At 69.5% G+C, this 40,965-nt stretch carries 36 protein-coding genes; 21 read left to right on the top strand and 15 right to left on the bottom strand.

Features of this window, described 5'->3' with window-relative positions; all coding sequences use genetic code 11:
• The first annotated feature begins 310 nt into the window (after window positions 1-310).
• The 3 genes from Q0A33_RS13675 to Q0A33_RS13685 are packed head-to-tail and all read left to right on the top strand — an operon-like array spanning window position 311 to window position 3,487.
• Window positions 311-1,309 (top strand): tripartite tricarboxylate transporter substrate-binding protein, encoded by a 999-nt coding sequence (locus tag Q0A33_RS13675; RefSeq protein ID WP_291797877.1) that lies wholly within the window; start codon window positions 311-313, stop codon window positions 1,307-1,309.
• Window positions 1,306-1,956 carry a tripartite tricarboxylate transporter TctB family protein gene (locus tag Q0A33_RS13680; protein ID WP_291797880.1) on the top strand — a complete coding sequence of 217 codons (651 nt, stop codon included), beginning with the start codon at window positions 1,306-1,308 and terminating at the stop codon, window positions 1,954-1,956. The genes Q0A33_RS13675 and Q0A33_RS13680 overlap by 4 nt, the downstream gene beginning before the upstream one ends.
• 1 nt (window position 1,957) lies before the next feature.
• Window positions 1,958-3,487 carry a tripartite tricarboxylate transporter permease gene (locus tag Q0A33_RS13685; protein ID WP_291797883.1) on the top strand — a complete coding sequence of 510 codons (1,530 nt, stop codon included), beginning with the start codon at window positions 1,958-1,960 and terminating at the stop codon, window positions 3,485-3,487.
• Between the two features lie 116 nt (window positions 3,488-3,603).
• Here Q0A33_RS13685 and Q0A33_RS13690 read toward each other — a convergent pair whose 3' ends face one another.
• From Q0A33_RS13690 to Q0A33_RS13700, 3 genes are read right to left on the bottom strand one after another with little or no spacing between them, the layout of a single operon-like run.
• Window positions 3,604-4,941, bottom strand: a complete 1,338-nt coding sequence (locus Q0A33_RS13690) for an enolase C-terminal domain-like protein (protein WP_291797886.1) — start codon at window positions 4,939-4,941, stop codon at window positions 3,604-3,606.
• Window positions 4,938-6,557, bottom strand: coding sequence for an aldehyde dehydrogenase (NADP(+)) (locus tag Q0A33_RS13695; protein ID WP_291797889.1), 1,620 nt, complete (start codon window positions 6,555-6,557; stop codon window positions 4,938-4,940). Before Q0A33_RS13695 ends, Q0A33_RS13690 begins: the two co-directional genes overlap by 4 nt.
• Window positions 6,558-6,607: 50 nt before the next feature.
• Window positions 6,608-7,540, bottom strand: coding sequence for a 5-dehydro-4-deoxyglucarate dehydratase (locus Q0A33_RS13700; RefSeq protein ID WP_291797892.1), 933 nt, complete (start codon window positions 7,538-7,540; stop codon window positions 6,608-6,610).
• Window positions 7,541-7,783: 243 nt separating this feature from the next.
• On the opposite strand from Q0A33_RS13700, the gene Q0A33_RS13705 reads away from it, so the two are divergent.
• The 8 genes from Q0A33_RS13705 (at window position 7,784) to Q0A33_RS13740 (ending at window position 16,431) form a co-directional block, all read left to right on the top strand.
• Complete coding sequence (locus Q0A33_RS13705) at window positions 7,784-8,914, top strand: mandelate racemase/muconate lactonizing enzyme family protein (RefSeq protein ID WP_291797895.1); 1,131 nt, start codon at window positions 7,784-7,786, stop codon at window positions 8,912-8,914.
• Between the two features lie 61 nt (window positions 8,915-8,975).
• The gene (locus Q0A33_RS13710) at window positions 8,976-9,776 is read left to right on the top strand and encodes an FCD domain-containing protein (protein ID WP_291797898.1); all 801 of its coding nucleotides are present in this window, start codon (window positions 8,976-8,978) and stop codon (window positions 9,774-9,776) included.
• Between the two features lie 175 nt (window positions 9,777-9,951).
• Window positions 9,952-11,253 (top strand): enolase C-terminal domain-like protein, encoded by a 1,302-nt coding sequence (locus Q0A33_RS13715; protein WP_291797901.1) that lies wholly within the window; start codon window positions 9,952-9,954, stop codon window positions 11,251-11,253.
• Between the two features lie 174 nt (window positions 11,254-11,427).
• On the top strand, window positions 11,428-12,426 hold the full coding sequence (locus Q0A33_RS13720) for a tripartite tricarboxylate transporter substrate binding protein (protein WP_291797904.1): 999 nt from the start codon (window positions 11,428-11,430) through the stop codon (window positions 12,424-12,426).
• Between the two features lie 176 nt (window positions 12,427-12,602).
• A complete protein-coding gene (locus Q0A33_RS13725; RefSeq protein WP_291797907.1) occupies window positions 12,603-13,016 on the top strand; it encodes a tripartite tricarboxylate transporter TctB family protein in 414 nt (137 codons plus the stop codon).
• Between the two features lie 42 nt (window positions 13,017-13,058).
• Window positions 13,059-14,594: a tripartite tricarboxylate transporter permease gene (locus tag Q0A33_RS13730; RefSeq protein WP_291797910.1), complete on the top strand. Its 1,536-nt coding sequence runs from the start codon at window positions 13,059-13,061 to the stop codon at window positions 14,592-14,594.
• An 87-nt stretch (window positions 14,595-14,681) separates the two neighbouring features.
• On the top strand, window positions 14,682-15,554 hold the full coding sequence (locus tag Q0A33_RS13735) for a LysR family transcriptional regulator (protein WP_291797915.1): 873 nt from the start codon (window positions 14,682-14,684) through the stop codon (window positions 15,552-15,554).
• Between the two features lie 211 nt (window positions 15,555-15,765).
• Entirely contained in the window at window positions 15,766-16,431 is a 666-nt protein-coding gene (locus tag Q0A33_RS13740; protein ID WP_291797918.1) for a YoaK family protein, read from the top strand.
• Window positions 16,432-16,518: 87 nt separating this feature from the next.
• Here Q0A33_RS13740 and Q0A33_RS13745 read toward each other — a convergent pair whose 3' ends face one another.
• From Q0A33_RS13745 to Q0A33_RS13780, 8 genes are all read right to left on the bottom strand, one after another.
• Window positions 16,519-17,187 (bottom strand): GntR family transcriptional regulator, encoded by a 669-nt coding sequence (locus Q0A33_RS13745; RefSeq protein ID WP_291797921.1) that lies wholly within the window; start codon window positions 17,185-17,187, stop codon window positions 16,519-16,521.
• Window positions 17,180-18,895, bottom strand: coding sequence for an ABC transporter ATP-binding protein (locus Q0A33_RS13750; RefSeq protein WP_291797924.1), 1,716 nt, complete (start codon window positions 18,893-18,895; stop codon window positions 17,180-17,182). Before Q0A33_RS13750 ends, Q0A33_RS13745 begins: the two co-directional genes overlap by 8 nt.
• Before the next feature lie 5 nt (window positions 18,896-18,900).
• Entirely contained in the window at window positions 18,901-20,811 is a 1,911-nt protein-coding gene (locus Q0A33_RS13755) for a gamma-glutamyltransferase (RefSeq protein ID WP_291797928.1), read from the bottom strand.
• Entirely contained in the window at window positions 20,808-21,887 is a 1,080-nt protein-coding gene (locus tag Q0A33_RS13760; RefSeq protein ID WP_291797932.1) for an ABC transporter permease, read from the bottom strand. The genes Q0A33_RS13755 and Q0A33_RS13760 overlap by 4 nt, the downstream gene beginning before the upstream one ends.
• A complete protein-coding gene (locus Q0A33_RS13765) occupies window positions 21,884-22,840 on the bottom strand; it encodes an ABC transporter permease (RefSeq protein WP_291797935.1) in 957 nt (318 codons plus the stop codon). The genes Q0A33_RS13760 and Q0A33_RS13765 overlap by 4 nt, the downstream gene beginning before the upstream one ends.
• Window positions 22,840-24,465: an ABC transporter substrate-binding protein gene (locus Q0A33_RS13770; protein ID WP_291797938.1), complete on the bottom strand. Its 1,626-nt coding sequence runs from the start codon at window positions 24,463-24,465 to the stop codon at window positions 22,840-22,842. Before Q0A33_RS13770 ends, Q0A33_RS13765 begins: the two co-directional genes overlap by 1 nt.
• Before the next feature lie 410 nt (window positions 24,466-24,875).
• Window positions 24,876-25,568, bottom strand: coding sequence for a hypothetical protein (locus tag Q0A33_RS13775; RefSeq protein ID WP_291797941.1), 693 nt, complete (start codon window positions 25,566-25,568; stop codon window positions 24,876-24,878).
• Window positions 25,561-26,232: a TetR/AcrR family transcriptional regulator gene (locus tag Q0A33_RS13780; protein ID WP_291797944.1), complete on the bottom strand. Its 672-nt coding sequence runs from the start codon at window positions 26,230-26,232 to the stop codon at window positions 25,561-25,563. Before Q0A33_RS13780 ends, Q0A33_RS13775 begins: the two co-directional genes overlap by 8 nt.
• A gap of 248 nt (window positions 26,233-26,480) precedes the next feature.
• On the opposite strand from Q0A33_RS13780, the gene Q0A33_RS13785 reads away from it, so the two are divergent.
• The 4 genes from Q0A33_RS13785 (at window position 26,481) to Q0A33_RS13800 (ending at window position 31,057) form a co-directional block, all read left to right on the top strand.
• Complete coding sequence (locus Q0A33_RS13785; RefSeq protein ID WP_291797947.1) at window positions 26,481-28,466, top strand: FAD-dependent oxidoreductase; 1,986 nt, start codon at window positions 26,481-26,483, stop codon at window positions 28,464-28,466.
• Window positions 28,463-29,134, top strand: coding sequence for a TetR/AcrR family transcriptional regulator (locus Q0A33_RS13790; protein ID WP_291797950.1), 672 nt, complete (start codon window positions 28,463-28,465; stop codon window positions 29,132-29,134). Before Q0A33_RS13785 ends, Q0A33_RS13790 begins: the two co-directional genes overlap by 4 nt.
• 95 nt (window positions 29,135-29,229) lie before the next feature.
• On the top strand, window positions 29,230-29,400 hold the full coding sequence (locus tag Q0A33_RS13795) for a hypothetical protein (RefSeq protein WP_291797954.1): 171 nt from the start codon (window positions 29,230-29,232) through the stop codon (window positions 29,398-29,400).
• Window position 29,401: 1 nt separating this feature from the next.
• Window positions 29,402-31,057, top strand: a complete 1,656-nt coding sequence (locus Q0A33_RS13800) for a sodium:solute symporter family protein (RefSeq protein ID WP_291797957.1) — start codon at window positions 29,402-29,404, stop codon at window positions 31,055-31,057.
• Window positions 31,058-31,083: 26 nt separating this feature from the next.
• Here the strand turns inward: Q0A33_RS13800 and Q0A33_RS13805 are convergent, their stop codons facing one another.
• Window positions 31,084-31,260 carry a hypothetical protein gene (locus tag Q0A33_RS13805; RefSeq protein WP_291797960.1) on the bottom strand — a complete coding sequence of 59 codons (177 nt, stop codon included), beginning with the start codon at window positions 31,258-31,260 and terminating at the stop codon, window positions 31,084-31,086.
• Window positions 31,261-31,347: 87 nt separating this feature from the next.
• Between Q0A33_RS13805 and Q0A33_RS13810 the strand changes: the two genes are divergently transcribed.
• Entirely contained in the window at window positions 31,348-32,076 is a 729-nt protein-coding gene (locus tag Q0A33_RS13810) for an AAA family ATPase (RefSeq protein ID WP_291797963.1), read from the top strand.
• 156 nt (window positions 32,077-32,232) lie between these two features.
• Here the strand turns inward: Q0A33_RS13810 and Q0A33_RS13815 are convergent, their stop codons facing one another.
• The 3 genes from Q0A33_RS13815 to Q0A33_RS13825 form a co-directional block, all read right to left on the bottom strand.
• Window positions 32,233-33,069, bottom strand: coding sequence for a VOC family protein (locus Q0A33_RS13815; RefSeq protein ID WP_291797966.1), 837 nt, complete (start codon window positions 33,067-33,069; stop codon window positions 32,233-32,235).
• 38 nt (window positions 33,070-33,107) lie between these two features.
• Window positions 33,108-33,767: a VOC family protein gene (locus tag Q0A33_RS13820; protein WP_291797968.1), complete on the bottom strand. Its 660-nt coding sequence runs from the start codon at window positions 33,765-33,767 to the stop codon at window positions 33,108-33,110.
• A 166-nt stretch (window positions 33,768-33,933) separates the two neighbouring features.
• The gene (locus Q0A33_RS13825; RefSeq protein ID WP_291797971.1) at window positions 33,934-34,236 is read right to left on the bottom strand and encodes a hypothetical protein; all 303 of its coding nucleotides are present in this window, start codon (window positions 34,234-34,236) and stop codon (window positions 33,934-33,936) included.
• 146 nt (window positions 34,237-34,382) lie between these two features.
• Between Q0A33_RS13825 and Q0A33_RS13830 the strand changes: the two genes are divergently transcribed.
• The 5 genes from Q0A33_RS13830 (at window position 34,383) to Q0A33_RS13850 (ending at window position 40,925) form a co-directional block, all read left to right on the top strand.
• Entirely contained in the window at window positions 34,383-35,549 is a 1,167-nt protein-coding gene (locus Q0A33_RS13830; protein ID WP_291797974.1) for a helix-turn-helix domain-containing protein, read from the top strand.
• A 255-nt stretch (window positions 35,550-35,804) separates the two neighbouring features.
• Window positions 35,805-37,619 (top strand): class I adenylate-forming enzyme family protein, encoded by a 1,815-nt coding sequence (locus Q0A33_RS13835; RefSeq protein WP_291797977.1) that lies wholly within the window; start codon window positions 35,805-35,807, stop codon window positions 37,617-37,619.
• Between the two features lie 63 nt (window positions 37,620-37,682).
• Window positions 37,683-38,891, top strand: coding sequence for a TRAP transporter substrate-binding protein DctP (dctP, locus tag Q0A33_RS13840; protein WP_291797981.1), 1,209 nt, complete (start codon window positions 37,683-37,685; stop codon window positions 38,889-38,891).
• Window positions 38,892-38,934: 43 nt separating this feature from the next.
• Window positions 38,935-40,011, top strand: a complete 1,077-nt coding sequence (locus tag Q0A33_RS13845) for a 2-dehydropantoate 2-reductase (RefSeq protein WP_291797984.1) — start codon at window positions 38,935-38,937, stop codon at window positions 40,009-40,011.
• Window positions 40,008-40,925 (top strand): fumarylacetoacetate hydrolase family protein, encoded by a 918-nt coding sequence (locus Q0A33_RS13850; protein ID WP_291797987.1) that lies wholly within the window; start codon window positions 40,008-40,010, stop codon window positions 40,923-40,925. Before Q0A33_RS13845 ends, Q0A33_RS13850 begins: the two co-directional genes overlap by 4 nt.
• Window positions 40,926-40,965 lie beyond the last annotated feature (40 nt).

Raw genomic sequence — 40,965 nt, forward strand, 5'->3', positions numbered from 1 at the left:
ATGCGCGCGCACTGACGACGCAGAACCGGCGGCCGGCCCGCCGGAGACGCCGGGCCGGCCTCCGTCACTCCGGCGCAACCCTTCGGCCGTTCTCCGCCTCCGTCCTCATCGCACCCGGATCACCGAGACACGCAGCACCCGCACACACCTGTTCTCAGGGACTGTTCAGGCTACAGTTGACCAGCACAGTGGGCCGCGTGGTCCTCCTCACCGATGAATGGTCGCCCTCCGGGCAGCTGAGTCTCACCGTGGAGACCTCCTGTGAACCGCTGCGCTCTCCAACCCCAATGAATCAAGGAAGCAGTTCATCATGAGTGCATCGAAAGGTGTGCGGAGAACGGCGATGACGATCTACGCGATCATCACGGCTCTGGCCGTCGTCGCGGCCATGGTCGTCTCCGTCAGGAAGGCATCCGCACCGCCGGACATCTCCGCCAACCTCACGCTCATCGCCCCTGCGAGCCCGGGCGGCGGCTGGGACGGTTTCGTCCGCGAGCAGCAGCAGGCCCTCCGCCAGGGCGGCCTCGTGGGCAACGCCCAGGTCGTCAACATCCCCGGCGCCGGCGGCACGATCGGGCTCGGCCGCTTCACCACCATGAACGGCCGCTCCGACACCCTGCTGGCCACCGGCTCCGCCATGACCGGCGGCATCCTCATCAACGACTCCCCGGTGGGCTACGACGACGTCCGGCCCATCGCGAAGATCGCGGAGGACTACGACGTGGTGATCGTCCCCGCAGACTCCCCCGTCGAGACCGCGGACGATCTCATCGCTGAGTGGAAGCAGGATCCCAAGGGAACCCCCTGGACGGGCGGATCGGCGGGGTCGCTCGACCATCTTGTCGTCGCCGAGCTCGCGTTGGCGGGCGGGATCGACCCGCAGGACATCACCTTCATCCCCAAGTCCGGCGGCGGCGAGGCCATCCAGGCCCTGCTCAACGGCACGGCGAAGTACGCCTCCACCGGCTACAACGAGGTGTCCGACCAGATCGAGGCGGGTCGCGTGAAGGCCATCGGCATCACCGGACCGGAGCGGATCGAAGGCACGGAGATCCCCACCTTCACCGAACAGGGCCTCGACGTGGAGCTCGCCAACTGGCGGGGCATGCTCGCCGCCCCCGGCATCACGGACGAGGAGTTCGAGCAGCAGCTCGCCCTCCTGGAGAAGATGCGCCAGACGCCGGAATGGCAGGACGCGCTGGAGCGCAACGCCTGGGCCGATGCCTGGGAGACCGGCGACGAGCTCGACGCCTTCATCACAGACGACGTGGAGAAGACCTCCACCCTCCTCAAGGAGCTGGGACTGTGAACACCTCATCGAATCCCACCGGCGCCTCGGGTGCGGGGAACGGCCCCGGAGCGGGCTCTGCGGGCCCCGTCATCTCCGCGCACACTCCAGACCAGGCCGCGGAGATCGCCGTCCACGGCACGGAGCAGGTCCGGGAACGCGGCTGGTGGACGGGCCGGGCAGGTCTGCTCTTCCCGCTCATCCTCGCGGCACTGGCCACCTACATGCTCGTGGGCCAGCTGACGATGAAGGTCGCCGAGGACGCGGACAAGCCCGGACCGCAGTTCATGCCGGGGCTCATCATCACCGCGCTCTACATCATCGCGGTGCTCATCGCCGTCGACATCATCCGCCGGCCGCAGCTGCCGGAGATGGCCGCCCTCACGGACCCCGAGGAGGTGGGGCGCGTCCACTCCTGGTACTCGGACTGGCCGCGTCTGGCCTGGGCCGTGGGAGGCTGCCTGGCCTTCGCCGTGCTGCTCGTCCCGGTGGGGTGGATCCTCGCCGCCGCGCTCCTGTTCTGGTGCATCGCACGGTCCATGGGCTCCACACGCGTCCTCTTCGACATCTCGCTGGCGCTGCTGTTCTCGTCCGCCGTGTATCTGATCTTCGGAGTCCTGCTGGCGGTCGATCTGCCCAGCGGACTCATCTTCGGGGGAGGCCGCTGACATGGAACCGCTCTTCTCACTCCTCGACGGGTTCGGCACCGCGCTGACCCCAATGAATCTCCTCTGGGTCATGGTCGGCTGTCTGCTGGGCACGGCCGTGGGCGTGCTGCCCGGACTGGGCTCGTCCATGGCGGTGGCGCTGCTGCTGCCCATGACCTTCGCCCTCGACCCCGCCGGGGCCTTCATCATGTTCGCCGGCGTGTACTTCGGCGGTCTCTTCGGGGACTCCACGATGGCGATCCTCATGAACACCCCCGGCCAGGGATCCGCGATCGCCTCGACGTTCGAGGGTCACAGGATGGCGAAGTCCGGGCGGGCTCCGCAGGCTCTCGCGACCGCGGCCATCGGTGCGTTCACCGGCGGCCTGATCTCCTGCGCCGTCGTCGTCTTCCTCGCACCCGCCCTCGCGGCGTTCTCCACGCTCTTCGGCCCCGCCGAGTACTTCGGCCTGGCGCTCTTCGCCTTCGTCGCCACCTCCTCGGTGGTCTCCGACTCCGTGCTCAAGGGCCTCGCGTCCCTGGTGCTCGGGCTCGCGATCGCCGTGGTGGGCATCGACTCCGTCACCGGCACCGAGCGCTTCACCTCCGGTGTGCCGGAGCTGTTCGACGGCATCTCGCTCGTCACCGTCACGGTCGCGGTCCTCGCCCTGGGCGAGGTGTTCCGGGTGGCCTCGCGGCTGCGCCGGGACCCGGGGGCGATGGTCATCCAGAGCTCCGGCCGGCCGTTCCTCTCCGGGAAGGAGTTCCGCGAGGCGCTGCCGGCGTGGCTGCGCGGCACCGGGATCGGCCTGCCCTTCGGCGTCGTGCCGGTGGGAGGCTCCGAGGTCCCCACCTTCATGGCCTACGGCCTGGAGCGCAGGCTGGACAAACGCAGCGGGCGCAACAAATTCGGCACCGGTGCCATCCGGGGCCTCGCCGCTCCCGAGGCCGCGGGCAACGCGACGACCGGCACCGCCATGGCCTCGCTGCTCGCCCTGGGCCTGCCCGTGTCCGCCACCGCGGCGATCATGCTGGCGGCGTTCCAACAGTACGGCCTGCAGCCGGGGCCGCTGCTGTTCGACCGTGCGCCGGACCTGGTGTGGGGACTGCTCGCGAGCTTCTTCATCGCGATGATCGTCCTGCTGATCCTCAACCTGCCGTTCGCACCGCTGTGGGCCAAGCTGCTGCTCATTCCCAAGCCGTACCTGTACGCGGGCATCACGGTGTTCTGCATGCTGGGCATCTACGCGACGTCCAACAGCGTGTTCGACGTGTTCATGCTGGTGGGGATCGGCCTGGTGGGCTTCGCCATGCGGCGCTTCGACATCCCGCTCGCACCGCTGATGATCGGCATGGTGCTGGGACCGCTCGCGGAGTCGAGCCTGCGCGATGCGCTGCTGAGCTCCGGCGGGAACTACGCGGTGTTCGTGTCCAGCCCCATCTCGATCGTCCTGTACCTGGTCCTGATCGCGGTGGTGGGCGCCTCGCTGTTCGGCAAGCTCGCCCAGCGCCGCCGCGAGCGCGGCAACGTCATGACGGACGTGGACGGCTGAGTCTCTCCGCACAGACAGACGGGAACGGATGCCCCATCCGTTCCCGTCTTCTGTTTCGCCGTCCTGCCGTGGTGCAGCGCGGCGAAACAGCAGATGCGAAGAAGGTCAGCGCGCCTTCACGTCTGGCGCACCATGCAGGGTCGCTTGGGGTCGAACTCCCATCCGGGGATGATCGTCCGCATCGCCACCGCGTCGTCGCGCCCGCCGAGGCCGTGCTCACGGTAGAGCTCGTGCGCTGCGGCCAGCCGCTCCTCGTCGAGCTCCACCCCCAACCCGGGACGCTGCGGCACGGCGATCTCGCCGTCCCCGATGCGCGGGGGCTCCGTCGTCAGGCCCTCGCCGTCCTGCCAGATCCAGTGGGTGTCCAGGGCGGTGATCTCCCCCGGAGCGGCGGCGCCCACCTGGGTGAACATCGCCAGGGACACGTCGAAGTGGTTGTTCGAGTGCGAGCCCCAGGTCAGGCCGAAGTCGCTGCAGAGCTGTGCGACGCGTACGGATCCGGCCATCGTCCAGAAGTGCGGGTCCGCCAGCGGGATGTCCACAGAGGCCTCGCGCACGGCATGCGCCATCTCCCGCCAGTCCGTGGCGATCATGTTCGTCGCCGTCCGCAGGCCCGTGGCGCGCCGGAACTCCGCCATGATCTCCCGGCCGGAGAAGCGTCCCTCGGCACCGCAGGGATCCTCCGCATAGGCGACCACATCCGTCATCATGCGTCCGAAGCGGATCGCGTCCTCCAGCAGCCAGCCGCCATTCGGGTCGAGGGTGATCCTGGCTTCAGGAAAGCGCTCCTTCAGCCGGGAGACGGTCTCGACTTCCTGTTCGCCAGGAAGCACCCCGCCCTTGAGCTTGAAGTCGCGGAAGCCGTACCGCTTCTGTGCGGCCTCGGCGAGCGCCACCACAGACTCCGGCGTCATGGCCTCCTCACGGCGCAGACGGGCCCAGTCATCCACCGCGTTCGGCTCACGCAGGTACGGCATCCCCGTCCGGTCGACGGGACCCACATAGAAGAGGTAGCCGAGCACCGGCACGCTCGCGCGCTGCTGCCCCTCCCCCAGGAGCTCGGCCACCGGTACGTCGAGGTGCTGCCCGTGCAGATCGAGCAGGCACGACTCCACTGCGGTCACGGCATGGATCGCGATGCGCTGGTCGAAGGTCTGCTGTCCGCGACCTCCCGTGTCGCGCACAGCGAAGGCTGTGTGGACCTCACGCAGCAGCGAGCGGAAGCGCGCCACCGGCTGCCCGAGGAGCACCTCGGCGGCATCCCTGACAGTCGCGGCGATGGCCTCCCCGCCGGGCACCTCGCCGATCCCCACGCGGCCCTCGCTGTCCGTGATCCGCGCGATGTTGCGGGTGAAGAACGGCCCGTGGGCTCCCGAGAGGTTCATGAGCATCGAGTCGTGCCCGGCGACCGGGATCACCTCGACCTTCGCGATGGTGGGGCTGTCCGCGCTCATCCTCGGGCTCCCCTCTCTGCGACGGCACCGGCCGTGCCTGCGACCGTCACCGTCCCGTCGAGGCGTCGGTTCAGACCGTATGCATTCTCGTCCCGCACCGGCGCAGGCAGCAGCGCCTCCGGCAGCGACTGGTAGCTGACGGGGCGCAGGAAGCGCTCGATCGCAAGGCTGCCCACGGAGGTGGTGGCGCTGTTCGAGGTCGCAGGGAACGGTCCGCCATGGATCACGGCATGTCCCACCTCGACCCCGGTGGGCCAGCCACCCACAAGGATGCGTCCGGCAAGACGCTCGAGCACCGGCAGGAGAGCGAGCGCGGCCGCGTGGTCCGCCTCCGCGAGGTGCAGGGTGGCCGTCAGCTGGCCCTCCATGCCTGAGGCCAGCTCCGGCAGCTGCGCCGCATCGTCGTAGCGCACGATGAGCGAGGCGGCCCCGAAGATCTCGTGGGAGAAGACCTCGTCCGCGACGAAAGCCTCGGCGGTGGTCTCGAAGACGACCGGAGCCGGGGCGTTCTCGCCGGTGCCCGCCGTCCCCTCGGCCACCTTCCGTGCCTCGGGCCGGGCGGCCAGAGCCGCGACGCCGGCCTGCCAGGCGCGGTGGATCCCCGGAGTGAGCATGGTCTGTCCGGTCGAGCCGGCGAAGGCCTGGGCGATCGCCTCGACGAGCTGGTCACCAGCCTCTCCCGCTGGCACGAGGAGCAGGCCCGGCGAGGTGCACAGCTGGCCGCTGGACCCCGTGACGGATCCCAGGAATCCCTGCGCGAGCGCCTCGACGTCGCCGGTGAGTGCGCCGGGGAGCACGAACACGGGGTTGACGGAGCTCATCTCCGCGTAGACGGGGATCGGCACCGGACGTGCGTTCGCGGCCTCGACGAGAGCGAGCCCACCGCTGCGGGAGCCGGTGAAGCCCACTGCGGTGATGCGTGGGTCCTTCACGAGTGCCTGCCCCACCTGGGCGCCGGGTCCGTAGAGCAGAGAGAACACACCCGGCGGCATGCCGGTGGCGGCAGCGGCCTCGGTCACGGCCCGGCCCACAATCTCGCTGGTGCCGGGATGGGCGTTGTGAGCCTTGACGATCACCGGGCAGCCGGCGGCGAGCGCCGAAGCGGTGTCACCACCGGCGACGGAGAAGGCGAGCGGGAAGTTGCTGGCGCCGAACACTGCGACCGGCCCCAGCGGAACCTTCCGCTGACGCAGATCGACACGTGGCGCCGGGGTGCGCTCAGGCTGGGCCGGGTCGATCCGGACGCCGTGAAAGTCCCCCTGCCGGACGACCGAGGCGAACATGCGCAGCTGCCCGGTGGTGCGCGCGGTCTCCCCCACGAGGCGGGCCGCAGGCAGGCCGGTCTCCTGCATGGCGCGGGCCACCAGAACATCGCGGGCCGCATCGATGCGATCGGCCGCGGCGTCGAGAAACGCCGCGCGGCGCTCGGGGTCGGTGTCGCGGTACTGAGCGAAGGCCTCCTCGGCGGCACGTGTTGCCTGCTCCACCTGAGCCTCACCGACGAACGAATAGGCCGGTTCCAGCTCACCGTTGTCTGACGGATTCACGGCCCGTGTGCTGCCGTTCCCGCCGGGGGAGGTCTCCCCCGCAATGATCGAATGTCCGGTGAGTGCCATTCTGCTCTTCCTTCTCCTGTGTGTCTGGTCAGCCTGCCGGATAGGTCTTGTCAGTGGAGCGCCGGTGCGATGCCTGCTCGCTCGATGAGTGCGCTGAGATCGGCGAGATCCGCCTCGGTGAGATCCTGAAGCGGCGCCCGGACGGGGCCGTTGTCGCGGCCGATCGCCTTCAGTCCGGCCTTGACGATGGATACGCCGTACCCCTTCACCCGATCACGGATGTCCAGGTAGGGGAAGACGAAGCGGTTGAGCTTCTCATTCACCGCGTCGCGGTCCTGTGCGCGGACATCCGCGTAGAACTCCAGTGCGAACTCCGGGACGAAGTTGAACATGGCGGAGGAGTAGGTGCTCAGACCCAGCTGCAGCAGCGGAAGGGCGAAAGTCTCTGCGGTGGGGAGGCCCCCCAGGTAGAAGAGACGGTCGCCGTTGAGGGCATACATCTTGGCGAGGTGCTCGATGTCGCCGTGCGCATCCTTGAACCCGATGAAGTTCGCGTGGTCCTCCGCGAGCCGGGCGACGGTCTCCGGAGCATAGTGGGCGTTGGCCCGGTTGTAGACGATGACGCCCAGGTTCGTCGCCTCGCAGATCGCGGAGACATGCCGGTACAGACCCTCCTGGTCGTTCTCGGTGAGGTACGGGGGCAGCACGAGCAGGCCCTCGGCACCTGCCTCCTGCGCGTCCTTCGCGTTCTGCACCGCCTGGCGGGTGCTGCCGCCGGCGGAACCCAGCACCGGGACCTCGGGGCGCGAGGCCGCGACCGCGGCGCCGACCACATCCTTGGCCTCGGCCGGGGTCAGGCTGAAGCCCTCGCCCGTGCCGCCTGCGGCGAAGAGGCCTGCGACGCCATAGCTCGACTGCCACGCGACGTGTTCGGAGACCTTGGCGAGATCGACCTCGCCCGCGGCGTCGAAGGCGGTGACGGGGAAGGACAGGAGGCCGTCCTTGAGGTGGGCGGCGAGGTCTTCGGGGGCGAACTGGCTCATGGCTCTCCTAGGTGTACGGGACCGTTGTCATCCCGAGCGTAGGATCGCGCTCTCATGCACGTCCAAGCCCGTTATCGAATCAGATGATGCCCTGAATGCATGGGATTCAAGGGCTTCTTCAGTTGTGTGACTTATTGAAAAGTTGTCATACTCATCGAGCGCCCAGCCTGCACCCCCAGCATCTGGGTTCGCCATCAGACTGCACAGCACGCACCCACCCGCCTCCAGAACCGAAAGAGGACAATGCCGTACTCACCGGACGCCATCGCGTCGATCACCCTCTCCTCCGTCACCCTGCCGCTGGCGCGCCCCATCTCCGACGCCAAGGTCTTCACGGGCAGGCAGAAGCCCATGACCGAGGTCGTCTTCCTGTTCGCGGAGATCCGCACCGAACAGGGCCACGAGGGCGTGGGCTTCAGCTACTCGAAGCGAGCGGGCGGCCCCGCCCAGTACGCCCACGCGAAGGAGGTCGCAGGCGCCGCGATCGGCGAGGACCCCAATGACATCGAGAAGCTGTACACGAAGCTGCTGTGGGCCGGCGCCTCGGTGGGGCGCTCGGGTGTCGCCACGCAGGCACTGGCGGCGATCGACATCACCCTCTACGACCTCAAAGCCAAGCGCGCGGGTCTCCCGCTGGCCAAGCTGCTGGGTTCGCACAGGGACTCGGTACGCACCTACAACACCTCCGGCGGCTTCCTCTCCGCCTCCCTGGATGAGGTGAAGGAGGCGGCCTCGCGATCCGTCGAAGCCGGGATCGGCGGCATCAAGATCAAAGTGGGTCTGCCGGACACTGCCGAGGACGTGCGCCGCGTGAGCGTGGTGCGCGAGCACATAGGCGAGGTGCCGCTCATGGTCGATGCCAACCAGCAGTGGGACCGCACCACGGCTCTGCGCATGGGCCGCCGTTTCGAGGACCTCGACCTCGTGTGGATCGAGGAGCCTCTGGACGCCTATGACGCGGCGGGGCATGCACAGCTGGCTCGCGCCCTCGACACACCCATCGCGACAGGTGAGATGCTGGCGTCCGTGGCCGAGCACCGCGAGCTCATCCGCCACGGCGCCTGCGACATCATCCAGCCCGATGCGCCGCGGGTGGGAGGCATCACCCAGTTCCTGCGGCTGGCCCGGCTGGCGGACGAGGCGGGCCTCGACCTTGCACCGCACTTCGCGATGGAGATCCACCTGCACCTGGCCGCCTGCTACCCGCGGGAGCCGTGGGTGGAGCACTTCGACTGGCTCGACCCGCTGTTCGAGGAGCGTCTGGAGACGCGCGACGGCCGTATGATCGTTCCCGACCGGCCCGGGCTGGGCTTCACGGTCAGCGAGCAGGCGCGCGCCTGGACGACGGATTCTGTGACGATCACCGAGGCCTGAGCCTCCTGCCTCGGACTAGCCCGAGCGCCGCCGGGCGCACCATCATCATGGAGGGAACCGCATGTCCACGACCCTGGCCTCGGCGGTCGCCGCTGCGCTGCGCGAACGGATCGTGGCAGGCGCGCTCACTCCCGGTGAGCGCCTGCCCAGCGAGAACGATCTCGCCAGGGAGCATGCGGTCAGCCGCACCGTCGTCCGCGAGGCCATCGGCAACCTGCGGGCAGAGGGACTGGTGCGCTCGGCCCGCGGCAGCGGCACCTATGTCCTCGCGGTGCCGCACACCACGACATACGGTCCCGGACTGCAGGGAGGCCGGCGCGCCGCGGATGCCAGAACGGGCACCGGAGCGGGCGCCGAGGCGTATCCGAGCAGCGCGCCCGAGGCCGGACCACGGTCGGACGCCGCGGCCGGCACCGGCATCCCTCCGAGCGCGGCGGCCGCAGCGCAGCATGCCAGGCCGGACCCCGCAGCACTCCTCGAGTTCCGCCTGGCGCTCGAACCGCATGCGGCCGCGCTCGCCGCAGAGCGCCGCACCACGGCCGACCTGATCGCGCTGGAAGAGGCCGCGGCCGCGATCGAGGCAGCCGGGGCACACGCCTCAGACAGCCTCGAGGCCGACTACCACCTGCATCGCACGCTCGCACAGGCCTCGGGCAATCCATACATCGCGGGCGCGCTCATGGGCGCGGGTCCGGCAATGATCGGCATGCCCGCTTCCCGCATCGTCGGCGACGGCGAGCACGCGCGTACGGTGCGGGACGAGCACCGCATGATCGTGGAGGCAGTCAGGGATCGCGATGCGCGCAGCGCCGCCGCGGCAATGAGCTGGCACCTCACCCGCTCCCTGCGGGAACTGAGGTAGGGGCCGCACACAGGCTCGAACCGCCCTTCTTCAACAGCCGGCCCCATCGATGCACGGAGGGCATTTGCCTATACGCAAAGGGGCTTGGACCTGCATGACAGAAGATCGTAACGTCGCAGCGAAGCGATGTGCCCACGCACACAGCCGGAAGAACGCCGAAGCAAAGGAATGCGCAATGACGCGAACCCCCGCCGCCGCCATCACCGAAATCCGCGTCACACCCGTCGCCTTCGCGGACCCGCCCCTCCTCAACGCAGTGGGAGCACACGAGCCCCTGGCGCTGAGGTCCATCGTGGAGCTGGTCACCGACAGCGGCGACTACGGTCTCGGCGAATCGTATGGAGACGCAGTCCACGTCCAGCGGCTGCGCACCGTGGGCAGCGCCCTCATCGGCCTCGACGCCCTCGACACCGCACAGCTGAGGCATGCGACCGCGGAAGCGCTCACCCGCGACACCCTCAGCGGGGGGCACGGAACCAGCGGAATGGTCACCGGCACCACCACCCTCGACCGGGTGTTCGCACCGCTGGAGATGGCCTCGCTCGATGTTCAGGGAAAGCTGCTGGGCGTGCCGGTGACGACGCTGCTGGGCGGACGCTGCCGCGAGTCCGTCCCATTCAGCGGCTACCTGTTCTTCAAGTGGGCAGGCCACCCCAGGGCGGGGCAGACTCCGGCGACAGCGAGCGACGACGGATTCGGCACCGCGCTCGATCCCGCCGGGATCGTCGCTCAGGCCGAGCGGATGGCAGCGGAGTACGGCTTCACCGCCCTCAAGCTCAAAGGCGGCGTCTTCGACCCGGAGCAGGAGGCCACTGCAGTGGAGGCTCTCGCCGCGCGCTTTCCCGGCATGCCTTTGCGACTGGACCCCAATGCCGCGTGGAGCGTGGAGACCTCGGTGCGGATCGGCAACCGCCTCAACGGCGCCCTGGAGTATCTGGAGGACCCGACCGCCGGCTTCGGGGGCATGGCTGAAGTGCGGAAACGCGTGGACATGCCCCTGGCGACGAACATGTGCGTGGTCGCCTTCGACCACATACCTCGGGCCGTCGCCGCAGGCAGCATCGACATCGTGCTCAGCGACCCCCATTTCTGGGGCGGGCTGCGGCGCTCCCAAGAGCTCGTCGGCATCGCCGAGACGTTCGGGCTGGGCCTGTCGATGCATTCGAACTCCCATCTGGGGGTGAGCCTGGCCGCCATGCTCCACTTCGCCGCTTCCGCCAGGAGCATCGACTACGCCTGCGACACCCACTGGCCGTGGAAGAACCCCGAGGACGATGTCGTGGAGGGCTCTCCGTTCACCTTCGAGGGCGGCAGCCTGACCGTCCCCGCCTCCCCCGGCCTGGGCATTGCGCTGGACCGCGACAGGCTTGAACGCCTCCACCGCGCCTACACCGATTCCGGACTCACGGCACGCGACGACACAACCTACATGCGTCGGTTCCACCCTGCGTTCGACCCGACGATCCCACGTTTCTGAGCGCCGTTCAGAGCACATATGCCGTGTCCGTCTCACCGAGATAATGCCCTAAGAGCATAGATCCATATAGATGTGGGCTTGGACAAGCATTTCAGAGTCTTTCTAAGCTCGGCTCTCAGCACCCTCGTGACACCCCTCACACCACCTCATCCGAATGCTCTGCAAGGAGGCACCATGCGCCACACCACCCGATCCCTCGGCATCCTCTCGGCTGCCGCAGCTCTCACCCTCGCCCTGTCAGCCTGCGGCAATGTGACGACAGGGGGGAACGGCGACGAGTATCCCTCGAAGAGCATCACTCTCACCGTCGGCGGGGCAGCGGGAGGCAGCACCGACCTCATCGCCCGCGCAGTCGCCGATGGCTCCCAGGAGGCCCTGGGCACCCCCATGACGGTGGAGAACAAGCCCGGTGCGAACGGTGCCGTCGCCACCAAGGAGGTCATCGGCATGGAGCCCGACGGCCACAACCTCGTCATGCTCAACGCCTCACTCATCACCATCACCTCCCTCGTCGGCACAGAGGAGGAAGCGGTCTCGCTCGACGACCTCGAGATCGTCACCGGCCTCTCGCAGGACGACTACATCATGGTCGCGAACGCTGACAGCGACATCGATGCCCTCGCGGACCTCACCAGCACCGAGGACGCGATCACCTACGGCACTGCCGGTGTGGGCACCGGCAGCCAGCTCGCACAGCTCCTGCTGATGAACGAGGCGGGGATCGAGGGCAACGAGGTGCCGTTCGACAGCGGGGCGCCCGCGCTCACCGCAGTGATGGGCGGTCAGGTCGAGGTTGCCACGATCCAGCTGGGTGAGGCCATGCCACAAATCGAGGCCGGCACCATCAAGCCGGTCGTGACCTTCGCCGAGGAACGGGTCGACTATCTGCCCGATGTCCCCACCGCGGTGGAGGAGGGCTACGACGTGCCCGTCTCCCAGTACCGCGCACTCGCGCTGCCCGCGGGCGCCGATGAGGAGGTGCTGAGCACGCTCCGCGCGGGAGTCGCCGAGATCACCCAGACGGAGGCGTACCAGCAGTTCAACGAGGACAACTTCCTCACCCCCGCGGAGATCTCCGGCGACGAGGTGCGCGAGCAGTGGACCGACCTGGCAGACCGCTATGCCGCACTGGTCGAGGAGAACGACATCGACCTCGGCGGCAGCCAGAGCTGACCACTGGAACGTTCGAGGAGGAGAACGCCGTGGATGAGAAGCAGACCAGTGCTCACGCTGGTGTACGCGAGAGCGAGCATGAAAGCGCCGCTGAGATCTCAGCTGAGATGAGCGCGGACGCGAGGGCGCGGGGAAGCTCTGCCGAGGAGACGCCGGCAGGAGCCCTGGCAAACCTGGTGAGCGGGATCGTGGCCACGCTCATGGGCACGGGCTCCCTCGCGGTGGCCCTGAACCTCGGCTTCGGCACTCTCACCGCTCCCCGGGCAGGCACCTGGCCGGCGATCCTCTCCGTGCTGCTGATCGTCCTCGGTCTCGCACTCATGTCCCTGGCGAAGACCTTCACGGACGCGGAGAGGATCACCCGCCGGGCGATGTCGGTGGGCGTAGGCGCGCTCAGCATCGTCATCGCGGTGCAGCTGATGCCCGTCATCGGATTCGAGATCCCCGGCTTCCTCCTCATGGTGTTCTGGATGAAGGTGCTGGGAGGCGAGAAGCTGCTGAAGTCGGCACTCATCTCCGCACTCGCCGTCCTCGCGCTCTACCTGATCTTCGTCACGGGTCTGAGCATCTCGATCCCACACCTGTTCTGATCGCCCCCGCTGCCCGGCGTCCCTGAGAAAGGCACTGACCCCATGGACTTCGCACCTGTCATCGAGGGCTTCTCGGTCGTCCTCGAACCGATGAACCTCCTCTTCTGCCTGGTCGGCGTGCTGGTCGGGATGGTCATCGGCGTACTGCCCGGCCTCGGCCAGGCAGCGACCATCGCGATTCTGCTGCCGCTGACGTACGGCATGGAGCCCGTCTCCGCGATCATCATGCTCGCGGGCATCTTCTACGGAGGCATCTACGGCGGCACCGTCACCGCGGTGCTGCTCAACATCCCCGGTGAGACGAGCTCCGCGATCACCGCGATCGAGGGCTACCCGATGGGGAAGAAGGGGCAGGCGGGCAAGGCACTCGGCATCGGTGCCATCGCCTCGTTCATCGGCGGCACGATCTCGATCGTCGCGCTGACCTTCGTCGCACCCATCGTCTCAGGCTGGGCGCTGCGGTTCGGCCCGCCCGAGTACGCCGCGCTCACCCTGCTCGGCATCCTCCTGGTCGCCACCATCTCGAACGGCTCGCGGGTGAAGGCCTTCATCGCCGCCACCTTCGGCCTGCTGCTCGCAGTCATCGGCCGGGACGGCTTCACCGGGGAGATGCGTTACACGGCAGGCAGCCTCGAACTCGCTGACGGCCTCCAGTTCGTCCCGATAGCCATGGGCGTCTTCGGCCTCACCGAGATCCTCTACGCGCTGGAACGACGTCATCTACCGCAGCCGCTGCGAGTCAAGGTGGACAAGGTGCTTCCCACCAAGGCGGATCTCAAGCAGTCTGCCGGCCCCATCGCCCGCGGGGGCCTCATCGGATTCTTCCTCGGGCTCCTCCCCGGCGGAGGAGCCACCGTCTCCGCAATGGTCTCCTACGGCACGGAGAAGCGGTTGGCGAAGGATCCGAGCCGCTTCGGCAAGGGAGCCATCGAGGGCGTGGCCGGGCCGGAGACCGGGAACAATGCCGCCGCCACCTCCTCCTTCATCCCGCTGCTCACCCTGGGCATACCCGCCAATGCGACGATGGCTGTGATGTTCGGTGCGCTCATGCTGCAAGGGATCACCCCCGGGCCACAGCTCGTCAGTGAGGACCCCGGTCTGTTCTGGGGCGTCATCAACTCGATGTATCTGGGCAACATCATCCTCATCGTGCTGTCGATCCCGCTCATCGGTCTGTTCGTGAAGATCCTCGACGTCCCTTCCACCATCCTGGCACCGATCACCCTCATGATCGTCTGCATTGGGGCATACACCATCAACAACCGCTTCTTCGAGGTGCTCGTCGTCGTGGCGTTCGGTGTGATCGGGTACCTCATGAAGAAGATGGGTTTCGATCCAGCACCTCTCGTCCTCGCGTTCGTCCTCGGCTCCTTGCTGGAGGACAACTTCCGCCGCTCGCTCATGATGTTCCAGGGCGATGTCACGCAGGTGACGAACCATCCGATCGCAGTGACGATCCTCGTGCTCTTCGTACTCGTGCTCCTCGTTCCACTGGTGCTCAAGCTGGTGCTCGGAAAGAAGGGGCCCGCGCGCTCGGTCGTCTCCGCGGATGAGGAACCGGCAAGCGGCCGCCGGTGAGGCAGGCCTGCGACAGAGCAGACAGCGCCTCCGCTGGAGATGACAGTGTTCTGATACTTTGATGCACTTGAGAGCATTGGAGCTGCCATGTACACCCTGGACCAGGTGCGCTGCTTCGTCGCGGTCGCGGAGCATCTTCACTTCGGACGCGCCGCATTCGAGCTGAATATGACGCAACCCCCACTGAGCCGCCAGATCCAGAAGCTCGAGCGCCACGTCGGTGCCGAGCTTCTGGATCGCCGAGGACGCAACGTCGAACTCACGGCTGCCGGACGGCTCTTCCTCACCGAGTCCCGCAAGCTGCTGGGCCTGGCCGAGCGGGCACCGGAGGGCGCCCGCCGGGTGGCCTCCGGGAGAAAGGGCCTGGTCCGGATGGGGTTCACCGCCGCGGCGGGCTTCGGACCTCTCAGCGGCCTACTCAGCACCGTGAAGGCTGAGCTGCCGGACCTGGACATCGACCTCGTGGAGATGGTGACTGCGGAACAGCTCCAGGCTCTCGACGAAGAGCGCATCGACCTGGCGCTCGGGCGTCTGCACACTCCGCTGCCGCATCTGGAGTCACGACTGCTCCTCAAGGAGAGGCTGTTGCTCGCGGTTCCAGCCGACTCAGACCTGGCGCAGCTTGACCGCGAACTCACGAAGTCGGACATCCGCGGACAGTCGGTCATCATGCATTCAGCCACCAAGGCGCGATACTTCTACGACATCATCGTGGGGAACTTCGAGATTGAACCGAGCCGAGTCAAGTACTCTCTCGGACAGATCATGACCATGGTGAGTCTCGTCGCCGGGGGTCACGGTGTCGCTTTCGTCCCGGAATCAGCCGAAGCCGGCAGAGTCCCCGGCGTCGAGTACCTTCGCTTCTCCGACTTCGACGCGGATGTCGTTCACCTCCATGCGCTGTGGCGCCCCGACAGCAGCAATCCCGCACTGGCGGCATTCGTCTCTGCCTTGTCCTGAGCAGGAGTGAAAGTGCCCTTCGCTGTGCCAGCCGACACAGAACAGACCCGAGCCGGCGCGTTCTTCGTTCCCGTCTGCGGATCCGCCCGGTTCTGATCACCGAGGCGGGCGAATCCGCAGACGGGAAGCATCGGCCACACCGCTCCGGTCTGTTCAGAGACGTAGCGACCCCACCGCCCGGCGCTTTCCGCTGTTTGTATACGATCACGGCATGACCAAAGCCACTCTCCACCTCATCCTCATGCTCACCCTCACGTTCTCCACCGGCATCGTGGACGCCGTGGGCTACCTGGGCTACGACAAGGTCTTCACCGGCAACATGACCGGCAACGTCGTGATCCTCGGCATGGGCCTGGCCGGGGCGGAGGGGATCCCGGTGCTCCGTCCCCTCCTCGCCTTCGCCGGCTTCATGCTGGGCGCTGTGCTCGCCGGCCGCATTCTCAAGCCCACGGGCAAGGGCGAGTGGACCGGGCGCACCACCACCGTCATGGGGATCGTCGCCGGGGGCTGCTTCGGGCTCGCCGGCCTCGTCATGGCCGTGGATCCGTCGCAGAACCACACGGCGGGCACCGTCACCACCTCAGTCCTCGCCCTCGTCATGGGCATGCAGGCAGCAGCCGCACGCAAGGTGGGAGTCGCAGATGTCACGACGGTCGTCGTCACCTCCACGATGGTGGGGCTGGCCAGCGAATCCCGTCTGGCCGGAGGGTCCGGCGACAAATGGCCCCGCCGCATCCTCGCCATCGCCTGCATCCTGCTGGGCGCTCTCGTGGGCGCGCTCACCCTCATGGTGAACCTGTGGCTGGGCGTCCTCCTCACCGCGATCATCATCGGTGCTGTCGCCGTCCTGGGCCACTGCACACGCCACAGGGTGTGAGGCCCTCTTCCGGGCGATCAGCAGCCCTGCCCCCGGCAGAGCCGGCACCAGCACCCCGGCCCCCGGCGGAGCCGGCACCGCAGGGAGCTAGCGAACCTTCGCAGCCCGCAGTCCGGCACGCGAACGCTCCAGGTGCGCGGCCATGAGCGCCGGTGCGTCCTCGGCCCGGCCGTCGAGCACCGCGGCGAGGATGGCCCGGTGCTCGTCCCACGCCCCGCCTCCGCGATGCGTGCCCGCGACGGAGAACAGCCTCTCGATCCGGCCGGAGACCTGCCGCAGGATGCCGAGCAGGGAGGTCGCGCCGCTCATCTCCGCGAGCAGCAGGTGGAACCGGTGGTTGCAGGAGGGCAGCCGAGCCGCCTCGCCGGCGGCCAGAGCGGCGTCGCCCTCCTCCAGCACCGCCGTCGCGGCACGCCGCAGGGCCCACCACCCCTCACCGGGCACGTCGAGGTCCAGCTGCTCCTGCGCACGCAGCGCCGCGCGGCGCACCACCTCCGTCTCGAGCGTATGGCGGAGGTCGAAGAGCACTTCGAGGTCCTCCTCGTGCGGTGCCACCACGGTGGCCCCCGCATAGGAGCGGACCTCCACGAGTCCCTCCGCCTCCAGCGCGCGGAGGCATTCGCGCACCGGCACGCGTGAGACGGCATAGCGTTCGGAGAGCAGCTTCTCCGTCAGCCGCGTGCCCGCGGCGATGCGGCCGAAGATGATGTCCGCCCGCACCTGCTCGGTGACGCGGACGGCGGCTGGACTAGACACGCGTGAGCTGCTCCCCCGGGACGGCGTCGATCAGGCTCCGAGTGTACTCATGCTGCGGCGACTCGATGACGCTGCGCACGCTGCCGGCCTCCACGATCCGGCCGGCCCGCATGACGACCACGTCGTCCGCGAAGTCCGCCACCACCGCGAGGTCGTGGGTGATGAACAGGCAGGACACGCCCAGCTCGCGCTGCAGCGAACGGAGCAGCTCGAGGATCTGGTCCTGCACCAGCACGTCGAGCGCGGAGACCGCCTCGTCGCACACCAGCAGCGGCGGCCTCGCCGCGATGGCCCGGGCGATGGCGACGCGCTGCCGCTGCCCGCCGGACAGTTCGCCGGGACGGGCCTGCGCCGCGGACTGCGGCAGCGCCACCTGGTCGAGCAGCTCGCGCACGCGCGCCCTGCGCTCCGCCCGGGTGCCCATCCGGAACACAGCGAGGGGCTCCGCGATGATCCTCTCCACGGACATCGTGGGATCCAGCGAGGAGTATGGGTCCTGGAACACCGGCTGGGTGAAGCGCCGCAGCCGTGCCCGGTCCGCCTTCGTCCCGCCCGCCACGGCGGTGCCGTCGAGCACCACCTCGCCCGAGGTCGCAGCCTCCAGCCCCAGCACGATCTTGGCGGTCGTCGACTTGCCGGAGCCGGATTCGCCGATGATCGCGGTCGTCTTCCCCCGCTCCGCCTGGAAGCTCACGCCGTCGAGCGCACGCAGCTCCTCCCGGCGACCGCGCAGGCGGTAGACCTTGGTGAGGTCCCGGACGTCGAGCACGAGGTCCCGGCCGTCGCCGGCCGCCGAGCCGTCCGCCGCTGAACCTCCCGCAGCCGAGGCCGCCCCGGCCGCTGCGCGCGCTCCGCCTCCTGCCCCGGCCTCGGGCACATCCTCCTCCGGCGGCACCGCCAGCTTGGGCGAGGCCGCGATGAGCCGTTCCGTGTAGGCGTCCTGCGGGTGGAAGAGCACCTGCGCGGGTGCTCCGGCCTCCACCACCTCCCCGTCGTGCATGACGAGGATCTGGTCCGTGCGGTCCGAGGCCACACCGAGGTCGTGGGTGATGAACAGCAGGGACACCCCGCGGTCGTCCACGAGGCGCTGCAGGTGGTCGAGGATCTGCTTCTGCACCGTGACGTCGAGCGCGGAGGTGGGCTCGTCCGCGATGATGAGGTCCGGGTCGCCGGCCAGGGCGATCGCGATGAGCACGCGCTGGCGCATGCCGCCGGAGAACTCGTGCGGGAACTGCTTGCGGCGGCGCTCCGCCTCCGGGATGCCAGCCTCCTCCATGAGGCGCACCACCTGCGCCTCGACCTCCGCGCGCCCGTGCGTGCCGTAGGTCCGCAACGCGTCCGCGATCTGATCGCCCACGCGCATGGAGGGGTTGAGGTTGGTCATGGGGTCCTGTGGCACGAGCGCGATCGAGCGCCCGCGCAGGGCCCGCATCCGGGCCTCCGGCGCGCCGGCGATCTCCTCTCCGCGATAGCGGATGGACCCTCCGGTCACCCGGCCGGCCCCGGACAGCAGACCGAGCACCGCACCCACCGTGGTGGACTTGCCGGAGCCGGACTGGCCGACGATGCCGATCCGCTCCCCCTCCCCGAGGGTGAAGGAGACGCGGCGGAGCACCTCCGTGGCGCCGTAGGCCACCGTGAGCTCGGAGACCTCGAGCACCGGGGTGCCGTCTGTGCCTGCAGCCGCGGCGGAAGTCGCCTCATCCATCACGCTCACCTTCCTGCCGAGTAGCCCTGCGCGCCGCGCGGGTTCGAAGCGGCCTGCAGCAGCCCGGTCTCCGGGTCACGGGTGACGCAGGAGAGCCGCCCCAGCGCCCAGTCACCGGCACGGGTGACCCGGTGGCCGCGCGCCTCGAGGCCTGCGATGACGTCCTCGCCCAGCCGGTCCTCGACGAGGGCACCGGCGGGTTCGAACGTGCGGGGCCAGAACGACCCCACGAGCGAGGTGGTGTGCATCGCGGGAGCGTCGATCGCCTGCTGCGGCGTGTAGCCGCCCACCAGGAGCCGGAGCACGAGGAGGAGCTGCCACTGGTCCTGCTGGTCGCCGCCCGGCGTGCCGAGCGCGATGACCGGCTGTCCGTCGCGGAGGACCAGCGTGGGCGAGAGCGTGGTGCGGGGACGCGCACCCGGCGTGAGAGCGGCGTTCCGTCCCTCGTCCAGCCACATCATCTGCAGGCGGGTGCCCAGGCAGAAGCCCAGACCGGGGATGGTGGGCGAGGACTGCAGCCAGCCGCCGGACGGCATCGCGGAGATCATGTTGCCCCACCGGTCCACGACGTCGATGTGGCAGGTGTCGCCGCGGACCGCACCGGTCTCGTCCGCACCGGGCTCGGCCGGATCCGCGGCCGTGAAGGGAGCGGCCGCGCCGGCCTCGGGCGCGGGCTCCTCCGCCGGACGTCCCGCGCCGGCACCCGGGACGGTGGGCTCGCCCACCCCGAAGCTGGAGAGGTCCGCGGACTGGGTGGCGGCGAACTCCGCCGCGGTGACGAGACGGGGCAGGTCCCCGGAGCTGCCGCCCACGGTGCCGGGGCGGGACTCCGCCGAGGCCCGCTCGCCGATGAGCGCGCGCCTGCTCGCGATGTACTCCTCGGAGAGCATCTCGTCCAGGTCGAGGTCGTTGTCGCCGAAGTGCGCGTCCCGGTCCGCGAGTGCGAGCTTGAGCGCCTCGAGGACGGTGTGGGCGCCCAGCTCCGTGGACGGGTCGAGCCTCTCGTCGTCGAAGCCGTCGAGGATGCGCAGCGCCTCGAGCAGGACGGGGCCCTGGCTCCAGTGCGGTACCTTGGCGATGGTGTGCCCGCGGAACTCGATCGTCGCTGCCTCCTCGAACCGCGCGGACGACTGCGCGAAGTCCTGCTCGGTGATGACCGCGGCGTAGTCACCGCCGTCCGAGTGGCGGTGCGGGCGGGAGAGGAACTCGCTCGCGAGCTTCGCCACGCGTCCCGTCGCCCATTCGCGGCGGGCGGCAGCGATCCGGTCCTCGCGCGTGCTCGCGTTCTCCCCGGCGGCGATGAGCTCGCGGAGCACCTGCGCGTACTCGGGGTTGCGGAACAGCTCACCGGGCTGGGGGATGCGGCCGTCAGGGATCCACTGCGCGGCGCTGCTGGGCCAGTGCTGCTCGAAGAGCTCGCGCACGGACTCGATCTGCTTGGTCACGCGCGCAAGGATGGGGAAGCCGTCCTCGGCATAGCCGATCGCGCAGTCGAGCACATCCGCAAGCTCCCAGGTGCCATGCTCCTGGAGGAGCAGGAGCCAGGCATCGACCGCGGCGGGCACGGCGGCGGCCAGACCGCCCGCGCCGGGCACGAGGTCGAGGCCCAGCGAACGGTAGTGCTCCACCGTCGCGCCCGCCGGGGCTGCTCCCTGGCCCATCATCACCACGGGAGTGCCCGGGGCCTCGGCGGTGGCGAACAGGCCGGTCATGTCCCCGCCCGGCCCGTTGAGGTGAGGTTCGACCACGTGCAGGACGAAGGCCCCGGCCGTCGCCGCGTCGAAGGCGTTGCCCCCGCGCTCCAGCACGGACTGCGAGGCCGCGGTGGCGAGCCAGTGGGTGGAGGAGGACATGCCGAACGTGCCCTGCAGGGTGGGCCGCGTGGTGTGCTCGCTGGGGGTGACGAAAGCGCTCATCGGTCGTTCTCCTTCGCTGCCGCGCCCGTCTCCGCGAGCGCGTCTCCGTTCTGGTCTCGTTCCATCATGGTGCCGCGTGCGCGCTCCTGTCGCCTCTTCGCCCGCAGCGCCCGGCGCTCACGCCGCGAGGTCCGCGCGAGCGCGGAGCCCGGGTCCAGCGCATCCCGCAGCGCATCGCCGAACAGGTTGAACGCGAGGCAGATGACGAGGATCGCCAGGCCGGGGAATACCGCGGCGGCCGGCGCTCGGTAGATGTACTGCTGTGCGTCGGAGAGCATGATGCCGAGGCTGGGGCTGGGCGGCTGGATGCCCAGGCCCAGGAACGACAGCATGGACTCGCCGATCACGGCGGTGGGCATGATGACGGTGGCCTGCACGATGATCGCGCTCACCGCGTTGGGCAGGATGTGGACGAACAGGATCCGCCAGGCGGAGGCGTCCATGGCGTGCGCGGCGCGGATGAAGTCCCGGTCCTTCAGCCGCAGCGTCTCGCCGCGCACCACCCGGATCATGGTGGGGATCTGCGCGATCCCCAGGGCCGCCGCCGCACTCGTGAGGCTGGCTCCCGCGATCGCCACGAAGCCCACCGCGAGGATGAGGAACGGGAACGCCAGCGCCACGTCCGTGAGCCGGGAGATGACCCGGTCGCAGGCCTTCCAGTAGCCGGCGAGCAGGCCGAGCGGCACACCCACCACCACGGCGAGGGCGACGGCCAGCAGACCCACCTGCATGGAGGCCCGCACGCCGAAGAGCAGGCGGGAGAGGGAGTCGCGCCCGAGGTCGTCCGTGCCGAGCACGTGGCCCACCGTGCCGGGGACCTGGTACGGGTGGGCGAAGTCCGTCTGCGAGAAGCCGTAGGGGGCGAGCCAGGGTGCGAACACCGCGGCACCCACGGAGAGGACGACGAGCACGGAGCCCAGCAGTCCCAGAGGCGTGCGGACGAGGGTGGCGAGTGCGCCTCGGCGGCGGTGTGCGGCGGGAGCGGCACCCGGCGAGCCCGCAGCGGGCGGGGAGCCGGCCTCGGTCCCGGCCCGGGATCCCGCGGCTGTGTCTGCGGAGGGGTGTGGAGCGGTCATGCGTGCGCAGCTCCTGTTCGGATGGTGGGGTTGATGACGGAGTAGAGCAGGTCCACCGCCAGGTTGATGACGATGTAGGCCGCGGTGATGACGAGGACCACGGCCTGGATGACCGGGTAGTCGCGGGCGAACACCGCGTCCAGGGTGAGCTTGCCCAGTCCCGGCAGCGCGAAGATGCGCTCCGTGACGACGGCGCCGGAGATCAGTCCGCCCAGCTGCAGGCCGATGATCGTCACGAGCACGATGAGCGAGTTCCGCAGTCCGTAGCGGAACAGGATGCGCGGACGGGAGAGCCCCTTGGCGCGGGCCGTGCGCACGTAGTCCGTGCCCATCGTCTCGATCATGGAGGCCCGCGTCTGCCGTGTGATGACCGCGGCGAGGCTGGTTCCCAGGATGACGGCCGGGAGGGTGAGGTAGTAGATGCCGCGGAGCGGGTCGGACAGGACGTCCACGTAGCCCGAGGCCGGGAACCATCCCAGCGTCACCGCCAGCAGGAGGATCGCGAGGAGGCCCAGCCAGAAGTTGGGCACGGACAGCCCTATGAGGGCCGCGAAGTTGGCGAGGGCCTCAGGCAGGCGGCCGCGGAAGCGCTCGGCCAGCATCCCCAGCAGGACGCCCGCGACCACGGCGACGAGGATCGCGTAGGCGGCGAGCCACAGCGTGACCGGCAGCGTCGTCGCGATCATCTCCGTGACGGACTGGCCGGTGCGGGTGGATTCGCCGAGGTTCCCGGTGACGATGCTGCCGAGGAACTTGGCGAACTGGACGACCACCGGCGCGTCCAGGCCCAGGTCGGCGCGGATCTGGGCGACGCGCTCCGGGGTGGCCTCCTCCCCGGCCATCGCGAGCGCCGGATCACCGGGCAGCGCGCGGACGCCGAAGAAGATGACGATCGCGGCGAGGACGAAGGTGAGAAGCGATTCGCCCACCTTGACGGCTGTGAAGCGGAGCATCAGCTCTCCTCCTCGAGGAATCCGGCACGGGACAGGTGGACGACGCCGTCGGAGTAGACCTGCACTCCCGCGATGTCGTCCGTGTAGGCGGTGAGGTTGCGCTGACGGTAGAGGTAGATGACGGAGTCGATCTCCTGCAGCCGGTCCACGACCTCGCCGTAGGCGTCCGCGCGCTCCTCCACGTCCGTGAGCTCCGCTGCGCGGTCGAGGCGCCTGTTGAGCTCCGCGTCGTCCACGCCGGTGTAGTTGTTGCCGCCGCCCGTGTAGTGGAAGTTGTAGAGGTTGCCGTGGGGGTCCACGCGCCCGGACCAGCCCAGCTGGACGGCCTCGAAGTCGCCGCGGTCCTGCACGTCCAGGAGGGCCGTGTACTCGACCGGACGGATGCTGAGGTCGAACCCGCCCTCGGCCAGCTGCGCCTGGAGCGCCTGGGCGAACCGCAGCGAGTCCTGCGAGTTCGTCACCTGGACGTCGATGGGGTACGGAACGGGAGCGCCGGCCTCCTCGAGGAGCTGCTTGGCACCGGCCGGGTCGTACTCCGGGCAGGTCCGGCTGGCCTCCGAGGCGAACGGCGAGGAGTCCGGGATGCCGGAGCAGGCGGGCAGGTACCAGCCGTTGAAGACGGTGTTGACGAGCGCCTCGCGGTCCACCGCCATGGACAGGGCCTGACGGACCCGGGGGTCCTCGGACAGCGGCGTGGGCTCCGCGCCCTCGGGCAGGCGGTCGAGGTTGACGGTCAGCCCCTGGTAGCCCAGCGACTCGACCGCCAGGGTGCCGATCCCGGACTCCTGCTGCAGCGCATCGATGTCCTGCGGGGAGATCATGTCCGCCACCTGCACGTCACCGGAGCGGATGTTGGCGGCGCGGATGTTCGCATCCGTCATGATGCGGTACTCGATGCTGTCGAGGTGCACCTCGTCGCGGGCGTAGTAGTTCGGATCCGCGGTGACGGTGATGCTGGTCTGCGGGATCCGCTCCGCGAACTTGAACGCGCCCACGCAGACGGGCGCATCGCCGAAGTCGTCGCCCTTCTCCTCCAGCGCCGTGGGCGACATGATCATGCCGGCGCGGTCGGCCATCGCCGCGGTGAAGGGTGCGAAGGGGGTCTCGAAGGTGACCCGGACGGTGTCCTCGTCCAGGGGCACGACGTCCTCCACCGGCCCCATCTCCGAGACCCGGGCGGAGTCCTCGTCCGTGAGGTTGCGGGTGAGCGTGGTGACGACGGCGTCCGCGTCGAACTCCGTGCCGTCCGCGAAGCGCACGTCGTCCGTGCGCAGCGGGATGTCCACGGTGCGCCCGTCCTTGGAGATCCGGGGCATCTCCGCGGCGAGCATGGGGACGATCGCCCCGTTCGCATCGATGTCGTAGAGCTTCTCGCACATCGTCTGCATGACGTACCGGGTGTAGAGGGAGTTCGAGGTGGTGGGGTCCAGGCGGTCCGGTTCGGAGGAGAGGGCCATGACGAGATCGCCGCCCTCGGCCGGGGCGCGGTCGCCGAACTCCACCTCCGTCACGTCCTCGCGCTGCGGCGCGGGGCCCAGGTCCTGGAGCGGGATGCAGCCGCTGAGCACGAGCGCCAGTGCGCCCGCGGAGAGCACCGCGAGGGATTGCCGTCTTCTGGTCGTCACATGGGCTCCCGTCCCCCGCCCCGCGGAGCTGCGATCCGCTAGGGCAGATTGAACACAATTCTCTACCGTCAGACTCTTTGTATACATTTTCGGAGTCTGAGAAGTCCATGAGCCGTCCACAGTGCGGACGTTCGGGGTGGCCGCCGCTCCCCGCCCCCGCCGCACCCTCGAGCAGGTCCTCGTACGCGCTCACACACCCACATGCGGGCCCACACACCCTCGGGCGAGCCCACACATCCTCGGGCGGGCCCACACACCCCCTCGTGCGCACTCTCACACACTCACCCGGAAGCTACGTCTGCGTACGGGCCGCGTTGGGCGGCCTGTACGCCGACGTAACTTCCGGAGCAGCGGGATCACGCAGCCCGAGGGGGCCCAGCCCTGGGATGGAAGGTTGGAGTTCAGGAGGCTCAGGCGGCCTCGGGCGGTTCGACACGGCGGAACTGCTGATTCCCGTCCCGGTCACGGACGACGATGCCCAGCTCCAGCAGCGACTCCCGCGCTCGGAACGCCTCTCCCTCCTTCTTGTCCATCAGCGCGTAGCCGCGAGAGCGCAGCAGCTCCTCAGCCTCGGGTTCCAGCGCCTCTTCGCCGTCCACCCAGGTCCGGTACTCGGCCTCGCGAGGATCGCCCCGCCCCCGCCACCGGAGTCCATGTGCAGCGAACGCCGCCTCCAGCTGCGCGAGGAGCACTCCATCCGTAGGTGCGCGGAGCAGCTCCAGACCCCGCGCATCTGCGAGCACGAGCTCGTCCGCGTCCGCGTAGGCCTCGGCAATGCGCGCATACGGGACGAACCTGCTGCTCTCCTTGCGCACCACTCGCACGCCGCCAGCGCCCACCTCCACGCGGCCCAGCCCCTCGCTCCAGCCCGCAGCGATGAGCAGCCCTGCCACCAGGCCCGCGAGCATCAGGACGGGCACGGCCCAGGGCAACGGGAGCAGGCCGGCCAGTCGCAGAGGCGCTGGGGCATCTCCCAGCAGCCCCAGCAGCCAGCCCAGGACCGGCCGCACCACGAAGGCCGCACCGAGGCCCACCAGCGCTCCAGCGATGCAGAACCCCGCGGTCCACCGCCGAGGCACTTTCACGACGACAGGCTCACTCATGACCATTCCCTTCCTCATGCCCCTGAACCCCAGAGTCCGCTGGCCCCGGATCTTCAGATTCGGAGTCCCCGGCGCCGGGGTCCCCGGCACCGAGATAGCCCAGCGCAGTCCGCCGCACCTCACCGGTGACGTCGCGCCCCTCACCGCCGTTGAGGAAGGCCGCATCCACGATCGCCAGAAGCCACGCCGCAGCGGCTTCCGGGTCCCCGAGGTCTGCGACGAGCCCGCGCTCGGCAGCACTGCGCAGCATCTCCGCCAGCCCGGTGCGAAGCGTTTCCGCAGTCCCCTCGACGACTTCGAGGAGCTGCGGGTCCTCTCCCGCACGGCGCAGCAGCTCCACCACGAGGCCTGCTGCATAGGGACTCCCCGCGTCAGCGGCCTGCTGCTCCAACAGCCAGAGAGCGCCGGTGAGGGGATTCCGGAACGCGGAAGCCCGCGCGAGAGCGGCCTCGGCGTCAGGACGGTCGGCTTCGAAGATCGCCCGGAACACCGCCGCCTTGTCGCCGAAGTGGTAGAACACCGTCCCGGAGCTCACGCCGGCTGCGCGGGCGATCTGCGCCGCACTGGTGCTGGCATACCCCTGCATGGCGAACAGCTGGGCAGCGGCACCGATGATCGCCGCACGACGCTGCGCGGCGCGGGCTGGATCGACAGGGCGCGCCATGAGACTCGCCTCCATTCATTAACTGAGTGATCAGTTAATAGTGTACAGAGGAGTGCGCGAACCGGCACGCCGCGATTATGCCCACCCGCACGGCTTCCCACCGATCCCGAGAACTTCCGCTCGACCCACCACGGCTGACGGGGACTCGCTCCGGACCGGCCGGCAGATCCGTCACATCCTTGCGAACTCTCAGTTCACTTCATAATATGCTCATATTAATAATGAGCACTCAATGAGGAGGCCGCTCCATGTCTTCGCTGTTCCCTCACCTCTTCAGCCCTGTCAGCCTGGGCCCGCTCCGCCTGCGCAACCGCATCGTCTCGTCAGGACACGACACCATGCTGGCCGAGGACGGACTCATCGGCCCGGACCTGGTGGCCTATCACGAGCGCCGGGCCGCGGGCGGGGCGGGCCTCTTAGTGCTGCAGGTCTCCGGGGTGCACGAGACGGCCCGCTACACGAGCCACGTCCTCATGGCCACGGAGCCGGAGTCCGCGGACGGCTACCGGGCGGTCGCGGATGCCGTCCACGCCCACGGCGCCGGCATCCTCGCACAGCTCTTCCACCCCGGCCGGGAGGTCATGGACGGCGAACAGGGAATGGCTCCGCAGGCAGTGGCGCCCAGCGATGAGCCGCAGGAGCGCTTCCACGTCATACCCGAGCCCCTGGAGATCGGGACCATCCGGGAGATCATCCGGGGATACGGACGCGCGGCCGCGCGCATCTGCGGCGCCGGAATCGACGGCGTCGAGGTGGTCGCAAGCCACGGCTACCTCCCTGTGCAGTTCATCAACCCCCGTGTGAACACCAGAACCGATGAGTACGGCGGCTCGCCGCAGGGCCGCATGCGATTCCTGCTGGAAGCGATCGAGAGCACTCGCGCCGCCGTCGGTCCCGGCAAGGTGGTGGGGTTGCGCATCTCCGGCGACGACCTGACGAGCAACGGCATGGCGAGCGGCGAGTTCCTCGAGGTGGTCCGCGCCGTGGAGGACCAGGGACTGCTCGACTACATCTCCGTGACGGCCGGCGACTCCTCCACCCTCCAGGGCGCTCAGCACATCGTGCCGCCCATGCAGTACGAACCCGTCTACGCCGGTCGGCTCTCAGCGGAGGTGAAGAAGGCCACCGAACTCCCCGTCATGGTCGCGGGCCGGATCAACCAGCCCCATGAGGCGGAACAGGCGATCCGCGAGGGCCTCACCGACCTCTGCATCATGACCCGGGCGATGATCTGTGATCCAGAGATCGCAGTGAAGGCAGAACGGGACGCGGTCGATGAGATCCGCGCCTGCATCGGCTGCAACCAGGCGTGCATCGGACACTTCCAGCAGGGCGTGGGCATCAGCTGCATCCAGCATCCTGAATCGGGACGAGAGCTGACCTTCCTCCCTCGCCCCGCCGTGCGGAGGAGAGCGCGGCTGCTTGTGGTCGGAGGCGGTCCCGCGGGCCTCAAGGCAGCAGCCGTGGCCGCCGAAGCCGGAGCCGAGGTGCTGCTCGTCGAGCGTGAGCGCCGCGTGGGCGGGCAGGTGCTGCTGGCCGAACGGCTGCCGCACCGTGCCGAGTTCGGAGGTGCGGTGACGAACCTCGAGGCCGAGGCCCGCCGCGCCGGGGCCTCGATCCTCACCGGAGCGCCGCTCTGTGAGGAGATGCTCGACTCCTTCGCCCCGGATCAGGTCCTCCTGGCGACCGGATCCACCGATCGTGAGCCCGCGGTCGAACTCATCGACGAACCTGAGATCCTCACTGCCCGGCAGTTCCTCGCGGAGACGCACGAACTCGCCCGGGGCGGTGTGCTCATCGCCGATTGGAAGGGAGACTGGGCCGGTCTGGGGATCGCCGTGGCGCTGGCCCGCAGGCGCCCGGTCACCCTCGCCACAGCGGCGAGCTCCCCGGGAGCCGCCGTCCAGCAGTACACGCGGACCGCGCTCATGGCGGAACTCGTGCGCTCCGGCGTGACGTTCGTGAATGACGTCCGCCTCGCCGGCCTCGACGCGAGCACCGCCTATCTGCAGTCCACTCTCTGCGATGAGGTGCTGGAAGTCGACGACGTCACGACGACGATCGTCAACCACCCGCCGCGGGCGCAGACGCCGGACGTGGACTTCGGCGCGATCCCCACGGTGCGGATCGGAGACTGCAGGGCGCCGCGAACTGTGGAGGAGGCCGTCTACGAGGGCCTCGTCGCAGCCAACGAGTTCATTCTGCAGCCGGACACCGCGCGGGTCCGCCCATGAGCACGCGCGGCGGGCGGCCGGCTCTGACGGAGAACGAGGTGGAGCAGCGGAAGGCGACCATCCTCTCTGCCGCACTGGAGCAGATCAGCGAACGCGGCACAGCCGGCGTGCGGATGAAGGACGTCGCACGAGCCGCGAACATGTCCATCGGCACGATCCAGTACTACTTCGACTCGAGGGAGGAGCTGGTGCTCTCCGCCTACAGGAGACACTCGGAGGACGTCGTGAACCGGGTGAAGCCGCCCGTCCTCGGTGAGAAGGACCCGTGGGAGGGTCTGCGGCAGGCGCTGCACGACTTCCTGCACGTCGCTGACTTCACCATGCGCACGCGCCTGTGGATCGAACTCGTCGCCGCATCCGCACGCGATCCTCAGCTGCTGGCGCTGCTGGACAGCGTCTTCCTCACGTGGAAGCAGGTGATCCGGGATCTCATCGACGCCGGTATCGCCGACGGCACATTCTCTCCGCGGGTAGCGCCTGAGATCGCGGTCGATGCGCTCCTCGCACAGCTAGACGGCTTCGAGATCGCGCATGCCACCGGTGCGCGCGGCACGGACGTCGCACGGATCGAATCCGTTCTGCAGCAGACTGCGCGCGCCCTGCTGGGAGTGCGTGCTCCAGCAGAGAAGCCACCCGCGTGCCCGGAGACGGACACGCCTCGTGACTGAGTAGGCGATCACGAGCGGGACGAGTCGCGCGAACGCTCTGCGTCCGTTCGTCCCCACTGATACGGAGGCCCTGCCTCCGGAGGAAGGAAGACCCAATGGCGGGATCCATCATCGTGTCGATCGTGTACAGCGCCGTACCGATCCTCGCAATCCTCATCGGCTTCACCGTGGTGCGCCGCGACTACGGCAGGCCTCCGGGGGAGCCGTCACAGCCGCGTGTGCCCGGAAGCACACGGCAGACTCCGGCGGGACAGGAGGAGAGCTGAGGTGTTCGCACTCGCAATCTTCGGCAGCTTCGTCCTCTATCTGGTGATCGGCGCGGCAGTGGGTCGGACGGTGAAGGACAAGTCCGACTACTACGTGGCCGGCCGCGCCGCCCCCACCTTCCTCGTCGCGGGCACGCTCGTCGCGTCATTCCTCTCGACGGTCTCATTCATGGGCGAGCTGGGATTCTCCTACGACGGATACCCACTCGTCATGCTGCTCCTCACCGCGTTCAACATCTCCGGATACCTGGTGGGGGTGGTCTTCTTCGGAAGATACCTCCGCCGTTCCCAGGCGCTCACCGTCCCGGAGTACTTCGGCAAGCGTTTCGACTCACCCGGCCTCCAGGCTCTGGCCGGCATCATGGTTGTCGTGGGGATCGGCCTGTACCTGGTGGCGGTGACACAGGGTCTGGTCCTGGTGATGGGACAGCTCATCGATGTTCCCCAATGGGTCATCCTCATCGCAGTCTGGGCTGCGTACACGATCTTCACTCTGCTGTCCGGCTCACGAGGAGTGCTGGTCAACGACACCATCATGTTCGTCGTGTTCACCGCCGCAGCGATCATCGGCATGGGGTGGCTGATCGGCAGGGCAGGCGGGCCGGTCGCCGCCATGCAGAAGATGGCACAGCTCGCAGAGAAGCCTGACGGCATCGCCTGGCACGGACTCACGGGTGCGGACAACTACATCGGGTCGCCGCTGCAGGCCGTCATCTACGCCGTCACGTTCGGAATCGTGTGGTGCACCGTGGTCGCAGTGAGTCCGTGGCAGTCGAGTCGCTTCCTCATGGCTCGGAACGAACACGTCGCAATCCGTTCCGCGCTGTTCGCCACCGCGGCCCTCGCCATCACCTATCTGTTCCTCACCTTCGGCGGGTTCTCGATCAACCTCTTCGACTCGGGCATCGAGCCATCGGAAACCGCATTCATCTGGGCCGCGCAGAATGTCCTGCCCTCCCTGCTGGGGGTCATCGCCGTCACCGGCATCGTCGCTGCAGGTCTGTCCTCCGCGGCATCCTTCCTCTCTCTGATCGGGTTCTCCGCTGCGAACGATGTGCTCCCCTACCTCTCCGGCAACCGCCGGCGGGACGCGGAGACTCGTGTCGTCGGGGCCGAGGCGGCAGCCGGGGACAACGACACCGCGGGCCTCCGGGTGGCACGGTGGACGATGCTGGTGGTCGGACTGGCGGTGCTGGCCGTGACTTCAGTGGCTCCGCCGGCGGTCCTCACCATCGGCTACTTCGCAGCGACTCTCTTCGCCGCCTCGTGGGGGCCCATCGCATTCTGGAGCGTGTGGTCGGAGAAGCTCTCCGCCCGTGGCGCAGCATCCGGAATGATCGCCGGATTCGCAGTGGTGGCTGTGTTCGAATCGCTCAGTGAGTTCGGCGGTCTGGAGCTTCCGGACTTCCTGAACTCCACAATCCTGGGATTCGCCGCTTCCATCATCGCCACCGTGGTGGGCAACACTGGCACGAAACCGCCGGAGGCCGGGAACGCCTTCCGCAGGAAGCTCATGCATGTGCCCGCCGAGGATCAGGACCCTGCCAAGTATCGGGTCACCCGCACGTGGATGATCGTCACAGTGGCGATCCTCGCGCTCTGCAGCGTCGCTCTGATTGCGCTCTACGTGGTCCCCTACGCCCCCTTCGCAGGCTGAGGGCCCGGGAGCAGGACGCCGGGTTGTCACTCCTTGGAGCTGAAGGCCCGCTTGATCAGCAGATAGACGACCACGGCCACCGCCGCGACGACGAGGAGCTTGACTGCGAGCCGCACGAGGGAGAAGACGATCCCCACCAGCCACCAGGCGATGACGAGTGCCAGGATCGCGCCGACGACGCTCCACACGGTGCTCCTATTCATACCTCCACGGTAGAAGCCGCGGGAGCGCAGGCGCAACAGCGCGCCGGGGGAACCCTCGCGTCCGTGGCTCCTGGCACACTCGGAGGCATGGACTTCGATCAGCCGCCGGTCGTCTCCGTCCGGCACAGCGAGGACGCAGCACCCGCTTCCGGCACGTGGCCCATGACCGTGCCCGCGGTGGCTCAGATCCTGGCGGAGGGGCTCCGGCTGGATCACGGAGTCACGTTCCTCGTGGGTGAGAACGGCTCCGGCAAGTCCACGATCGTCGAAGGCATCGCGGAGGCCTACGGCCTCAACCCGGAGGGCGGAAGCACCCATGCCCGCCACGTCACCCGGCGCACGGAATCCCCACTGGCGGAGTGGCTCCTGCTCCAACGCGGGGCGGGCAAGCGGCGCTGGGGCTTCTTCCTCCGGGCGGAGACCATGCACTCCCTCTACACGTACATGGAGAGCGTCCAGGGCCCCGCCGATCCTCAGTTCCACCAGCTGAGCCACGGGGAGTCCTTCAACGCCCTGCTCGATTCACGGTTCACCCGGCCCGGCTTCTACTGCCTCGACGAGCCCGAGGCTGCGCTCTCCTTCAGCTCCACGCTCCGGCTGCTGTCCGCGCTCAGCGAGCTCGCGGCAGCGGGCGGCCAGGTCCTCTGCGCCACCCATTCCCCGATCCTCGCCTCCCTCCCGGGCGCGCGGATCCTCGAGGTGGGTGCGTGGGGTCTGCGGGAGACCGACTGGGAGCGCCTGGAGCTCGTACAGCACTGGAAGCGCTACCTGGAATCGCCGGAACGCTACCTCCGGCACCTCCTCGATGAGCGCTAAGTGAGGGAAGCAGCAGCAACGTCCGTACTTTAGGGACTAAAGTAAGGCCCCGAAGGCGAGCACCACACTTTAGGGACTAAGACAAGCTCATCTGCACGTCCGTCCGGACTCCATGACACGACGGGTCGCACGGATCTGGTGCGCTCCCACGCCGCCTCACTCCTGCCGCACAGGCGTCTCCAGCACTGTCTCCCCGCGAGGCCCGGCGAGCACCGCCCGGAAGCCCGGGCACGCCGCCTCCTCCACGGTGAAGGAGCCGCCGTCCGCGCCCGAGGCCGCGAGCACTCCCAGCGCGGCGGCCAGTGCCGCGGGGTCCGGAGCGAAGAATTCGAGACGTTCCAGCGTGAGCGCCGCTTCTCCCGCCCCGCTGACGCCCGGAGCGGCTGCCGAGCCGGTCTCGGACGCGGAAGCACCGGTCTCGGGCGCGAAGCCACCGGCCTCGGGCGTGGAAGGACCGGCCGCGGAAGCCGGATCACCAGCGCCCTGGCGCAGCGTCCGAGCCGGATGCGGGGACTCCGCCCAGTCGATGAGGAAGGGCTGAGCCCCGCCGTACGCCAGCGGCGCGCGCCGGGTGAGGCGCCATTCGAGGCGGCCTCCCTCCGGGGTGTCCCGTGCCATGTCGAACACGGCGCCGTAGTCCACTCCGGCCTCGTCCGCCGCAGCCACCGTCGCATCGAGATCGTCCGGGTGGACGGCCCAGCGCTGCGCGGCCATCCGGTCGAAGCCCGCCAGCTGCGCGGCGGCCAGTGCCGGGTCCTGCGCAGGATCGGGTCCGAGGATCTCGAGGTAGGTGAGCGAGTCCGCGCCCCATCCGCGTGGGATCAGCGGGACGAGGTGGTTGGCCGTGCCGCGGCCCGGGTGGCTCCCGCCCGGCACGGACTTCGCCCCGGTGAGCTCCTCGAACTCGGCGACCCCGGCCGCCAGCTCCGGCACCGCGACGACCAGGTGATCGAAGGTGGAGGGGATCCCGCTCGCAGTGGGGCGCGCCGGCACGGCCTCACTCTCACCGCCCCGCGCGGGCACGGCCTCGCTCACAGCTCGACCGAGCCGGTGGGGCCGGCGAGCACCGCGCGGAGGAGACCGTCGCCCTGCACCACTTCCGTGTCGGGAGCACCGGCTGCAGCGAGCACGGCCGCGAAGTCCTCCGGTTCAGGCACGAGCACCTCGAACGACTCCAGCGTGAGGACCGGCAGATCCGCCTGCGAAGGGTGCCTCGTCTGCTGCCAGTCGATGAGGAAGGGCTGGAGCCCGTCATGCGGCAGCTCCTCACGGGAGGTGAGACGCCACTCGAGGAGCGTGCCCTCCGGGTCCCGGCGGGACATGTCGCGCACCTCGCCCACGTCCGCACCGGAATCGGCGGCGGCCTGCACGGCGGCGTCGAAGTCCTGCGGCCTCACCGCCCAGGTCCGCAGCACCGGCTCCGTCACCGTGTGCACACCCAGCGGCAGCGCAGTCCCAGCCGGAATCACCTGCTCCGGGTCCGGACCGAGGATCTCCAGATAGGTGCGCGGACGGCCCTCGTCCACCCAGCCCTGCGGCTCCAGCCGCACCAGGTAGTTGGCGGTGCCGAGGCCCACGTGCCGGCCCCCGAACACCGGCGTCACACCGGTGCGCTCCGCGAAGGCGGCCACACCGGCTTCCAGGTCCGGGACTTCGTAGACGAGATGGTCGAGGATCTGCGGGATAGCCATGCCCCGACGATACAGATCCACGCACCGGCTGGTCACACGCTGCCAGCTGCCGGACAAGCAGGCCGAGCCGAGCGGCCAGTGCCAGTCCGGGCGGGCCAGGCAACCAGCCAGCCGGTCCGGGCGGGCCGCACACGCCGATCCCGCAGGGGCCTCGGGCGGGCCCGTCTCAGTCGTCCGGGCGGGCCGTCACGGTGTGCGTGCCGTCCGGACTGCGGGTGATGACGTCGCCGTGCTGTGCCGCGAGCTCCTGGATCTCCTCCTCGTCCGCTCTGCGATACCCCACCTCTGCGTCGTAATCGACCTCCGCGTCCCCCAGCACGTTCCGCGCCGCGTCGTTGACCGCGTCCAGCGCACCGCTGCCGCTGGACTCCTCACCGCTGTCCCCGCGGCGCGTGGGGCCGGGACCGTCAGCGGCCTCCCGCGCACGGCTGGGACCGTTCCTGCCGTCGTGTCCGTTCTGGTCTGCCATGGCATCCTCCCCTTGCTCGACGGAGCCGCTCAGAGGAGCGGTGCCATCGACGCTACTCGCTCCGCCGGGTGTGCAAAAGGGGGTGCGTGCAGCACCGCCGGGAGGGAGGAGCACCGGGAGACGGCCTCCTCTGGCACCCTTGGCTCATGACGGTGACGATTGCCCAGATCGCAGAACGGCTCAAAGACTCGCAGGAGACCATCGCGAACGAGGCCGCAGACCGTCTGTTCACGGAGCTGGCCTCCTATGCGGCGGTGCCGCGCGCCCTGATCCTGGAATCCGCCCGCACCAATGTGAGCCGCGGCGTCGACACGCTCATCAGCCGCAGCGCGCCCACCCGCGCGCAGGTCGGCGAGGACCGGGACACCACGCGCGACCGGATCGAACGAGGCGTCCCCATCCAGGACATCATCCGCGCCTACCGCATCTGCCTCAGCGTCACCCACGCACGCTTCCTCAGCCTCGCGCAGGAGCACGGTCTGCCGGCCGAGGAGACCCTCACCGGGTCCACGCTGCTCTGGGAGGTGGGCGACTGGTTCGTGGCGGGAGCGGCCGCGGAGTACCGGGACCATGCCGGCGCCGAAGCCGTCCAGCACTCCCTGGCCCGAGGCTCGCTGGTCACGGACCTCCTCCAGGACCGTGCGGACGAGCCGCACGTCCTGCACCGCGCGGTGGGCTTCGGCATCGACCCGGAGCACTCCTACTCGGTGCTCATCGCCGGCCCGCCGCCGGAGCGCCCCGCCCGTTTCCTCGCAGAACTGGAGCGCGCCTGCCGCGGCCCCCATGCCGCAGCCCTGCTGGCGCAGGTGGGTGAGCGGATCATCGGCCTGGCCGCACAGCCGCCCGCTCTCCGGGTGAGCACACCCGTGGCGGTGGGCACGCCGGCACCGCTCACGGAGCTCTCGTCCTCCGCGGGGATCGCAGAGAGGATATGGCGGTTCGTCCGCACCCGGGAACCCGGCGTCCACACACTGTCCACCTGCTCCTGGCGTCTCGCCGTGGCGGAGGAGCCGGAGATCGGCGATCACCTGGTTCAGAGCCTCCTCACGCCCCTGCGACCGCGGACCGCCACCGGGGCGGAGCTCCTCTCCACCCTGCGCACGCTCCTTGCGGTCGGCATGAATGTGCGGCTGGCGGCCGAGGAGCTGCTCGTACACGAGAACACGGTCCGCTACCGCCTGCAGCGCTGCCGCGAACGCACGGGGCGCCGTCTGGAGACGCTGCCCGAGCTGTTCGAGCTCGCCTGGGCGCTGGAGGCCTGGGACACGGACGCCGCAACTCCGCACGGCACGGGCGCCGCGTCACCGGACTAGGCGGGCGCTGCGTCTCCGGAATAGACGACGCCACGGCTCCGGAGCAGCACGCCACGGAACTGTGGAGATCTACAGATTTCGCCGCTGAAGTCTGGGGAGCGCTCTCTCGCGCTCGGCCCCCGCACGGAGCAGAATCGACAGCGAGAGCCTGCCTCGGTAGAGGCGTGACGCGGAGGCGCTGCGACCGCGCCCGCCACGCACCCGGCATCACAGCGCAGGCCGCATAGTCGACGAGGACAGCAGGGAGCACCACACATGCCAGAGACGCCTGAGAGGTCGACTGCCGAACACGCTGCGGCGGGCACCCACGCGCCTTCCGCCGCGCCTTCCGCCGTTCACCGGTCCGCCGGTGCGGCTCCCACCGAGCACACGTTCGCCGAGCTGTGGGCGGCCACAGTCGCCGCCCGCCCGGACGCGCCCTTCCTCCTGTTCCCCGATCCCGTGCCCTCGTCCACGGAACAGGCCGCCTCCTCACCTCCGGCAGCCGGTTCGGAGCACGCTGCCGCCTCACCGCCCGCAGCCGATCCGGAGCCCCTGCGCCCTCCCGCACAGTGGACCTACCGAGAGTTCGACGCGGTGGTGCGCGGGACAGAAGGCGTCCTCCGTGCGCACGGGGTCGCCCCCGGTGACGCCGTGCACGTCTGCCTGCGGAACTGCCCGGGGTTCGTCGCCGTCTGGCTGGCCGCCGCCCGGATGGGCGCCTGGATCGTCCCCGTGGACCCGGAATCGAGCTCCCGCGACATCGCGGACCACCTCGCGCGCATCTCCCCGGTCCTCGGCATCTGTGCCGAGGCCCGGGCCTCCGTCTACCGCGAGCGTGCGGATGACTCGCCGATGGCAGTCCTCGAACTGACGGAGACGAGCCGGGACCTCGCGCCCGGCGGCCTGCTCCATCCCGCCTCGGCGGCTTCCGCCCTGTCCGCGGCCGCGCCGGTGACCGCCGCCTCCCCGGCAGCCGCCGCCTCCTCGGCCGAGTCCACCGAGGCTCCCCTCCCTCCTACCCCGGAGAACCGGCTGGCCATCATGTTCACCTCGGGCTCCACCTCCCGCCCCAAGGGAGTGGAGCTCACACAGGCCAACTACGCGCAGGTGGGACCCGCCATGGCCTCCGCCGCGCACCTGGGCCCACAGGACCGCTGGTTCGTGAGCCTGCCCCTGTTCCATGCGAACGCGCAGTACTACTGCTTCGCCTCCGCGATCGCCGCGGGCGCCTCCGTGGCGCTGGCGCCGCGGTTCTCCGCAAGCCGCTGGGCGGAGCAGTGCCGGGACCTGGAGGCGACGCACGCGAGCCTGTTCGCGGCTCCGGCCCGCATGATCCTGGCGCGGACGCCGCCGGAGACCGCCCCGCTCGCGCTCAGGCACGTCTGGTTCGCCCAGCCGCTGAGCACCGCGCACTACGAGGGGCTGAGCCGCCTGGCCGGATGCGCGCCCCGGCAGCTGTACGGGATGACGGAGACCGTCGCCGCGGTCACCTGCGACGCCGCCGATCCGCCGCGGCCGGAGACCATCGGCCGTCCGCTCCCTGGGCGGCTGATCGTCCTGCTCGATCCGGTCACCCATGCCGAGGCCCCCGCCGGCGAGCCGGGCGTCATCGCCGTGGACGGCGAGCCCGGCGTCGACCTGTTCGCGGGCTACCTCGACGATCCGGAGACCACCGCCCGCACGTTCACCCGCGACGAGCACGGCCGCAGGCTGTTCCTCACCGGCGATCTCGCCGTGTGTGAGCCCGACGGCAGGCTCCGGTTCATCGGCCGCACCGACGACGTCATCAAGGTCGCGGGCGAGAACGTGAGCCTGTCCGAGGTGGAGACGGCCGCGGCCGAGGCCCCCGGCGTGAGCGAGGTCGCCGTCATCGCCGTGCCCGACGAGATCCGCGACGCGGTGCCGGAGGCCCACTTCGTGCCCGAGGTCCCGGATGCGCCGCCCAGCGAGGCGCAGCTGCACGCATGGGCCGAGCGGAACCTCGCGCCCGCCGCACGACCCCGGGCCTGGCATCGGATCGACGCGCTGCCGCGCACCAGCGTCGGGAAGATCCGGCGGTTCCTGGTGGGCCGCAGCGAGCCGGCCTGACGCCGCGCCGCACAGCAACCACACTACACAGCGCCACAGTCACATCCACACGAAGGAAGATCGATGAAGATTTCCGCACAGATCGCGGCCGCTGCGGTCGCAGTGCTCACATTCTCAGGCTGTGCCGGCGGCATCGGCAAGGAGGCGAACACGCTCACGCTCGGATTCGCCCACGTCGTAGGCGAGGACTCCGCACTCGGAGAGGCGGCCAAGGCGATGGTCGCGGCCATCGAGGAGGAGTACGACGGCACGGTCGAGACCGAGTACTACTGGGCCGGCGCCCTGGCCGGCGGCCCGGAGCTGCTCCACGCGGTGGGAGACGGCCGGACCGAGCTGGCCAACTCCCCCGCGGCCTACTCCGCGAACGAACTCCCGGCGGCGACGTGGACCGACACGCTCCCGGCTCTCGCCGGCCCGGCGCCGCTCGCCACCGCGATGGCCGGTTCAGCGGCCCACACCCAGCTGTTCCGGGAGCCGCTGCTCACGGAGGAGTACGCGGCACAGGGCGTCACCCCGCTGGGCGTCCTCATCCCGGACTACTTCTACATGGTGTGCAACACGCCCGTGGAGTCCGCCGAGGACGCCCGCGGGCTCCAGGTCCGCGCAGGCAGTCCCACGCACACGCGGGAGCTCGAGGCGCTGGGCATGACACCGGTGTCCATCGAATGGGGAGAGACCTACGACGCCCTCTCCCGCGGCACCATCGACTGCACCCTCACCTCCCTCTCCGGCGCCGTGGACCTCGGCCTCTACGAGAACGCGAAGCACGTGGCGATGGTGCCCTTCGCGCCCACCGTGCTCCCCGTGCTCATGAACACGGACGCCCTCGAATCGCTCGACCCGGACATGCAGGACTTCATGCGCACGGAGGCCGTCGCCGCCTACCTGCGCGGATACATGAAGGCCGGCATCGCGGACAACCAGGAGCTCTATGCCGAGGGCGGAGCCCTTGCCGAGGACGGCGACGTCACCGTCACCCAGCCCGGGGAGCTCATCGCGGAGCTCGACGAGTTCCGCGCGGCCGAGCTGGAGGAGCTGCCGGGGAAGGCCCCCGAGAGCGTCGAGGATCCGGCCGCGGTCATCGAGGACTACACCGCGGACATGGCGCAGTGGCGAGCGCGGTTCTCCGAGCTCTCCGGCATCCCCGAGGACGGCTACGCCACGCCGGAGGAGACGATCGCCGGCGTCGAGTCGGTGACCGACCCGGACGCCCTCGTCGACTCCTTCGTCGACGAATTCAGCGCCGAGGCGCTCACCCCCAGTGCAGACTGACACCACCGCCGGAGAAGACCATCAGTACGGGAAGGGAACGGACATGCAGAGAATCGCCGTCGTCGGAGCGGGCTCGCTCGGCACCATCACCGGAGCGCTCATCGCGGAACGCGGGTACGAGGTCGTGCTGGTCGACGCGAACGCCGCGCACGTGGAGGCGCTGAATCGGTCCGGTGCACACATCACGGGCCACATCGACCGGGTCGTTCCGGTCACCGCCGCCCTCCCGCAGGACGTGACCGGGGAGTTCGACCTCGTCATCCTGCTGACCAAACAGGTCTACACGGAGCAGGCTCTCGAACCGTTCCTCGGGAGGCTGAGCCCCGAGGGCGTCGTCTGCACCCTGCAGAACGGCACACCGGAGCAGCACGTGGCCGAGATCGTCGGGGCCGAGCGCACGCTGGCCGGCAATGTGCGGTTCTCCGCCATCTACCGCGGGCCCGGCGAGTCGCAGCTGGCGACCACCTGGGAGCAGACGCTGGCGCACTCCTTCGACGTGGGCGAGCTCGACGGCAGCCTCACCGACCGGCTGAGGGAGACCGCGGAGATCCTCTCCAGCGTGGGGCACTGCGGGCTCACGGACAACATCACCGGCATGAAGTGGTCGAAACTGCTCATCAACTCGACGTTCAGCGGCCTCTCCGCCGCGTGCGGCGGCACCTTCGGTGAGGTGATCGACGCCCCGCCCCTCATGCGGGCCGCCCTCCACCTCCTCGACGAGGGCATCCGCGCGGGCCAGGCCGCGGGCATCGACATCGAGAGCCTCGGGCCCGCGCCCATCGACGCCTTCACCCTGGACGGGGAGTGGAGCGCGGAGCGGACCATCGCCTTCTTCACCGATTCGATCGAGAAGCACCGCCAGGCCGAGGCCAGCATGCTCCAGGACCTGCGCAAGGGCATCGACTGCGAACGCGACTTCATCAACGGACGCGTGATCGAGGTCGCGGAGAGGCACGGCGTCGAGGTGCCGTTCAACCGCCTGGCGTACACGCTCATCTCACAGGCGGAGGCGGAGAGGACCGTCCCCCGGTTCGCGGACGGCGTGGCGGCGTTCGAGGAGCTACTGGCCGGCGTGGAGCCGGCCCCTGCCGAGGGCGCTGCGGCGGGAGGCCTGCGATGAGATTCGCGCGTCTGAGAACCGCAGACGGTCAGGAGCTGGGCCTGGTGGCCGAGGATCTGTTCCACCCGGTGCCCGGGTACAGGGACGTGTCCGAGGCGATCGAACGCGGAGCGGACCTCCACGCCCTCGGCGAGGCCGCGCGCAGGGAGGACGGCCGGGCCTTCGACGAGGAGGATCTCGCCTCACCGCTGCGCCCGCCCGCCATGCGCGACTGCATGTGCTTCCACGAGCACATCCGCAACTGCAGCCCCGAGGGCGCCCTGGACCCTCTGCACTCGCAGTTCCCCGCGTTCTACATCAGCAACGGCAACGCGGTGATCGGCCCTCGGGAGGACGTGCGGATCCCGCCGGAGAGCGCGCGCTTCGACGTCGAACTCGAGCTGTGCGCCGTGCTCGCCCGTGCGGTCTCCAACCCCACTCCGGAGGAAGCACGGGCGGCGATCCTCGGCTACACCACGTACCTCGACTGGAGCGCCAGGGACCTGCAGATGCAGGAGATGACGCTCCGGCTGGGGCCGGCGAAGGGGAAGGACTCCGCGACGACGCTGGGGCCGTACTTCGTCACGGCGGACGAGTTCGCGGGCAGGGAGTCCGGCCTGTCCTACGACGTCCCGATGCGCGCCTGGATCAACGGACGGCAGATCACGGCGGGGAACTGGAACACCATCAACTGGAACATGGGCGACGTCATCGCCTATGCCGCCCGCGGCACGACCCTCTCCGCCGGTGAGGTGCTGGGCTCCGGCACGGTGGGCGGGGGCGGCCTCATCGAGCACGAGCTGACCGGCTCGGAGACGTTCACTCGATATCTGCGGCCCGGCGACGTCGTGGAGACCTCGATCGACCTGCTCGGCTCCACCCGCCAGCGCATCGTCGAGGGGCTCCCCGTCCATCCGCTCTCCAGCGGATACTGATCTCCAGCGAATACCGAGCGGGGCTGCCGCGCTCCGCGGG

The organism is Brevibacterium sp., from assembly GCF_022712115.1.
In the GTDB taxonomy this organism is placed as follows: domain Bacteria; phylum Actinomycetota; class Actinomycetes; order Actinomycetales; family Brevibacteriaceae; genus Brevibacterium; species Brevibacterium salitolerans.

Bases quoted from the DNA above. Each gene is read 5' to 3' on its own strand.
- Q0A33_RS13720 (WP_291797904.1), top strand. From the start codon at position 11,428: ATGCGCCACACCACCCGATCCCTCGGCATCCTCTCGGCTGCCGCAGCT.
- Q0A33_RS13785 (WP_291797947.1), top strand. From the start codon at position 26,481: ATGTCTTCGCTGTTCCCTCACCTCTTCAGCCCTGTCAGCCTGGGCCCG.
- Q0A33_RS13795 (WP_291797954.1), top strand. From the start codon at position 29,230: ATGGCGGGATCCATCATCGTGTCGATCGTGTACAGCGCCGTACCGATC.
- Q0A33_RS13810 (WP_291797963.1), top strand. From the start codon at position 31,348: ATGGACTTCGATCAGCCGCCGGTCGTCTCCGTCCGGCACAGCGAGGAC.
- Q0A33_RS13695 (WP_291797889.1), bottom strand. From the start codon at position 6,557: ATGGCACTCACCGGACATTCGATCATTGCGGGGGAGACCTCCCCCGGC.
- Q0A33_RS13735 (WP_291797915.1), top strand. From the start codon at position 14,682: ATGTACACCCTGGACCAGGTGCGCTGCTTCGTCGCGGTCGCGGAGCAT.
- Q0A33_RS13825 (WP_291797971.1), bottom strand. From the start codon at position 34,236: ATGGCAGACCAGAACGGACACGACGGCAGGAACGGTCCCAGCCGTGCG.
- Q0A33_RS13685 (WP_291797883.1), top strand. From the start codon at position 1,958: ATGGAACCGCTCTTCTCACTCCTCGACGGGTTCGGCACCGCGCTGACC.
- Q0A33_RS13760 (WP_291797932.1), bottom strand. From the start codon at position 21,887: ATGACCGCTCCACACCCCTCCGCAGACACAGCCGCGGGATCCCGGGCC.
- Q0A33_RS13820 (WP_291797968.1), bottom strand. From the start codon at position 33,767: ATGGCTATCCCGCAGATCCTCGACCATCTCGTCTACGAAGTCCCGGAC.
- dctP (WP_291797981.1), top strand. From the start codon at position 37,683: ATGAAGATTTCCGCACAGATCGCGGCCGCTGCGGTCGCAGTGCTCACA.
- Q0A33_RS13730 (WP_291797910.1), top strand. From the start codon at position 13,059: ATGGACTTCGCACCTGTCATCGAGGGCTTCTCGGTCGTCCTCGAACCG.
- Q0A33_RS13805 (WP_291797960.1), bottom strand. From the start codon at position 31,260: ATGAATAGGAGCACCGTGTGGAGCGTCGTCGGCGCGATCCTGGCACTC.
- Q0A33_RS13765 (WP_291797935.1), bottom strand. From the start codon at position 22,840: ATGCTCCGCTTCACAGCCGTCAAGGTGGGCGAATCGCTTCTCACCTTC.
- Q0A33_RS13690 (WP_291797886.1), bottom strand. From the start codon at position 4,941: ATGAGCGCGGACAGCCCCACCATCGCGAAGGTCGAGGTGATCCCGGTC.
- Q0A33_RS13710 (WP_291797898.1), top strand. From the start codon at position 8,976: ATGTCCACGACCCTGGCCTCGGCGGTCGCCGCTGCGCTGCGCGAACGG.
- Q0A33_RS13775 (WP_291797941.1), bottom strand. From the start codon at position 25,568: ATGAGTGAGCCTGTCGTCGTGAAAGTGCCTCGGCGGTGGACCGCGGGG.
- Q0A33_RS13750 (WP_291797924.1), bottom strand. From the start codon at position 18,895: ATGGATGAGGCGACTTCCGCCGCGGCTGCAGGCACAGACGGCACCCCG.
- Q0A33_RS13790 (WP_291797950.1), top strand. From the start codon at position 28,463: ATGAGCACGCGCGGCGGGCGGCCGGCTCTGACGGAGAACGAGGTGGAG.
- Q0A33_RS13830 (WP_291797974.1), top strand. From the start codon at position 34,383: ATGACGGTGACGATTGCCCAGATCGCAGAACGGCTCAAAGACTCGCAG.
- Q0A33_RS13705 (WP_291797895.1), top strand. From the start codon at position 7,784: ATGCCGTACTCACCGGACGCCATCGCGTCGATCACCCTCTCCTCCGTC.
- Q0A33_RS13780 (WP_291797944.1), bottom strand. From the start codon at position 26,232: ATGGCGCGCCCTGTCGATCCAGCCCGCGCCGCGCAGCGTCGTGCGGCG.
- Q0A33_RS13675 (WP_291797877.1), top strand. From the start codon at position 311: ATGAGTGCATCGAAAGGTGTGCGGAGAACGGCGATGACGATCTACGCG.
- Q0A33_RS13715 (WP_291797901.1), top strand. From the start codon at position 9,952: ATGACGCGAACCCCCGCCGCCGCCATCACCGAAATCCGCGTCACACCC.
- Q0A33_RS13835 (WP_291797977.1), top strand. From the start codon at position 35,805: ATGCCAGAGACGCCTGAGAGGTCGACTGCCGAACACGCTGCGGCGGGC.
- Q0A33_RS13700 (WP_291797892.1), bottom strand. From the start codon at position 7,540: ATGAGCCAGTTCGCCCCCGAAGACCTCGCCGCCCACCTCAAGGACGGC.
- Q0A33_RS13845 (WP_291797984.1), top strand. From the start codon at position 38,935: ATGCAGAGAATCGCCGTCGTCGGAGCGGGCTCGCTCGGCACCATCACC.
- Q0A33_RS13755 (WP_291797928.1), bottom strand. From the start codon at position 20,811: ATGAGCGCTTTCGTCACCCCCAGCGAGCACACCACGCGGCCCACCCTG.
- Q0A33_RS13740 (WP_291797918.1), top strand. From the start codon at position 15,766: ATGACCAAAGCCACTCTCCACCTCATCCTCATGCTCACCCTCACGTTC.
- Q0A33_RS13850 (WP_291797987.1), top strand. From the start codon at position 40,008: ATGAGATTCGCGCGTCTGAGAACCGCAGACGGTCAGGAGCTGGGCCTG.